The organism is Rhizobium leguminosarum, from assembly GCF_004123835.1.
Classification (GTDB): domain Bacteria; phylum Pseudomonadota; class Alphaproteobacteria; order Rhizobiales; family Rhizobiaceae; genus Rhizobium; species Rhizobium leguminosarum_M.
In genome coordinates this window covers 227674-285344 of sequence record NZ_MZMU01000019.1, presented here as the reverse complement: position 1 = coordinate 285344, position 57671 = coordinate 227674, and the positions used below count along the sequence as shown (strand labels likewise).

Here is a 57671-nt window from a genome sequence, read left to right as displayed (position 1 = left end):
TTGGGTATAGACCAAATTTCGAGGATTTGTGCCGCGTCTATCTCTCGCAGGACTCTATCAACTGGTACGCACACATTGCCCGCTCCTCCGGCGAGTTGATGGAACAGATTTACAGGATGCGGCAGCTGAAGAAGAGCCCGAAAGACTTCGGTCTCTATGTCATGAAACATCCGGACAGCCTGCTTATCACTGCCAGGAACAAGATGCGGTCTGGAACGGAAGTCACTTTCGAGCAGAGCCTCGCAGGTTGCTTGCGGGAAGCTTATACCGTCTCGATCGATGATACTGTGAACAAGAAGAACTTTGCGTTGATCGAGGAATTCTGGAAACGCGGCTTTGATGGCACTCTTGAGAACACGAGGAAGGGTTTGATTGCTCGTGATGTGCCAGTCAAAGCACTTGAGGATTTCCTTCTTCATTTTGAGACGCATGACCAGTGGCAGCAGGAGAAAGAAATCGCAATCGAGTATCTGCACGCCATCTCCAGACAGTATCCGCATGGCGATGTCCTGTTGATCTCGCCTACAGGCGGGGAAGGTGGAGATCAGCCGTACCGCCTGAAGCATCAGCTCCGCAAGGTCGGCAACGGCCAGCCGAAGGATAGAGGTTGGCACCTCAACAAGGATCGTGTGGCATCCCGCGGAGACGAAAGCCTGGGACTGACCGAAGGACAGGTGGAAAACGCTCGAGCGGCAGCTGCGGACCAAGCAGCTAGGGCGGGTGGCTCAGGCGAACCCTCCGACGCTCACTTCCGTGCGGAGCGGAATAAACCTCTGCTGATGGTTCACAGTCTGAAGGCGCGCGACCGCCAGGAGATTTCCGATCCTGTTGCTACTTTCGGCATTAGCTTTCCCTATGGCGGTGACGGCACCACCATCACAGTGGTCGCAAACAAGGTCTGGATCACGCAGAACACAGGCTCGCCAGAAGAAGAGGGCGGCGAGGGAGATGAATGGGATGACTGAGACATCTCCGTGGGATCAGATCACCGTTCCGGCTTGCGGCTACAACGTTCTCCGTTTGGCAGCCCGGATGATGGTTCCCTGCTTCTGGGCGAAAGACCCTATCGGGCGCTGCCTGTTCATCATGGAGCTCGACGGAGATCATTCTGCCGAGTTCGGAAAACATCAGGTCATCATCAAGGGGCTTGAGGTGGACCTGCGCACTGAAAGCGGGATCCAACGGCTTATTCTGTCGCTTGAGAAACAGGCTGACAGGGACCTGTTCGAAGCTCTGTGCCGTACTCTCGCCAAGGCGCTCGAGAATGGAAGCAATTCGCCGAGTTCTCTGTCCATTGCCCTTTCACATCTGCGTCGTTGGAAAGCCTTCATGTCCGGTCGGGCGCAGCATCTTTCCGCCGAGGAAGTTCGCGGTCTTTTTGCCGAACTATCCTACCTCATCGAGTTTATTGCGCATGTGGGAGCGACACAGGCTGTTGAAGCTTGGAAGGGGCCGGAGAAATCACACCAGGATTTCATCTATGGCAACACGGCTGTGGAGATCAAATCGCTCTCGGGAGCTGAGCGGAGCACGGTTCGAATCTCCTCCGAAGATCAGCTGGAATCTCTAAACGACGACCTGTTTCTGCGTATCTACCGGTTGAGTAACATACCCGATTCACCTGCCGGTCGTTCCCTGAACGTAATAGTCGAGGAAGTGCAGAATCTGCTCGACAGCGCGGAAGCCGTGGAGGGATTCGAAGTCAAACTCGTAGCTCACTCCTATGCACCGTTGCCCGAATACGACGAACCATTGTTTATCGTTTCGGACATCCAAACCTATAGGGTTGAGGGGGAATTTCCGCGCTTGGTACGCTCCGAAATACCGGAGGGAGTTGGGCGGGTCGGCTACGATCTCAAACTTGAGAGCATTGCCAAGTATGGGTGCAATACCGATAGCGTTTTTGGTGGGAGCAATGGAACAGTCAGCTGAGGAGTTCTTTCACGATTTTCGGCAGGAGACTCTTGCTGATGCGGAGGCTGGAAGCACTTATCAGTTGGAATCCTTTATGGACGCGGTTGCAAAAGAGCTGATTGAAACTGGGTTTGTTGAAGGGTTCGAACTTTGCAACTACCGCCTGCCGAAGGGGGGGATGCGTGTTGACGGATACTGGTTCAATGATGAGGGAGCCCTCGACATCTTCGTTGCGGATTTCGACTGCCGGAGAACGTTGGAGACACTGACACAAACCGAGGTAACTGCTGCCTTCAAGAGGGTGATCAACTTCTTTGAATTCAGTTTGGGTGGGTCATTAGGCCCTGACGTCACGACGCCGGAATATGCGCTTATGAGGCAGATTGCCGACAGACGAGCGTCGCTTCGCAAGGTAAATTTCTATCTCGTCTCCGAGCGAATTCTAAGCGGTCGTTTTCAGTCTCTTGCAGACAATGAAGTCGATGGACTCGAGGCTTCTTATCACATCTGGGATATTGCCCGGCTTCAGCGTCAGCGAAGCTCCCGTGGCCACAAAGAAGCCTTGGATATTGATTTCGTCGGCCTTTTTGGTGACGGAATAAATTGCCTGCCCGCGAACCTTGGTTCGGGAGCATACCAGTCGTTTCTCATTGTTATGCCGGCTCTGATCCTGGCAAGGCTATATGAACGTTATAGTGCCAGACTTCTTGAACAGAACGTCCGCACATTCCTTCAAGCCCGTGCGCAGGTCAACAAAGGGATAAGGGGCACAATCCTCAATGAGCCCCATATGTTCTTCGCCTACAATAACGGGGTTACAGCCACCGCGCAGGCGGTGGAGACAAGACTGAAAGAGGGGCACCTTCAGATCGCCCGCATAACAGACCTCCAGATCGTGAACGGAGGGCAGACTACTGCCTCGCTTTTCCATACCCAGCGTAAAGACAAGGCCGATCTTTCGGCTATATTTGTTCAGATGAAGCTTTCCGTCATTGACAACGAGCAGAGCGAGATGATCGTCCCGCGTATTTCTGAATACGCGAACACACAGAACCGGGTCAATGCAGCTGACTTCTTCTCCAATCATCCATTTCATGTACGCATGGCGGACTTTTCGCGACGGATATGGGCACCTGCACCACAGGGCACTCAGAGGGACACTAAATGGTTCTATGAGCGAGCGCGTGGCCAGTACATCGACGCTCAGTCGAAACTGACACCGGGGGAGCAGAATCGCTTCAAGGCGGAATATCCGAAGCCGCAGATGTTCACCAAAACAGATCTAGCGAAGTTCGAAAATGTCTTCGACGATCATCCGAAATGGGTCAACCTTGGCGGACAGAAGAACTTTGCAAAATACGCTCAGCGTATCGGCAAGGAATGGGAGAAGTCTTCCGACGGATTCAACGAATTTTATTATAAACGTGCCATCGCAAGGGCCATCCTCTTCAGGGCTACCGAGAAGCTTGTGTCGGCTCAGCCGTGGTATAATGGCGGATACCGGGCGAACATTGTTGCTTATACTCTTGCCCTGCTCGGTCAAATAACCGGACATCGAAACGGCTCTTTGGACTTTCAGAAGATCTGGAATGCCCAGAATATCGACCAGACACTGACTGCGGTACTTGAAGTCATATCCAGTGCAGTAAATGAGGACATCGTTCACCCACCTCAGGGGATTTCAAATATTTCCGAATGGGCCAAGAAGGACGGCTGCTGGACGCGTCTACAGGGAAAAATAACGGAAGTCGAAGAGCTGCTATCGGACGAATTCTGGAGTTCTCTCGTCTCGGAGGATGATTCAAAATTGGAAGCCAATTTGGCGAAGAAGGTTCAGAAAATTGACAACGGTATCGAAGCTCAGACGCGCATTCTTTCAATTTCCGCCTCCGAATGGAACAAGATAAGCAAAGCTTTGTCGGCCAGAAATTTATTAACTCCAAAGGAGATCGGCGTGCTGAACATCGCTATGCAGATACCGCAGAAAATACCCACAGAGAAGCAATGCGCTGTGCTTCTAGAAACCATAGAGAAAGCTAAAAAAGAAGGCCTCATGGTTACTTGAAGCTCGGAACGTCAAATCTGTCGTATGCGGAATTTCAACGATCGAATATGAAAAACATCGTCTGAATCTACTGTCACGATATTGGCGGCCTTGTGAGACATCGTGTCCCGCAAAACGCTAAAAAGCTCGAGCAGCGTTGGGGTTTTATGTTTGTCATTGTGTATCCGCGTGATCGCGTCAACGAACTGTACCCAGGTTGCGTATGCACAATCATCAAGCATATCGAGTTCCGAAAGCGAGTATGCAAAGTGCTTAGTCAACACAAGCATCCGAATTTCATGTATTGGTACCGTTTTCGCTAGTCTTAGTGCGGATGACATCTCAGGTCTGGCCGTTGTTTGCGCCCAATCGCGAATGGTATTTAGCCAACTTGCGACTTCCTTTTTCAGTTTGCCAGAGCGGTTTGACCGTCGCCTTATATCGGCGCCGTAATGATCCTGATGCTTAAGCTGGATGAGAAGAACGGCTCCGGATGATGGTTCGATCACAACGCAATCGATATCCGTCAAGATGCGTCCGTCTTTTCGGATTTTGACTGCATCAATAAATGTCAGATCTGGTATTATTTCGGAGATTATCCTTTTCAGCGCAAGTCTCATGGATTGCTCCCGAGTTTGCTGATTCCTATCGTAGTCTTTTTGAAAATTATAGCGCAACGAGTTGAGCAAAAAGTCCATTGGACCGATCTGTGCGCACGCACAGCACTTTATCAATGCGGAGTCGGAGAATTCGACCAGAAATGGAACTGGGGCCATGGTCGGCTCAAGGATTTTAAGATTATCACGACGTACTGTCATTACCTTTAATATCGTGTCCGCGTCTTCTGACGTCACAGGAGTAAAATTTTCAAAACTTGGCCCGTAATGATTAAGAACCTCGACAAGTGACTCCCGGAATTCCTGCTTGTCACATGTGATTGTAAGAATGTCTCTAAGTCGTATTTGTGGTTCCTTTTGAATTAAAGCCTCGCAGAATCGCTCGTGCCTTATTGCGAGAGAAAGCATGTAAGTCGCAGAAAGAACGTATTTGTGGAACGAAACCCCGCCAAATGTCAGGCGATGGTGAAATTCGTCAAAACCGCTATGATTCATTATTTGCGCGTATGCAAATCCAAAAAAATAGTCATCAAGATCTGGATGAGCACCATATCCTATAAAGTATTTTCCGAAAATGTAGACATTTTTTGATAGAAGTTTCGCGATACGTTTTTGTGTTCGCTTCGAGAATGTCTTAGCTATGCTCGCGTTCATATTAATGCGGTACTGATCTCGATAGTGCTGCTCGATAAGTTGCTCATGATACTCTAAAGCAAACATTTTTTTTGGCAGAAGAATCTCGAATGAATCATCTCTTATTATTCGGATGTGGCACTCACCAGCTAAGGCGGCATGGGCCAAACGGCGACCCGTCTCTATAAAGCCAAATCCCGCCGTGGCATCCAGCGCAGCTAAGATAAGTTCCTTGTTGCTCTGAAAGGTGACCACGGGATATTTGAAAAAAGGAACGCGAGAAAGGATTTCCTTGATCGTCCGAGGTAAGCCTAACCTGAGTACATTGAAATGAAGGTCAGCGTCGTCAGCTCTTTCGTTCCTGACCAAATTATAGTGATAGTAATCGAATTCTTTAAGCGCAGTAATTAGGCCCAAACCTACTTGATCATGGCCTACTTCCTCAGAAATTGAAGCCTCGTGAAATTCAAGCCTTTTCAGGAAGGACCGGGCTTCCTCACTCATTTAAAATCGCTCCAATTTTATATCACAAGTGCACATAAACGTTTTTTGCAACTATCGATATTATCACGGTCGGTTGGTAGTGGTATAGCTGACTCGATCCCCTTGGCGCCTTTGACTAAAGGTCAGGAGCGGTTGGGACCGTTTCAGAGCGGCGGTGGTTGCACAGCACTCCACAATGCGCTCGACGCTCTCCCCGTCCCGCGGGCGCAGGCTGCGATTGCGCCTCAAATGACCCACATCGCACTTCGCCGAGCTTCCACATCCGCTTGTTAGGAATTTATTGACCATAAGCTGGCTTTACTGAGCGTGATGGATGCGGAGATTCCCGCACGCGGTCGAGTGTTTGGTGTAGGACGGAATTGTTCGTGTTGAAGTATCCAGTGCAAGGATTATCGGGCGGAGCCTTGGGCGGAATTGCCATGCTCCTGTCGCGTGCGGAACGGTTTGTCGCGAAGACCATTCTGCCGGCTCTGTTTGCGCTCCCGGCGCTTATCGGTTCTGCGTCATTTGCCTCGGCGGAAGATCGCGCCCTGAAGCTGTTCTTTACCCATACGGGCGAGAGGGCCACGATTACCTACAAGCGGGACGGAAAGTTCGATCCGAAAGGCCTCGCCCAGATCAATCGGTTTCTGCGCGACTGGCGAAGGAACGAGCCGACCCGGATGGATCCCCGGCTGCTCGACCTCGTCTGGGAGGTGTACAAGCGCAGCGGCGGCAAGGACTACATCCATATCGTCTCCGCCTATCGTTCGCCCACTACCAACAACATGCTCCGCAACCGTTCGCGCAGCACGGGCGTCGCCAAGAAGAGCCAGCACATGCTGGGCAAGGCGATGGACTTCTACGTTCCCGGCGTGAAGCTTTCGACGCTGCGTGCCCTTGCAATGCAGATGCAGGTCGGCGGTGTCGGATATTATCCGACCTCGGGATCGCCCTTCGTGCATCTCGACGTCGGCAACGTCAGGGCTTGGCCTCGCATGTCCCGGCAAGAACTGGCTCGAATATTCCCGAATGGGCAGACGATGCATCTCCCTGCCGATGGCCGGCCGCTGCCGGGATACAATCAGGCAATTGCGAACTACAAGAAGCGCGGCGGCCCCACCTCGATCCAGATCGCCAGCATCGCGGGCGAAGACGAAGACGCAGGAGCATCGACCAGATCGAGCGGGGACACCACAGACAATAAACTCGTGACGGCGCTGCTGCCCACTCCCCGAAGCCGAGCATTGAATGCGCTCGCGCTGCAGACCGCCACCGTCGAGCGGGATGACAAACAGTCCGCTCCGGATCTTGCATCTTTCCCGATTCCGATACCGGCGATGCGACCGCCCGCCCTCGAGCACGACGCGGGCGTGGATGACAAACTAGAGACGGCATCGATCGGCCCAATTGCCGCACTTCCGGATAGACCGGCGCCTACATTGCCGGCCCACGCCAGCTTCGAACCCCTTCGTGTTGCGCACCAGGCCTCCAAGCAGGGCGCTGATATGATCGCCTCCCTGCCGATGACTGCTTCCTGGGAAGAAGCAAGTTTCTTTGGATCGACGTCCGACGCGGCGTTGATGAAATGGGCGCTGCATTCTCCCGGCGAGGTGATGGGATTGAACGCGCCTCGCGTTTCCCCCCGCACGGTTCATCGGGAAGCGAATACCGCGACATCCGGTCAAGACATCATTCCTATCGCCGCCACAGACCTGTTCGATGCGAGCCGCTTTGCGTCGCCCCCGGAGGGCTGACCTCAATCATCAAGGCTTGATGCGCAGCACGAAGCCGGTCAGACGCGCCAGAACGACCATGGTGAGAACCGGGTTGGCGGCGCCGAGCAACCAGGCACCGCCGCCCAGCGCCAGAACCCTGTCGTGGTCGGAACCAAACTGGAAGACGACGTTATCGTTCGGGGCGACCAGCGTGAGGCTGCGCGCCACCAACAGCCGCGCGTCACCACGAAGGCGGGAAAGATGACCGCCCTGCGGCCGACTAGTATTTTTTAGAGACTCCTAAAAAATCAGCGCACCTTACAGGCAGTGCTCGCGCATCGGTTCGAAAATCGGAATCGATTTTCCGGAACAATGAGGTTGATTCAATATGTTAATGCGCTATCTTCGCGCCTGAAAAAGACGCGCAGACGCCGTAGTCTGGATAGTCGAACGACGATGACGATCGTTTCCGCGCTCGGGAAATTCAGACCAAAGTCCGACCCACCCCGGACTTCGTGCCCATACAAAACCCTCGACCACTGTAATAACAATAATATATTCTCAAGTAACGAGGCGAGACGATGTGAGAAACTGGATCGACTTCAATGGATCGCATTTATGTGACGCCTTCTACTTGGAAAATGATATCCAGAAACTGGTTGTTGTTGACAATCTTTGCACCGGACCTTGCGAAAATATTGCACACATTCGGGATGCCCGTTTCCACCGAGCGACATGCTTTTCGATGAGGCAACCTCAGCTCTCTGGATCCGGAACTCGTTGGAGAGGTTCCCGGTACCATCCGGATTCCCTCGATCGAACCCGCAGATGGTGGGGGCCTTTTCATGGAATGGGTGGTCGAGATCGGGCAGGTCGTGATGATCGTGCAACGATCATCTATAGCATCCGGTCCGGGGCGGCCGCTCGTTATCGAGCGCGGCATCAGCAGAAACACCTTAAAGTAGGGAAATTTAACAATTAACATTAATAAGCGAGTAATTCTTAGAACTCTTCTAAATAATTGTCACGCATTACAGGCGATGCTAATAAACAAGTAGCTTAATCTCAAGTCACGAGGCACGAAGCAATGAAAAGCGTATTGATTTCTGGCGGGGCTGGCTTCATCGGATCCCACTTGTGTGATCGACTTTTGCTTAGGACGGACATTCAGAAGTTGGTCGTTGTTGACAACCTCTGGACCGGGCTTTTCGAAAATATCGCGCACATCAGGGACCCCCGTTTCCACTTCGTGAAATCCGACGTCGAGACGCTGCAGACCTCGGAGAAATTCGACGAAATCTATCACCTTGCATCCCCCGCCTCACCGCCGTGGTACATGAAGGAGCCGAAGAGGACGATCTCCGCCAATCTTCTCGGGGCGTTCCGGTTGCTCGACTTGCTGAAGAAGGGCGGACGTTTCGGTTTCACCTCTTCTTCCGAAGTCTATGGCGATCCTCTGGTGTCGCCGCAGCCAGAATCCTACAAAGGCCAGGTCGACTGCACCGGACCGCGCTCGTCCTACGACGAGAGCAAAAGGTGCACGGAGTCGCTGCTGTTCGAGATGCAGCGCACCCAGGGGCTCGACGTCAAGATCGTTCGTCCCTTCAACATCTATGGTCCCCGGACACGCTCCGACGATGGGCGCGCGGTCTCCAACTTCATCACCCAGGCGCTTTCGGGTCGCCCGATTACCGTGTTCGGCGACGGCCTTCAGTCACGCAGCTGGGGCTATGTCGATGACGTTGTCGATGGTTTCGCGCGATATTTCTGGATGAATGAAACCGACTATAAGGGGCCTCTGAACGTCGGCAATGATCGCGAGATTTCGGTTCTCGAGGTCGCGCAATATGTCTCCAGACTCGTTGGCGGCGTGCCGATCGTCTTCGAGCCGTCACCGCCGCAGGACCCCACGAACAGACGGCCGGACTTGACCAACGCGCACTATGTCATGCCCGAATGGTCGTGCAAAATCACCTACGAACAGGGCGTGGCGATGACTCTCGACTGGTTCAGGGACCAAATGAGGCACGCCGCGGAATAAACCATGTCGGCTTTCGAGACTCGCGTCTTGGATGCGCGCGGCGTATGTTCACGGTGCGATTGAGAGAGTGATGATGCGAGAACCAATTCCGTCCGATCTGAAGGATATGAGTTTTCCCGTACCGATTCACTATCTCGATCTCGCCTCCTCTCGTCTCGATGCCGTTTCGCCCCCGATCTCCGATGGGCTCGTGGTCTTTCTGTCGGATGGTCTTCCCGTCGGACAGACCTATATCGAAAGGCCCGAGACGGCGGCGGCACTCGCCGAGCGTGTCGTGCGGCCCGAGACGCTCGAGCATGCGCGTCAAATCTCGCAAACCCCTATGCGCAACCGCGACGTCAGCATTCTGATTTGCACAAAGGACCGGCCGGAGGAACTACGCCGTTGCCTGGCCTCGATCCCCAAACAGTCGCTCAGCCCCGTTGAGATCATCGTGGTGGATAATGCCTCTGCAGGCGAGGCGACGCGTCGCGTGGTGGAGCAATCCGGCGCAACCTATGTCCGTGAAGATCGGGTCGGGCTGGATTATGCGCGCAATGCGGCGGTTCGTGCGGCAAGAACCGAATTCGTCGCGTTTACGGACGATGACGTGGTTCTCCACGAGCGATGGCTGGAGAACCTGATGAAGGGGTTCGATCTGCCGGAGATCGCCTGCGTAACCGGGTTGGTCCTTCCCGGAGAACTGGCAACGCCTGCACAGTTTATATTCGAAAAGCATTGGAGTTTCGGCAGGGGCTATCTGCGGCAGGATTTCAATCAGGACTTCTATACCAGGGATACACGTTACGGCGCTCCGGTCTGGACGATAGGAGCCGGCGCAAGTCAGGCCATCCGCCGCAAGGTCTTCGACGAGATCGGCCTGTTCGATGTCCGCCTGGACATGGGCGCTGCCGGATGCTCAGGCGATTCCGAATATTGGAACCGGCTCCTCCATCATGGCCATGTCTGCCGCTACGAGCCGACGGCGGTAGCCTGGCACTTTCATCGCAAGGATATGAAGGGGCTCGCCAAACAGATCTACCAATATATGAGTGGCCATGTCGCAGCCCTGCTGGTCCAGTATCAGAACACGGGAAATAACGCCAATCTGCGGCGCATCTTGCTCTCGTTTCCGAAATATTACGCCGGAAGGGTCCGAAGACGGCTTCGCAAAGGCACGACGTCGCACGACTTCTTTCTGAAGCAGGAGATGCTCGGAAGCGTAAACGGCGCTCTATACGTTCTGCGGCGATGGAAGAGGCCCGCATGGTGATCGCCGCGACGCCTGATATTTCATTCCTCATCCCCGCCTACAATGCAGACGACACGCTTGCCGAATGTCTTGCCAGCCTGCAGCAGCAGTCGCGATCGAACTGGCAGGCGGTCGTGGTCGATGACGGTTCGACCGACCGCACGTGGGAGGTGCTTGAGGGCATCGCAAAAACGGACAGCCGCATTCTCCCTGCCCGTCAGCCGAATGCCGGCGCAGCGGCGGCGCGAAACCACGCCGCAAGACTGGCAGCCGCACCCCTGCTCTGCATGCTGGATGCCGACGACTGGCTGGATCCGACCTTCATCGAAAGCATGCTGCTGGCGGCAGGAGATGCATCTCCAGCCGTGATCGCCTATTGCGCCTACCGCCGCGTCGCCCCAGACGGCAGGCTGATGCAGGTAGAACAGGCGCCCATGCTGACGGGAGACGCCGCCAAGCGCGAATTCTCCTCCTTTTGCGCACTCGCCATCCATACGGTTGTGTTTCCCAGGAGCCTTTTCGAGCTTTTGGGGGGCATGGATGAGACCTTGCAGACCGGCGAGGACTGGGATCTCTGGCAGCGCATGGCCTTTGCAGGCGCCGAATTTCGTCGTGTCGACAAGTGCCTGGCTTTCTATCGGATGAAAGCCGGCTCGCTCTCCGGCGATCCTGTCAAAATGGTGCGTGACGCCGTTCGCGTGACGACGAAGGCGCAGACCCTCAGGATGCGGCAATGCCTGTCGGCCGAAGGGCCGGAGACCGGCTGGTTTACGCCCGCCCTCAGCCAGCTGCGCATGCTCGCCTGGGTCGTCTCGGTCAAGCTCGATCCGGCAACGGATGTTGCGGCCCTTGCGGCGCTCCTGCCGGAAATGCCTGACGCCACAGGCTACGAGGGCTTTCTTGTCGACGTGATCATGCATGGATTGCAGACGGGACTGTTCACCGATCGACCCGACGATCTCATCGATGCGCTCGATAAGTGGCAGCCGACTTTCCTTTCGCTCATCCAGCTGATCGACCGGCATTCCTTCCCCGGCACCGGGCGGAAGATCACGGAGAACGTCAGTTGGCGGCTCACTGCCGCGAACCCTTTGCGCTCCTTCACGCTCGGTAATATCCAGGTGGTCAGCGTCGAGCTCGGTGCGTTTTCCAGGATCCCCAAGGCCGGGAAAGCCGATACGCTCGTCATGCACGCTTTATCAGGCGGCCAGCATGTCGGCACCTTTGTCGGGCCGCTCTGGGGCGATCTGTCGATCCGGGCGCAGATCAGGCTGATCATGCATGAGATGCAGGCAGACGAGCATCTGCAGACGCCGCCGACGTTCGCCTATATCAGTTCCTGGACAACGGAGGCATTACGCGGGTACAGAGCCTTCGGCGGCCTCATCATACGAAATGGCCGGCGGCGAGGACGCCTCGAACGGCTTTTGGTGCGCATCGGACGCAACGCCCTTCTTGCCTGCGCGCCAAGCGACAAACAAGACAACGACGCCCGGCTGTCCGACATCCTGCGGAATCTCCGACGCGATCCGCTTCCACCGCTTCCAAACCCTTCTGGCCCGCGGCCGGAGGAAAAAAACGCGACTCCCCCCATTCGGTCGGAGGAAGAGTATTGGGAGCATATCTTCGAACGGCCCGATCCATGGAATTACGTCTCGGTCTACGAGCAGGTTAAATATGCGCAAACGCTGAGCCTGATCCCCGAAGGGATCGAGAAGGCGCTGGAGCTCGCCTGCGCCGAGGGGATCTTCACCGAAAAGCTGGCGCAAAAGGTCGGCCGGGTGACGGCGACGGATATTTCCCAGCGGGCCATCGACAGGGCGGTCGAGCGCTGCCGTGACCATCGCAACGTCGAGCTTCGCGTTCTCGATTTCGTCAGACAAGATCTCCCGCCCGAACAGGACCTCATCATCTGCTCCGAAGTCCTTTATTACATGAAGGATGAGGAGATGCTTGCGGCCGCCTGCCGGAAGATGGCGGCAGCGTTGAAGCCGAACGGCTACCTGATCACTGCCCATGCGCATATCCGTGAGGACGAACCCGCCCGGACGGGCTTCGACTGGGGCAATCCTTTCGGTGTCGGGACGATCAAACAGGTTCTGGCCGCACAAACTGGTCTGACCCTGGAAGAGACGATCGAGACCGAACTCTACGCCATCCACCGGTTCCGAAAAGGCCCCGTGGCCGATCCCGTCCTGCGGATCGAGGGTCATGGAACCCCACTGGACACGGATGTGGCGAAACATATCATCTGGGGGCAGGCTGGCGTCAACCGCGAGGTAGCATGGACGACAGAGGTCACGACCTCGATTCCCATCCTCATGTATCACAGGATCGCAGACGAAGGGCCCGCGGCCCTCCGGCGCTTCCGCACGCCGACCGAGATTTTCCGCAAGCAGATGCAGTTCCTTCGGCGCCAGGGTTATTACACGGTGACGGCGCAGACCCTGGCGGAGCTTCTGCGCAGCGGCAAGCCGATCCAGGGCCGGCCTGTCATGCTGACCTTCGACGATGCCTATCTGGATTTCCTGGCGGACGCCTTCCCGATCCTTGCCGAGAATGATTTCAGCGCCGACGTGTTCGTGGTGACCGATAAAGTCGGCGGCCGATCAGATTGGGATTCTGCCTATGGAGAGCCTGCACCGCTGATGGCGTGGTCGCATATTCAGGAGTTGCACCAAAAGGGCATCAGCTTCGGCTCCCACCTCGTATCCCACACACCAGCCAGTGCGATTGATAACGAAGCCCTGCTGGCCGAAGCCATGCTGTCGCGCAATGCGCTGCAGAACCGGCTGGGCACTTCCGTGGAATCCATAGCACTCCCCTATGGCGCGACGGATTTCAGGGTCCCGGGCATTCTGGCGCTTGCCGGCTATGGGGTCGGCTTCACCACGCAGCCGGCAAAGGCCACCTTCTCCGATAATCTCTTCGGTCTGCCGCGCCTCGAAGTCCGCGGCGATCGCCCGCTTGAAGCCTTCCCTGAACTTATGGGCCTGCCGGGAGCCTTTATCGGATGACAATATCAGGCGCAGCTATCCCTCTCATCACCGTCGTCATCCCGGCTTACAATGCCGAGAAAACGCTTGCCGAAACATTGAGCAGCGTCTCCAGCCAGTCCTACGACAAGCTCGAAATCCTGGTGGTCGACGACGGATCGCGGGATGGGACCTTCGAACTTGCGAGCGATTATAGCCTGACTGACCGCCGTATCCGGGTTCTCCGCCAGGACAATGGCGGGGTTGCGCGTGCGCGCAACCACGGCATAAGGGAGGCACGCGGCCCCTATATAGCCCCTGTCGATGCCGATGATGTGTGGCATCCCGAGAAGATCGAGCGCCAGCTTCTGGCGCTGAGGAAATTGCCCGGCGGACAGGGGGTCGCCTATAATTGGTATGCGGCGATCGACGAGATCGGCATCATTTTCGGCCATTCACGGCCGGTCATGCATGAGGGGAATATATTCGAGCCGCTGCTGCGGGAAAACTTCATCGGCAATGGCAGCACACCTTTGATGCCGCGGGCGGAGATTCTTCGCTGCGGCGGCTATGACGCCGGCCTGCGCGACAATGGCGCCGAAGGCTGTGAGGATCTCAAGCTCTATCTGGCGCTCGCCGAGATCTTGCCCTTCGCCCTGGTTCCCGATTTCCTCACAGGCTATCGCTTCACCAGGGGAAACATGTCCAGCAATGCCTATCGCATGCTGAAGTCCCATAGCTTGGTGATGGCCCCGATCATCACGCGCTATCCGCAGCTTGCGCGGGATATCCGAACAGCCCAATTCAACACGGCGCACTGGTATTTCAACAAGGCCTTTCTCGACGCCGATTATGCACAGGTCGGCAAGCTGGCGCCGATCATGGCAAGAAAATACATCCCGCAGATGATCCTCTATGGCATGCGGCAGGGCTGGCGCCAGACGAAACGCCAGGGCATCCAGATGGCAAGACGTGTCCTCGGAAAGCCCGCCCGGCCAACAAAACGCTTCACCGCGGAGATTCCGCAAACCGGAACGGCATTCAGCGATCGTTTTACGGCCGTGCCTGTTGAGCAGGCGATCAGCCCGACCTCTTCACGGACGGCCGGCAATGAATAGGTTTCGAAAACCAACTTCCCCTAAACCGACAGGCGCCTACCTGGTCGTCGCGGCTCGCTTCCGTGAGCTTCGCCAACTCGTCCCCTCGTTGCGGCTCAAGATGACGGTGATGATCGTCCTGGGCATTCTCACGGGGTTCTCGGAAATGGTCGGGATCACCTTTCTGGTCAGCCTCGTCTTTCTTCTCGGTCAGCAAGATCCCGTCTCCGGCTCCGCCGTCGCATGGCTTCCGGCGTTTTTCGGCGGTATCGACCTCAGTCTTTCCAAGCCTGTGCTGATCGGCATTCTGATCGGCTCGATCCTGTTCCGGATTTTTCTGGGATGCGCCAATTCGCTGATTGCAAGCGCGGTCAACCACCGGATCAGCGACCGCATGCGGGACCGCCTCTACGCCAAGGTCCTGACCATGCCTTTCCAGCGCTTTCAGGATTATGAGCGCAGCGACCTGATCAATGTCATCGCCACCGAATCCTACGCGGTGTCGTCGGCCCATGCGAGCCTGGTCCGTCTGGGGGTCAATTTCGGCACGATCGTGATCTTCGGCGTCGGCATGCTGGTCATGGCCTGGCCGATCGCCTTGCTCGGGCTCGCCTTCGGCTTCATCCATAATTTCGCATTGGGTTTCTTCGCCGGTGCCTACCGCCGTCTCGGCGCCTCCGCTCTGGCTGCCGTCGAAGCCTTGACGCAACTGAGCTGGACAACGCTGCAGACTTTGAAGGCCGTCAAAAGCTTCGGCCTCGAGAAGCGCCATCAGCAGCTCTTCGAAACACTTTCCGGCGACGTCGGCCAGACTTGGCGCCGGTCGGACTGGATGGGGGCGACGACCTCGCTTCTGAGCGAAATACTGACCTTCGGGGTCATCCTGACGATCATTCTGTCCTCGGAGTTCCTGCCGGTGGATTTCAAGGCGGCGCTCTCGGCCACCATCCTTCTTTACAGGCTTCAGCCGCATATCAAGGGATTCGATTCCCAGATCCTGAGCCTTTACGAGATGGAAGCGTCGCTGCAGAACGTCCTTGCGCTGCTTGCAGAGAGGGATGATATCAAACTGACCTCGCAAGGGGAGAAAGTCACCCGCCTGGCGGAGGCGATCGTCTTCCACGAGGTCTCGTTCGTCTATGAGCGGGCGAACGCACCGGCGGTTCACGATCTCAGCTTCTCGATCAGGGCAGGCGAAACGACGGCTCTGACGGGGCCGAGCGGCTCCGGCAAAACCACAATCCTCAACATGATTCTCGATCTCAACCCGCCGACCCAAGGCATCATCACCATTGACGGCAGGGACCTCGCAACCGTCGACCGTTCCAGTTGGCTGGAGCTGCTCTCCGTATCGGGTCAGGACGTTGAACTGATGGAGGGCACAGTCCTCGACAACATCCGGTTTCGTCGCGATATCTCGGAGCAGGATATCCGCTGGGCGGCCGATGTGGCCTGCGCAACGGAGTTCATCAACGATCTGCCGTATGGCTTCGATGAATGGCTGGGCGACGAGGCGATCCGGCTTTCGGGCGGACAAAGGCAACGCATAGGCCTGGCGCGCGCGCTCGCCGGCCGGCCTCAGATCCTGCTGTTGGACGAAGCGACGAGCGCGCTCGACGAAGATACCGAGATGCGGGTGTTTTCGGCGATGAAAGAAGATGCCGGCAGAACGCTCATCGTCGTTAGCCATCGACCCGCTGTCGCCAGGCTGATGAAGAATCGGATCGATCTCCGCCCTCCCGCTCCCACGTCGAAGCTCGGGTGACGGAGATGGATATTTCAACGATGTCCGGGATTCGGGTGGCCGTCGTGATCCCCGCCTATAACGCCAGAAACTACCTTGCCCAGACGCTCCAGTCCGTCATCGACCAGACCCACAGGGCGCTGGAGATCGTCATCGTCGACGACGGCTCGACGGACGAGACAGCCTCGATCTGCCGCCATTTTGCCGCGAGTGATCCAAGAATCCGGATTGTCTCGACTGAAAACCGCGGCGTCGCCGCGGCCCGCAACACCGGGATTGAAGCATCGAAATCCGACTATATCGCCTTCCTCGATGCCGACGACCTATGGCATCCGACCTATATCGAAAGAATGCTTTCGGCTCTCCATCCCCTGCCGAGTACCTGGGGCGCGGTCTATGCCCTTCACCGTCTCATCGATCCCGAGGGATATTGCACGAGATCCGGTTCGTCACTGAATGCCAGGGACACCATTTTCACCCGTCATCTCGTATTTCGCTTCGTCGGCAATGGCAGCGGCTTCATGGTTCGCCGCGCTGTCATTGAGAAGATCGGTGGCTACGATTCAACTTATGCCAGGCAGGGTATCGGAGGATGCGAGGATTTCGACTTCGAACTTCGTACAGCCGAGAATTTCAAGATCGAGGCGGTGCCGTTGGGTCTAGTGGGATATCGTATTCATTCAGCAGCCATGTCTTCCGACAGGTCGCAAATGGCGCTATCGCTTCTGGCTGTGACCGAGCAATGTATCGCCCGCAATCCACAGCTTCCGACTTTTGTCGCCAACTGCGCCCGCGCGTCGGCGCATCTTTATGCATTTTCAAAATTTGCCGCCTTGAAAGATTGGCGCCGCGCCGCGACCTCGCTCAAGCACATTTATCATCATAGCCCAATGCTTGCTTCCGACATCCTATTCAAATTGATCCTTTCAAAAGCCGACCGAGCCGCACGCAGGACATTGTCCAAAGCCTGGCCGGTCAGGGAACAAAAGGGAAAAAAATTCAGAAAATTCGAAGAGATAGACCCACTCGTCCCATTGGTTGGCGGTTGGTCACGATTCAGGACGAAGGCATTGTTCAGGCGCTTGTCGGAGATCGATCGATCTGGCGAATGCTCTGCGGCGATCTCGTCGCAGGAGGCTTGATGCCTGCCGGCTACATATCTGTTGGTGGCGCCAACGCTGACGGCAGTTTTTCGCTCGGCTGCTCAAAAATCTAAAGGTTTAACAACCCATCACTTCAATCGGCGTAGCGATTACTCCGCTACCTCTATTACAAACTTTGATATTTAAGCAGAATAGCAATTAGTAAAAAAGCGAACGAGTTATGAAAAAAGCAATCGCCCCAATAATGATCTGTGACAATACCGATTTTTACTGTAATCATGCTTACGCACGTGCAAGCATTCCTACCGGAGGACCCGTCACCCACCCCGGCGGGTCCTCGACTTTGCTTTTTGGCTGGTTGCCACAACCGTTATCGCTGCATCGGCATAAATAGATTTTACCTCGGATGGCGATGTTATGCTGTTGAGATCGGTGTGATCAGCAAATCCCCACCATCGGCAAGTCAAGATCAAAGTTTGGTTCTCTTTTGCCAATATTTCGACCGACTCTTCAATTCATCCCGAGGATGCTTTCGGATCCGCAATGAAATTATGGGGGCAGAAAATTCGTCATCAAGTCGAGATTATTATCCGATAGAACTTCATAAGTATCCCTGCCACAATAAAGAAGAAGACATCCTACGATTACTATCATACAAAAATTTAATCGTCTTATAATTGATTTTTAAATACAACCATTGTCTGAAATTCATAATTTTACCTTTTGATAAATTTTTACTTGCTGCACTCAATTGTCGATCTTGACCTATTGTGCATAAATTTTCAAAAGCATCGGCATTACCTTCCACGCAAGAACAGAAGATCTACCAAAAGCTACTTCCCACCCGAGGTCATCAACGACCCGGCAACTGCCTGCATCATTGGTGAGATTGTTACAACCGATGGCCTAACAATCCTGGAATGGTCGCGCGGCGAAAAGTTGCCGATGCAATTCAACGCTCCTGGGGAAAAACGTAATATATTGATAAATAGAGACATTCCTTAACTCCCTGCGACCTTGCACCGACCAATTCAGCCAACAGCATTCGGTCCGTCACTTCAAAGGTCGGCATATGAGCCTGTACTCGCCAAGTGAAATACCGAGGCAAAACTCGCGGCGCCAGACATGCCTGCCCTCTTTGACGATCCTCCCGATACGACAACCGATATGCGCGGGCGAAGTTGGCCAGTCCTGATTCAACACGCCGGAGGCCCCGTGACATGGCTGACCTGTGTCGAAATGGTCGCACCTCGGCAGCGAATTAACCGTTCATAAAGCATTTGCTTGCTCAACTTATAATTTGTGTCATGGTCACTGTAAGTAGTGAGGGAGCCGACCTGATGAGTGATATAGCATCGCAGATTCCGGAATTTGGTTACGATGAGCGCGTGATGATCTGCCGGAAGCAGATCGAGAAGGCGGTTTATCAGTTCATTGCAAATACAAAGGTCGAGGGATGCGATCCAGCGGAAGTCGCAATGGCCATCGCCGACATCGCCGACGACTACATTCTGCTGCTGGCCCAGAAGCGTAACCTGACCCATTAAGATGAAGGGTCGGCCGCCAATCGGCTGGTCGTGCAGAAGACATTGAGTCGAAATCGCGCCGCCTCCCTGCCCGGAGGCAACGTCAACGAGATCGTTTACCCCTCGCTTCGAAGCCGTCCATGGGATGGAATGTCGAATAGCTCCAGAAAAACTTCAACCACCCAGCCAGGCAACGAGCCGGGCTTCGCTAAAGCGCGTCGCAATCTTTCAGATTCGCTCTTGGCGCTTTAGGTCTTTGTTTTTGCGCATGTCGTTGTCGCAAAACCGCTGCACACTTTTGCGCGACATGCTTTAGCCTACAAATTGACGCCAGCCCGAGAGTGAAACGCCAAGCATCGGTACACACCGGGCTTTCGTTTCAGCCCGCTATCTCCCGACGATTGAAACAAACGGCCCCGGTCCGATTGGCGACTGCTCGGTTGCGCACGAGCGCACGCAATAACCCCGAAAATCGAAGTTGATTTTCGGGGTTATGCGCGGGTTTGAAGCGGTGGAGTGTTCCCGGCGCGTGCGATCGGACGCGCCGTACTAATGACTTCTCACACTCACCTGCGGCACCGGAGAACTCAATTCGCCCAGTTCCCTGGTCAAACCCTCCCCCACTTCCTGCTTCACGGCCTCGAGCGCAAGGTCGAGACAATTCGTCGCGAACTGCAGTTTGACATCCTGGGCGACCTGTCGCGCATAGGCGATCATCCGCGCCAACGCGACGAGCTCTTCCAGGCTGTCTTCCGCCCCTTGGTCTGCTTCTATCTTGACAACCGATGTCACGCCCATGCCCCATTTCTCCAATGAATTGAAGGAATGATACGCGTGTGGAGGTGATCCAGCCCGTGAAAAAAGCGTGACACAACCCTCGGTGACAATTGCCGGCTTCGTTTCACAATGCAGGGCGGGTCCGGAACGGGGTGTCGTGCAGTTTCCAGGGTAGATCGGCATTCGAGCGAATGTCGCGGACTTCCTGCACGGCTTTCAATAATTCCAAGGCATCGATGCGTTTTTGATCGACGGCATTCGACAGAAGTGCCGCCAGCAGGTCCGCACGATCCGGCTCGGCCAGCCCCGCACACTGCTCGACGACCGTCCGCCACGTTCGTTTCTTGAAGAATATCGCGCCTGCGGCATCTTCGAGCTGTTGGCGCAACCGACTGGCCAGCAGTCCGCGATCTTCCATCGCATCGAGCGTTGCGCTGACATTGACGAGCGGTACCGTCAGCGGCTTGCTGCCCAGCGCGCTCGGCGCGTGCGTGAGCGCGACGGCGGCATCGTCGACCAGCCGGCCGGTGCGATAATCTTCGAAAATGCGGCCGATCCCGATCATGCCGAAAGGATGGCATTCGGCAGCGCGCAACGCGCCCATGCTTGCCGCCCCGAGAACCGCGACGCCCATCGACAGAGCATGGAGAATTTCCTTGTGCCAGACCGGTGCGGCATATTCGAAGCCGCCGTCGATCAGGCCGATGACATTGGCACCCTGCTCCACCGCAGCCAGGACATCGCCTTGCGTGGCAGGCGGCAGGACGCATATCCCCTCGCCGGCAAGCAACGCCGCATCGGGAAGACTGGGACCTGCGAAAATGAGCTTCAAAACCCTATTGCCCTGGCAAGCGCCCGCGTTCCAAACCGCCGGGCGCGCTCCCCCTCCGGATTTTCGAGCTCGGGAATGACAATCTTGACAACACTGAAGGGAAGCGTGTCGTCGCTGAGGCGCACGGCGATCACCGAAGCGATCCGCCTGTTTCGGAGCGCGTCGAGCACATGCTGCAGCAAGTGCGCCAGATCCTGTTGCCGATGTCCTGCCACCCCGTCACTGCCGATAGTGGCAGCGGGCGGTGCGGCAACCGCATCGAAGGCCTGCCGCATCAGCGGCGGCAGGCATCGTGAGAAAGTTGCGGGAGAAATATCGTCTCTGGCTCCACTGATATAGGTCAGCCGAGATTGCACGGCTTCCGTCACCGCCCGAATGGCCGCGCGCACAGGAGACGGATGAGCGCCGGCGCCGCCGGTCACCTCGACAAGGCGAATGTCCCTGCCTCCGCGAATATCCCGGAAGCCAAGCACGGGATCCCCAGGACCCAGCATGGCAGTGAAACAGGGGATCCCGATGTCGCTGGTGATATCGAAGAGCCTGAGCGCCAATCCCGAGGTTTCGATCTTGTCGATCAACCCGTCCAAGGCGTCGTCCTTAAAGCCGCGGGGATCGACGCAGCCGGCATAGCGATCCGCTTCGCCGCCGACCTGCCACAGCACATGGGCGTCACGCTCGATACGCTCCAGGACGCCGTGAAAGATCGCCTCTTCGACATTGTTTCCCGATGCCAGGCCATCCGACGACATCCAGTATCGCGCGTCCCTTGTGCGGTCGAGCACCACCGCTTCAAAGGGGATATAGACCTCCTCGCCGGTGAGGATATTGACGCCGGCAACCCATTCCGTCTCCTCGTCCGGTCCGAGATCGGGTTTATGAAGAGCGGTCAGGCAGTTCAGCGCGTCGGTCCTGTGCCCCATGGCCTGCAGACGGGAAGAGGTGCCGTGAACGAGATCGACGGAGGGTTCGCCGGCGACCGCCCGTTCGAGGGCTTCCATGACAGTGGATACTTTGGCATCGAGATCGGTCAGGCCCTTTCCCTGGGCAATCACGATCGAGCGAGAATTCGGGGCGTATGCGCACCAGACGGGGATTCCGATATCGTCCAGTCCGGTATGTCGCGCGACCCTGGTAATGCCGAACCCGGCCAAAAGAGGTTCGACGCGGGAAAGGGTTTCCCGCGGCGACATAACCCTGTCGGAATATATGGAGCGGTGCGTCAGAATGCCGGCTCAGCCGTCGACGTGACCGGAAAGGGCAACCTGCGCCGAGGAAACCGCGACGGCGAGGTCGACGCCCTTCACGAATGTGCCGCCGGCCTTGCGAAGGCCGTTTGCAGTCGCCAATTCCCCCGTCGGATTGAGAGGCTTGACCGTACCCGCGTCGAGATCGGCAAGCCAGAGACCCGCCTCACCAGGTATACCTATAATGACAGCTTTCGCCATGTAATGCCCCTCAGCTATTGTTAAAAACCGGCCTTCAGCAGGCCCTCCCGATAAAGCTCTTTTTGCCAATCTTCCTTGAAGGGAACGATGGCGAGCCACTTCTCGACCTCGAAGACCGGGTTGATGCTTTCGGCCCGTTGCCGATGGAAGAGCGCCCGTTTTCGATCGCCGATCATTGCGCAACTGGCCGCAGCGATGCGATGGGCCGGCGCTTTGTCTTTCATCGCCTCGACATAGGCGATGGCCTCCTCATACTGTTCCAGGAAGAAGCTCGCTCCCGCAGCGCACCAGAGGTAGGCGTCAGGCGCGATCGGATTGAGCGAAATCGCTCTTTTGATCTTGGCGAGCGCGTCGCCAGGGCGGGATGCATGTACGAGCGTGTCGGCATGGCTGTAGATGACATCGGCAAAATGCGGGCTGAGTTGTTCCGCCAGATCAAGTGCGGCGACACTGGCATCGACATCGCCGAGATAGAGTTTGGTGACGCCAAGCTCGCGATGGCCCGCCGCCGACGCCGGATCCCGCTCGATGGCCCGAAGCGCGTTCTGCTCCGCCAGATGCAGCAGCTCATTGTTTCCCTGCGCCCTCACGAGCCACTCGCTGGTGAAGGTTCTCGCCAGCCCGGTAAATGACGGAGAGAAATCCGCCTTATGCGACAGCGACTGCTTGAAAGCTTTTCGTGCCCGGCGGATATGCGGCAATGTCAACTTGCTCATCAGGCTCGAGCCGACCAGATAGGCGTGATAGGCCTGAGGATTGGCTTCGAAGCCTAAGCGCTCTTCCTCGTTTTCAGCCAGCTCGCGGGCCACCGACATGGTCAACTGCTGCGCGATCAGCCGTCTCTGACGCGGCAATATATCGGGCGTCATCGTAAATCGATTGGCCCAGATGATCTCGTCCGTAGGAAAATAAACCAGCTGGGCGAATAATCCCTCTTCGGAAAGCCGTGTATCCAGAAGATAGGCGATCGAGTGACGGGCGACCACGGCAGCCTTCTCGGAGTCGCGGCGGATCTGGCCGGCCGTATGGGGTGCTACGATGGAAATGTTTCTGAGCGCGCAGAGTTCGATCGTGACGTCTTCGATCAGGGCGTTGGCAAGCGCAAGCCCGGCATCGGCATGTTTCGATGTCGGGGGAAGCAGCACCAGCCGAGGTAGGATCAACGACGCCGGCGACACGCGTTCGATGTCGGCAGTTGTCTCATCACCGGCCTCGGGACGGTTCACCTGTAGCCTGGCATGGCCGTCGCCGTTCGGCAATCTCTCGCTGAGGGACGAACCGCCGGATAGCCGGTGCAGCAGGGCTCTGACCTGCTCGTCATTCGGATCTCGTTCGAGGATCTGCAAGGCGGCGCCGGAAATGGAGCGCGCGGCGCCGGACTTTTGCGCATCCGGCAACGCATCCAGCAATGCCTGCCGCAATTGCAGCGTCTGAGCATCCCGTTGCGCCCTGATCCACGCGTCTATCAGCTTTGTCGCTGGTTTGATATTTCCGATGAACCCACGCTGGGTCAGTTCGGCGATCGCGTTCAGCCGCTCCAGCGGCGAACCGCCGGCGCGAAAAATGTCCAGATCGCAGGAAACTGCCTGCATGTTGAGACGAACGGTGGTGGCGGTGAAATCGAAGGGCATTTCGGCGCGCCCGCCGTCTGTCTCGCGGATGCGGGAAAGCAGTTTGCGCAGATTGAGCCGCGCCAGCTCGGGTTCGACGTCATTCCATAGAAACTGAGCCAATTCATAACGGCTGAGTTCATGGCTCGCGCCGGCATAGAGATGGGCCATCATCAACAGCCCCTTGATCGGATAGCGAACCGGGTCGCCATTCGTCTCGATTAACCGCAGATCGCCGAATGTCTGCAGATGAAGCACGATCCGTCCTCAGCTGTTCACAACCGAATCCTGCAACTCACTGTCACTGTCAGGCAATCCCGCGACTGCCAGGCTTTTGGCCAACGCCACAAGCTTTTGCCTGATATTCGGGTCCTCGATGGCGATGAATGCCTTGTTGAGCGCCAGCCCCTCCTTCGAGGACAAAAAGCTGTTCAATTCATTCGTCGCGGCGTCGATCGGCCCGGAGCCGCCGTTCTCGAAGAAAAAGCCGACGGGCACGCGAAGAATTTCGGATATGCGCTGAAGACGGCTGGCGCCTATCCTATTCGTTCCCTTTTCGTATTTCTGGATCTGCTGAAAGGTAATGCCCAGAAGTTCGGCCAAGCCGTTCTGGGTCATCCCGAGCGTCTTTCGTCGAACGCGCACGCGGTTGCCAACATAGATATCAATCGAATTCGGCGATTTAGCCTTCATGTGAATAAGTCTCCCGCTTTATCAGCCCGCCTGGCTGTATAATGGAGAGTTTAAGCAAGAATGCAACTAAAAGTAAATATTTCGTAAGGATTTTTTTCAGCAGCGCACACAGTAAAAAACAACCTGCGGATTATCGCAGCAGCGCCATTTGGCGCGGGTGCACCCGCGCTCTCTATCCCGCACTTCGCAGCCGACGAATGCTATCCGAAATCACTGCCGCTCCGACACCCTCTCTGAGAGGTTTTTGCGCAACGGCGATCATCGACTTGGCGAAAACGGGAATCCTTCCGACATACTCAAAACGAACATTGTCGAAGCCGGCATCGAGCAGCAGCGTACTCAGCGTGTTTTTCGACCAGAACTTGATATGCCCATGCTCCTTCAACGGCATGAAATGGTCGTCCATTTTCCCCATCGCAGCCAGGGCAAGGTTCTTCAGATAACCGTGATAGGGTGTCGACATGACAGCGATGCCGCCCGGCTTGACGAGATCGTACATCGTCGACGTGAAAGCCTTCGGATCGTAGACATGTTCGACGACCTCCAGGCTGATGACGGCATTGAAGGTGCCATACTCCCTGAAAAGGTCGTCATAGGCCGAGCCGACATTCAACGGTAGTTCGGGATAATTGACATTGGCCTTGGCGATGCCATCACTGGAAGGATCGACGCCGACGACATAATATCCCCTTCCTGCAAGAGCCGCTGCCGCCCCGCCCGTACCGCATCCCAAATCAAAGATGTCGTTCTCGAGAGAACCGTCGAAATGGCTATCCAGCACGTCGAGCACGGCGGGCAGGATATAGGCGTGCGCGGTTGTCGGTTTGGCGTGAACATAGGTGGTTGCGTCTAGCTTGACGGACATGTCCCTCCCCCTCGGCGATTGGGCGGCAACCCTATCGAAGAATACGTCGAAAATTTGATGAAACCCGCCAAGTTTCAGGGATAATTAAAATATAATCTATGGTTTTATAATAAAAAACAAAACTTTTGCGTGAAAATGCGCCAAAAATGAGGTGTATATAAAATATAATTGGGAATTATATTTAATAATTACTGGAGATATCCTAGAAAATTGATCGATCTTATAATGAGAACGAAAAACAACCTTCAGAAACCAGAAGGAAGCGAATGTGAAAAGGTCAATTCATAGGCCAAATGGCGAGATCATCGGCTGTTTTCCACTGCGATTGTCCGCGTTACATTAGAGATCCCCGATTGAAATGGCGTTACGGCGCCTCCGCCGAAATCTGTAGCGCCCTTTCCTGATGACGAGGCACAAAGGTGCCCAATTGCCGACAAGAAGCCAAAGATATTTAACGGATAAATGTATACTGCTGGATTTAGACAGCCCGATCGAAACCCCTTCTCGCGCGCCGGAGAAGACAAGCTTGCCCGATAATTCGTCGTCCGCATATGCGAAACAGCCGGTGGGGAAACCGCGGGTTCCCGTGGTCTTCTGGTTGCTGCTGACGATTTCCCTCTCGCTGGTCATGGGAACGGTGCTGCTTTCCAACAACATGAAACACCTAAAGACGGTTGGCCATTATTTTGGCTTCGATCTCTTTCCCCAGGAGGTCAGACCGCCTCCCCCCAAAGCCCTTCCCCGCCCCACACCACCGGCCACCTTCACGCTTCCATTGCATATCATCGAACCGCCGATGGTACAGAGCGCGTCGACTTTCCTGCGGACATGGCGAATATCCGGCGCCGCAATGTGTGCGGCGCTGCGCAATGCCGGCATCGAAACCAGCGACTGGGCGGCGGCGAGTTTCAACGCCGATACATTTGAATGCTTTTTCGAGCAGAGCGGCAAGCGGGAGAAGGATCAGCTCCCGAGCTCCATCTTCGTCATCGTTCGCGGCGACGCCGCCGGCACGATCAACAATATGCGCGTGAAAATCATCAATCCCGAGACCGATGAAAATGGCCAGCTCGATCCCGGCATTCTGCGAATTTTCGAAATCATGCTGCGGCAACCGCAATGGCTCGATTTTCACGAGACCCTCAACGCAATCAAGAATCTGAAGGACATCAAGGAAGACGGCTTCGGAGCCAGTATCGGCTTCACCCGCGAGGTGCTCAATCCCGGGAATTACAACTTCACGCTCTCGCTGGATGCAACTTCAGGACCTCAGAAAAGTACAAGAAATTATTTTTCCGGCAGAAGATGGCTGCCGTTGCCGGACCCCGCAGTCGAGATCGACAGCGCGCAACCGGAATCAATCTCCAAGCCTCCCCATACCGAAGCGCCGGCTGAAAGTCAGGAATATCGGCGTTAGGTCTTCGGCTTCATGCCACGCACGGACTGATCACGCCATGTGACTAGCATCGTCGTGATGTCTGGCCATTATCTTGTAGAGCTCTTTCAAACTGTCCGCACTCGGCCGTTCGGTGCTGTCCCCACCCGCCAGACGCCAGACACGCTCGACATTGAGGTCCTGCGTGACTTGAGCAAGGTCTTCGTTCAGCGAGCGAATGACGACCTCCGATCGGCGCAACCGCCACGACATTCTGACCAGCGCTGCGAACGGGAGGAAAATGATGCCGATGATGCCGAGAGCAAGGACCGCGAACTGCCAGTCATCGAGAAGAGACACCGCTTCGAACGGTCGCCATAAAAAAAACGGCATTTTGAAATGCCATGTGAAGATAGCTCATTAGATAGCTGGACCAATCTTCCATCACGAGCGCCCTCCCCGAGCGGTTTATATCTTGGAGTATGCTGAAAAGTCTAGCAGGCACTAACAATATCCCCTGCCGGTGAAGTATATTTGAGGTTGTATTACCCTGCTGAATTGAACGCGAATCTCGTGATGGATCGGTGCCGACGAGTCCGGCCTTTCAAATTCCACCGCGGACATGAAAAAAGCTAACAGTGAGAGATAGAATGAATAGAAGACGTTTCCTCGCCTCGGTTCCGCTCGCTCTGTTGTACGTCCGTACGGGCCAGGCCCTAGCCCAGGTGCCTGCCGCTGCAGGGCTGCGCGTCCTTGCTGACAGGAAGTCGTTCCGATTCGGATCGGCAATCGACCTGCAAAACATCAACGATCCAATCGCTGCCGAGATCTACATCGACAACGTCAATTCAATAACGCCGCGAAACGAACTGAAGTGGAGTGCGACGGAAAAGAGACCGGGTGTTTTCAGCTTCGGCAGCGCCGACCGTATGGTTGCATTTGCACGCAAAAACAACATGAGGGTTTATGGCCATACGCTGATCTGGTATCGCGTCCCAGGCTGGGTGTCTGATATCACCGACGCAAAGACCATTCAGGCGACGATGAACCGTCATATAAAACAGGTTGTCACTCGCTATAAGAACTCGATCGATGCATGGGATGTGGTGAACGAACCGTTGGAGTATGATGCACCGGATCTGCGGGATTGTGTTTTCCGACGCCTGCTTGGCGACGATTATATCCGTATGAGTTTCGACATGGCGCACCAGGCCAATCCCGGCGCGACGCTGGTGCTCAACGAAACGCATCTGGAGAAAAAATCCGACGTGTTCGAACAGAAGCGCGCGCGCATCCTGAAAATCGTCGAGGATCTCGTCGCCCAAAAAACGCCGATCAATGCGGTGGGTCTGCAGGCGCATTTCCGCCCCGGCCTCGACCGGATCGATCCGGAAGGAATGGGACGCTTCTGCGCGGCGCTGAAGGACATGGGTGTCGGCGTTTTCATCACCGAGCTGGATGCGTCTTGCCACTTCCTAAACCGCGACAAAGCCTTCACGCCGGCATCCTACGCCGATATTTTCAGTGACGTGATTACCGTTGCCGCCGAACATGGTGACTTGAAAGGCGTGACGGTATGGGGCATGTCGGAAAAATACGGCGAGCCCGATGAGAAAGCGACCAACCCCGCTGCGGCTTGCACGAAGCGCGTTAATCTTTACGACGAAAACAATGCGCCAAGAAGTGCGGTTGACGGTATCCGGCGGGCAATAGAGGCGATGTGATGCGCAAGACAACGGAGACGCAAACAGATTCATGAAAAAAGCCGTTATTTATGTGGAAAAATTTTTGCCTGCCAGCCAGGCATTTGTTCTCAACCAGGCGGTAGCGTTTCGTTCTTTCGAAGCTGAAATCCTTGCTGGCTCGCGAATTTCTTCGGCCCACACAAAAAAATCCACTGTTCCGGTTCATGACATCCGTCGGTCTCCCGTTGCACGGGCCGGTGAACTGCTTCTGAAAATCCCGCAGATCGGCCTTCCCTTCCTGTTTCCCGCGATCGGCAAAGCCGATCTCGTTCACGCCCATTTTGGCAAGAACGGGTACGTCATCGGCCCCTTGGCGCGCGCCGCCGGCAAGCCGCTGGTCACGACGTTCCACGGCTTCGATGCCACCTATCGCGGCGACCCGAAAAAGCCGGGCGGCTTCAATCAGGTGCGTTTCTTCGCCAAGGGCCGGAGCGAGATGGCCGGCTGGAACAGCTGGAACATCGCCGTTTCCGATTTCATCCGCGACCGGCTGCTGGCGCTCGGCTTTCGTGCCGAACGCGTCTATCGCCATCATATCGGCATCGATCTCGATCTCTTCAAAATGGAGCCTCGTCCGCGAAAAAAAGGGCTGGTGGTTTCAATTGCCCGCTTCGTCGACTATAAGGGCCATCGTTTCATGATCGATGCGCTTTCACGCGTGGCCGCCGCCGGCACCCCAGTCGAATTCGTCATGGTCGGCCAGGGTCCCTTGAAGGAGGAAATCGAAGCACTGGCGCGTCGTTCCTTGCCAAGCGTCACGATCCATGAAAATCTGTCGCAGACTGAGATAAGAGATCTGCTCGCCAGTGCGGAGCTTTATCTTCATGGAAGCGTGACCCTCGACAATGGTCACGCCGAAGCTTTCGGCCTCGCCAATCTCGAGGCGGAAGCCGTCGGTACTCCGGTCGTCGCATTTCGCTCGGGAGGCGTGGGCGAAGCGATCGAAGAGGGGAAAACTGGTTATCTCGTGGAGGAGCGGGATGTCGCGGGAATGGCCGAGGCAGTCGGAAGGCTGCTCAACGACCAGGCTCTGTGGACAGCCTTTAGCGCGCGGGCACCGCTTCTGGTGGCCGAGCGTTTCGACTTACGTCGCCAAACGGGGATGCTCGAGGACTATTACAGTTCCGTGCTAGACGAATTTTCCAGCCGGGGTCGGACTTGATGGTGCAGACAGGAAAAAAGCCGAAGTGGGGACTGAATGTATTTCGGCCGCTGCGGAACAGCATTGTGACGGCCAAATGGCTCTACTATACGAAGTTCTGGGGAATGGACATCGATCCGACGGCAAGCTTTTCCTTGAGCGTTCGTTTCGACAAGACCAACCCGAAGGGATTGCATATCGGCGCGGAAACTTACGTCGCCTTTGAGGCTGCGATTCTCACCCACGATCTCACACGCGGGCTCTACCTGCACACGAGGATCGGCAAGCGCTGCTTCATCGGCGCCCGCAGCATCATTCTGCCCGGCGTCGAGATCGGCGATGAATGTGTCATCGGCTCGGGCTCGGTGGTGACCAAGAATGTGCCGCCGCGCTCGCTCGTGGCGGGCAATCCGGCAAAGATTATCCGCAGCGACATCAAGATCATTTCGCGTTACGGACGCATGGCACGCGAAGACGAGACGGTCTCGCAGATCGTGACGCACTTGCCGACTGGAGAAGCACGATGAAGATGTTTGCCTACCGGGGGAAACACGAGAATTTTGGCGACGAACTGAACCATTGGCTCTGGGAGCGTCTGCTGCCCGGCTTCTTCGATGAGGACGAAAGCCAGCTCTTTCTCGGCATCGGCTCGATTCTCTACGACAATTTCGACCCGAACATGCAGAAGATCGTCTTCGGCTCGGGTTATGGCGGCTACACCAACCCGCCGAAAGTCGACGGCAACTGGACCTTCTATTTCGTGCGCGGAAAGAAGACAGCCGAGGTCCTCGGCATCGATCCGAGCTACGCCATCGGCGATTCGGGCATCCTCACGCGCAGCTGCTGGGATGCGAAAAGCATCGAAAAGCGTTACCCGATCTCCTTCATGCCGCACTACGAAAGCGCCATGTACGGCAGTTGGGATAAGGTCTGCGAGCTCGCAGGCATTCACTATATCGATCCGCGCTGGCCGGTGGAAAAGGTTCTGACCGAAATCAGCGCATCGCATAAAGTGGTCTCCGAGGCGATGCACGGCTGCATTATCTCAGACGCGCTGCGCGTTCCCTGGCGGGCGATCCGGCCGATCGCGCCTGGGAACCGAGCCAAGTGGTACGATTGGGCAAGTGCGCTTGATCTGGAGATCGACTTCGACCCGATCGGCCCGTCAAACGTCGTCGAAGCAGGCGCGTCACTGGTACGGAATAACACCTATCTTTTGAAGAACATAACGTTCCGCCACCGCCGTATCCGGCAGCTCACCGGCAATTATGTCTTCGGGTCGACGGTCAAGACGCTGCAGCGGGTAGCAGAGAAGCCGGGACAACTGAGTTCCGACGAGTCCATGGTAAATGCGCATAACAGAATGCTGTTGGAACTGGATCGGCTGAAGCAGGATTTTTCCAAGAAAACGGCAAGCGTCCTGTGATCCTGCAAACCCGATTCGTGACGAGGCGATAAGGCATGATCCTTTCTAACTTCATCAACACCCTCTCTTCCCGCAAGGGGGAGAAGTACTTTGGATGGGCGCTCGGCCCGCTTGAACGGTCAGTGTCCTTGAGGTGTGGAGCCGTTCGACCATGAGCAGTGTTACCGACCGGCTGATCCAGGGCAGCATGTGGCTGAGCCTGTCCCGCGCCATCGTCAACGGGCTTTCGGCGCTCAGCACCTTCGTTCTCGCCTGGTACCTCGCACCGTCCGATTTCGGTCTCGTTGCCATTGCAACGACTATCCAGGTCATCCTGAGTTCCGTCACCGAACTCTCGCTCAATCAGGCGCTCATCCGCCACGAGGACCCGAGCGAGGTTCATTTCAGCGCGGTTTGGACGCTGAGCGTGACAAGAAGCGCGATCCTGGCTTTGTTGTTTGCCGCCAGTGCCTTTCCAATTGCCGAATTTTATAACGAGCCCCGGCTGACAAGCGTCATGCTTGCTTTGAGTTTCAGCTTGCTCCTGAGCGGCCTGGCCAATCCACGTCGCGTCATGCTCCAGCGTGATCTGATCTTCTGGCAGGAATTCGTTCTCAACGTATCGCAAAAGCTGGTCGGCTTCGTCGTGACGGTGGCAATCGCTGCGATCTACCAGAGCTATTGGGCTCTTGTTCTCGGCACCCTCGCCTATCAGATTACCAATATCATCGTTTCCTATACCGTCTTGCCGTTCTGGCCGCGCATAACCTTCCGGCATGCGCGGGAATTGTTCTCGTTCTCGCTTTGGCTGACGGCAGGACAGATCGTCAACACGCTGAACTGGCGGATCGAGTATCTGCTGATCGGCAAGATGTTGGGTGCCACGCAGCTAGGCCACTATACCGTCGGCAACACCCTTTCGACGCTGCCGACCCGTGAGGCCACGGCACCGTTGAACCAGACGATTTATCCGGGCTTTTCCAGAGTACGCAACGACCCGGTCCGGCTGATCGCAGCCTATCAGCGCGCGCAGGCGCTTTTGGCTGCGGTGGCGCTTCCGGCTGGAATCGGCATGGCGGTCGTGGCTGATCCGATGATGCGGCTCGCCTTGGGAGAGAAATGGATTCCAGCCATCTTTATCGTCCAGGCGCTCGCATCGGTCTTTGCTCTGCAGACGCTCGGTTCACTCGTCCAGCCGTTGGGCATGGCAAAGGGTCATACCAAGTTGCTGTTCATCCGCGACGCCCAGATGCTGGTGGTCCGCGTTCCCATCATCATCGTCGGCCTGATGATTGCCGGACTTCCAGGCGTCGTCTATGCGCGTGTGTTGACGGGTTTGATTTCCACCACGGTCAATATGCTTCTCGTCAAGCGACTGATCGGCCTGCCGTTCTTCCAGCAACTCGGAGCCAACTTCCGCGCGCTTGCCAGCGTCGCATTGATGGCCGCCGGCATCTGGGGACTGTCACATGTCCTGAACATGCCGACCGATAAGCTGGGCCTGGCTCTCCATCTGGCCATACTGGTCATCACCGGCGGTATTCTCTATGTCGGTTCCAGCTTTGTCCTTTGGCTCGCGATGAAGAAGCCAAATGGCCCGGAAACCGAAGTTCAGCGTATCTTTGTCAAGTTCCTGTCAAAAGCCAAACGTATGGCCTTACCCAAGTCGGCCTAAAAGCTAAAACGAACATCAACAAGAGAGGCAGAATGACCAGCCAATCCAGAACGGAGCTGATCGCAAAACTTAATGGTATGATCCATGATTGCCTGAAAGACTATGTCTCACGCGATGAACCGCTTGCAATCCTCGATTTCCCCGACATCCGCAATTGCGGCGACTCCGCAATCTGGCTGGGCGAAATGGCCTATCTGAAGGATCGCTTCGGCAAACGCCCGGACTATGTTTCGAGAACGGCGGACTTTTCCGCAGATGAGCTGAAAAAGCGCGTGCCGACCGGTCCGATTTTCATTCATGGCGGCGGCAATTTCGGCGACATCTGGGTTTCCCATCAAGATTTCCGCGAAGCCATCATGGAGCGTTTCCCGGATCGGCAGATCGTCCAGTTCCCGCAGTCTATCCACTACAGTTCACCTGAGCGCATCGAGCAATCCGCACGCGCAATCGCGCGTCACAAGAATTTCGTCCTGCTGGTGCGCGATGAAGAATCGAAGGAATTTTCCGAGAAGCACTTCGACTGCACCGTCCGGCTATGCCCCGACATGGCCTTCGCCATCGGGCCGCTGCCGGACAGGGCAACGCAAATTTCCGTCCTCGCTATGCTGCGAGAGGATGCGGAACGGGTTGGCGGCACCGATCGCAAGATCCCTTCCGATATTCCCGTGGAAGATTGGATCACCGAGTCGAAACGCAAGGTTGATATCGCCAAGAAGTTAGGGGCAGCTTCGGCTTTCCTGGCACTGAAGCCGAGCGAAGTGGCATTGCGCAAGCTGGACGCCGCAGCGCACAACCGCTTCGAGCGCGGCATCAGCCAGATTTCACGTGCCCGCGCCATCGTTACCGATCGCCTGCACGTCCATATCTGCTCGCTGCTGCTTGGCCGGCCGCATGCCGTGCTGGACAACAGCTACGGAAAGATCCGCCGCTTCATGAATGCGTTCTCCGGCGGGACCGACCTTTCATACAAGGCAACATCGCTCGAAGATGGAATCGAGTGGGCGCGTCACCAGGCCGGTCAAGGAGCTCGCGGATGACGGAGACGATGCGCGCTTGCTGGATCAGGAGGGTAATCCGATGACACTTGTCACCTTCATTATCCCGGTCCGACATCAGGACAATGCCCGCGACTGGAGCAGGTTGAAGGCAAATCTGACCCAGACCGTGGCTTCCATTTCCAACCAGACCAATGGGGACTGGCGCGGCATCATCGTGGCAAACGAAGGCGCCGATCTGCCTGACCTGCCGGAAAAATTCTCCGCCGTGCGCGTCACCTTTCCGCCGAACGACCTGCATGAGCTTGGAAAGGGCAGCAAGGAAGACTTCCTTGATGCCTTCCGGGCAGACAAAGGCCGTCGCGTTCTGAGCGGCATGTTGAACGCCACCGACAGTCGCTTCTTCATGATTGTCGATGACGACGATTTCGTCAGTTCGCGAATCGTTCAACACGTGTCCGAAAATCGGGACGCCAACGGATGGACGATCGACCATGGTTATATCTGGGACGATGGCGGCAACTTCCTGTTTGGCCACGACGACTTCAGCCATCTCTGCGGCACCTCATTGATTATTCGTGCCGATCTCTACGAACTGCCGCAACGCTTTGAGGATGCTTCGCTAGACTGGATCAAGTCGATGCTGGGCAGCCATGTCCGCATAGCGGATATTCTTGCGCAACGGGGAGCGCCGCTCACGAAGCTTCCCTTTCGCGGGGCAGTCTATCGGGTCGCCCACGGCGGATCGCATAGTCAGGCACCGAGCCTGCTGCGACAGTATTTCCTGAACCGCGGCGTACTCACCAAACCGCGGCGGTGGTGGCGCAATCTTCGTAAGCTGAGGATACTCGGCGAGGGTCACAGGCGCGAGTTTTTCGGTAAGACGCGGTCGAACCCCGCGTAAGCGCCGATCCCTTTCGAACATCGCACAGGCAGTCAAAATATGAAGCTTTTCTCTTTCGACTTCACCAAGAGGGTTGATAACTGATGTCGGATCTATTGGTCAGCGTGCTTTTTTCATCCTACAATGGCGCCAGCCGCCGGCTGCGCCATACTTTGGATTCCTTGGTGCGCCAAGAGCTTCCCCATGATCGGTGGGAACTGATAGCCGTCGACAACAATAGCAATGACGGCACGTTTGATCTTTTGGAAACCTATAGCGACAAGCTTCCCATCACCATCCTGCAGCAGCGCAAGCCGGGAAAGTCCGGCGCGCTGAATATGGCCTTGGATCGGGTGAAGGGGGATCTCGTCGTCTTTACGGACGACGATGTTCGTGCCGAACCGAACTGGCTGAAAGCGATCGTCGACTGCGCCGCAGCCCATCCGAGTTATGGCGTCTTCGGCGGCAGAATCGTCCCTGAATGGGAGAAAGAACCAAAAGACAGGTTTATCGAATGGATTCCGATGGGATCCACCTTTGCGATAGTCGATGACACCCAAAGCGGACCGTGTGACCCGACGAAAGTCTGGGGCCCAAATACGATCGTCCGGCGAGAGCTGCTCGGAACAAGCGTGCGCTACCGCGAAGATATCGGTCCTCTTCCCGGAAAGATTTTTGCCATGGGTGAAGATGCGGAAATCATCATTCGCCTGGCGGCCAATGGCGCCAAGTCCTATCGATGCGCCGAGGCCGTGGTCCATCATTGGATTCCGGCATCGAGCGTGACGGAGGATTGGGTACAGAAAAGGGGCGAGCGGCTTGGCTACGGCATGCCGGCGCTCTTTCCCGACGAGGTGCCTGGAGGGGTGAGGTTAAGCGGAGTTCCGCTTCCGACCTGGATCGAAAGCGCACAATGGGCCTTCCGGGCAGCAATGCTTTATCTCCTGCCGCGATCGAAGAAACGTTTCTGGGCGATCTGGAAATATTATTACATGCGTGGCTATCGCGCCGGAATTCGCCGATACGTTTCTCAGACGATGACGCAGTAATCGATTGCATAGGAGGCAGTAATTTGAAACTCTCGGTGCTCATCAAAAATTTATGGCAGTATTTGCGCCCACGCATCGACAGCGTTCTATCGCAGGCCCAAGATATCGGTAAAGGCGTGACCCGAATCGCACAGGGAAGCGATCCGACCGAAATGAGGTCCGGAGCATCACATGAGCAAAGTCAAGGTTACAATACTGTTCTCAACTTATAACGGCGAGAAGACTCTGCCAACGATGCTTGACGCACTGTGCGCTTCAACCCTACCGAAGGAAGAATGGAAAATCGTTGCGATCGACAACAACAGCAGCGACGACACTGCAGCAGTCTTGAATTCCTATAAGGAGCGGCTTCCGCTGGAAGTTTATTTTGAGCCAAAACAAGGTAAGCAGTACGCATTGACTTTGGGCTTCCGCCATCTGGAGGGCGAACTCGTCATTTTAACCGATGACGACGTCATTCCCGCGCCGGATTGGATCGAGCAGTTTCTCACCTTGGCAGATGAGCAGCCACAGTTTGCCATATTCGGCGGCTTAATCACGCCCGAATGGGAGGAAAGGCCTGCACCGTGGTTAGTCAAGTATGGGCATCTGGGGATCCTTTACGCGCTGAATAACCATCTTCCCGAGGGTCCGATTTCGGCGGTATTGATATCTGGGCCTAATTCGGCCTTCCGTCGTTCCATTTTACCGCCTGGCTATATCGTTCACGACGGCCTCGGCCCCGATGCCACTGTCGCTCAGTTCCCCATGGGTGAGGATACTGCTTTCGCTCTCAGGTTGGAGAAGAATGGAGCCAAGGCTTTTCACTCGCGGCATCCCGGGGTTCGGCACATTGTCAGGAAGGGCTATGTGAACGAAGGCTGGGTTTTGCGGCGCGGCGAGCGTTATGGCATGGGCTTGGTTATCGTTCGGCCGGACCTCTTCGACAGAAAAACGAAAATTGGCGGTCTGCCCATCGCTAGCGCCTTGAGATGGCTTCTGATGGTGCCGGCCAGCGTCGTCGTCAAGAGATTTCCGCCAAGCGGCGTTCGCTTCAAATTGCTCTGGGCGCAGTCGGTGAGACAGGGGATCCTGCGCCAATTTCTCAAGCAGCGATCTACGATGAATAAAACGATCTACTCTCAGGTCGGTGCCAAATGACAAAAGTACTAAACCGCGGCATCGACAGGAAGTGCTCCAGCTGCGGAGGCAGCGGGCAGGATTTTCGCACGTCAGGAGGCGAGTGGGTTTGATGACGGATCCGAGAATTAGTGTCATCTTTTCGTCCTTCAACGGCGCCAGCAGACGGCTTCAACAGATGCTGGATTCGATGTTGGGGCAAAACCTTCCAGTCGAACAATGGGAACTGATTGCCGTCAACAACAACAGTAAAGACGAAACACGGGAGCTTCTCGATCAATATGCAAAGAAGCTTCCAATTGTTGTTGTTAATCATACCCGCCCAGGCAAATCAGGAGCTATGAACGCAGCTCTTGCGATAGCTCGAGGAGCGCTCATCGTTTTTACGGACGACGACGTCGAGGCAGATGCGCACTGGTTGAGTTCGATCGCTGCATGCGCGGAGGCGAACCCGGATTTCGGCGTTATCGGCGGCCGAATTCTTCCAAATTGGGAGCATTATCCCCATGGGGATCCGCTGTTGGACTGGATTCCCATGGGATCAACCTTCGCCATATCCGACCAGGAATCCAGTGGCCCATGCGACCCGACAAAAATTTGGGGTCCGAACACGACCGTGCGTCGCGAATTGCTTGGCAGCAATGTTCGATTCCGCGAAGATATCGGGCCGCTTCCAGGAGGTCTTTTCGCGATGGGAGAGGATACGGAAATTGTCAGCCGCCTATCCCGAAGCGGCGTGAAAACCTATCGGTGCGCCGAGGCCATTGTTCATCATTGGATTCCAGCCTCTAGCGTGACAGAGGCTTGGGTACAGAAGCGTGGGGAACGTCTTGGCTATGGAATGCCAGCGCTCTTCGCCGAGGACATTCCAAAAGGTATAAGGATCGGGGGAATCCCCTTAAGAACCTGGATCGAGAGCGGCAACTGGGCGGTTCGGGCAGCCCTCCTTTATCCGTTGCCGCGATCAAAGAAGCGGTTCTGGGCTATCTGGAAGTACTATTACATGCGTGGCTACCGCGCCGGACTTCGCCGATACGCACCGGCAGTAAATCATTCTGGTCGACTAGCGCAGGAGGTCGTGCATTGAAATTATCGGTGCTTATCAACAATTTCAATTACGGCCAGTATTTGCGCCCATGCATCGACAGTGTTCTGTCGCAGGTCTATCCCGACTTCGAAGTGATCGTGGTCGACGATGGCTCCACCGATGATTCCCAAGAGATTCTTGCTTCCTATGGCGAGCGGATCCTGACGGTATTGAAGGAAAACGGTGGCCAGGCATCGAGCTTCAATGCGGGTTTTGCGGCCGCAAACGGCGATATCCTCTTTCTCCTCGATGCCGATGATGCGTTTCTGCCCGGCAAACTTGCTCGTATCGCCGAGATCTACGATCGCAACGAGATCGACTGGTGCTTCGACCGGGTGACGACCGAGGAAAGCGACCAGCCTCCTGCAGAGCTGCAAGTGACACTGTTCGACAAGCGGGACACGCTTCGCAGGGGCGGCTTTCCCTCGCTTCCGGTTCCGACATCGGGCTTGAGCTTCCGCCGCAATCTGCTGTCCCAGATACTGCCGATGTCCGTCGCGACAGACGTCGTCCTCAGCGACAATTATATCAAGTTTGCTGCTGCCTTTCTCGGCCGCGGCGCCATCGTCGAAACACCGCTGACGTTTCAGCGCATTCATGAGTCGAACCGCTACACGGGCACAAGCAGGGCAAAGACACTGCGCCCGCGGATCATGATCGCGACTGGGCTGGAACTGGCACGCCGCTATGACGGGTTGCAGGCACTCGGCAAGAGCCTGGTTGCCGGCGGAATTGCCGAAACGACATCGCTTCTGAAGCTCCGGGGCGAAGCTCGCAACACGGTGGCCGGCGGTCCGTTCGGCGATGCTGCCGCGACCGAAGTGGCCTTGATGGCGGCGCGCAAGCGTTTGGGAAATATGCTGCGGAGAGGACATTCATGAATCAGCAAGAGACTTTTCCGCATTCATCCGTCGGCACAGAAGCAGGCGTCGCACCACTGAAGATCGCCGTTGGTGTGCTGACCTATCGGCGCCTCGATGGGATTGCCAAGCTGCTTGACGTCATGACGCGCCAGGTCAGGCACCCGGCTCGCCCCTATCATCTCACCATGGTGATCGTGGATAACGATGCGGCCGGCAGCGCAAGGGCCACGGTAGAGAGCTTTGGCCAAACAGGTGCCTACGACCTGATCTACGTCATCGAACAAAACCAGGGCATACCCTTCGCACGCAATCGCGCACTGGATTCGGCACCTCCAGGCACCGACCTCTTCTGCTTTCTCGACGATGACGAATGGCCGGTCGACGGCTGGCTGGATGCGATGCTGGAGACACGGGAGAAAAACCGCGCCGATTGCGTCTATGGCCCCGTCCAACCGGTCTATCCCGAAAACCCGCCGGAATATTTCATCAAGGCAAGGGTGTTCGAGCGCAAGAAGAACAAGGACGGTCAACGCATTTCTTATGCGGCATCGAACAACGTCATGTTCGACTATCCCCTGATCCGTTCATGGAATCTGCGTTTTGAAGAGAAGATGCGCTTCACCGGGGGCACGGATTACCTTTTCTTCAACCAAGCCATCCGCCGTGGGATGCAGGTCTTCTGGGCTGACAAGGCGCTTGTCCACGATATCGTTCCGGCCAGCCGGATGACCTGGAAATGGGTATTGCAAAGACAATATCGGCTCGGCAATACCTTCGCAGTCAGCGAGGTCCTGCATGGCAATCTCAAGCGCCGGATCTATCGCGCCGCCTATGGCGCCACGAGAGTTGTGCTTGGGCTGGTCATGCTGCCGGCGATCTTGATTTCACCCTATTGGGGCATGCGAGCCCTCACCCACGTTCTGCGCGGCGCGGGCATGGTTAATGGGATTCTCGGACATGCATACCAGGAATACAAGCCCAATGCCGCTCTCTGATACGCAGGCGCCCTTGGAAGAGTTCTGAGCGTTATTATGTTCGAGCTGAAACATCACAAAGATTGGCTGTCCATGAACTTCAAGGCTTCAATCAACCGGGCCAAAAATGGTACACTTCTACTGAACTATCGTGACACAATCGCTGTTCGAACAGAACGGTTTTCGCCCTTATCCATCGGTCAAATATAGGAGATGCCTGTTTATGACTGAGAAAAAATTGAAGGTTCTCGCTGCCTCGTCGGGAGGCGGCCACTGGGAACAACTGATGGCCATGCGCGGCGCATTCGATGGCTGCGATATCGTCTTTGCAACGACCATCCCGGGACTGCTTGCAAAATACGACATTCGGGGCGGACTAGTCCTTCCCGATTGCAGCCGCGACTCGATTACCATGTCGATCCGGTGCTTTTTCACCGCCTTCTCCATCGTCATCAAACACAGGCCCGACGTCATCATCTCGACCGGTGCCGCACCCGGCCTTTTTTGCCTGCTGGCCGGCAAATTGACGGGCAAGCGGACGATCTGGATCGATAGCGTCGCCAATGTCGAGAAGCTGTCCCTATCGGGTAAATTGGCCGGCCACATTGCGACGCTCTGGCTCACGCAATGGCAACATCTGTCGAGGCCGGATGGCCCCCACTACGCAGGAGCTGTCCTTTGATCCTTGTCACCGTCGGAACGCAGCTGCCATTTGATCGCCTCGTCAAGGCTGTCGACACCTTCGCAAACGAACTGTCGAAACCGGTTCTGGCGCAGATCGGCAAGGGCACCTACACGCCACAGAATATGAAATGGATCAAGAATATCGAGCCCAAGGACTTTGACAACGTCTTTCGCGATGCAAGTGTTATCGTCTCTCATGCGGGAATTGGCACCGTGCTTACGGCCAAGCGTTTTGGAAAGCCGATCATTCTCGTTCCCCGACAGGCGGCTCTCGGCGAGCACCGAAACGATCATCAGCTCGCCACGGTGAGCCAGCTCGTGGGCCGGCCGGGCATCTATGTCGCACACACCGATGACGATCTCCGGAACTATCTGCTCGAAGAGCTGGATAGCCCATCTCACGAAGATTCGTCGGAAGCCGGTCGGGCTTCACTGGTCACCTATCTGAAAAACTATATTACGGCAGTCTGACCCCGAGAGCCGTCATAGCCTCTGACGCTTACGATCGAATTTTCATTCTCCGCAATTGTTGCCGGCGATACGTTTGGCGAGCTCAGGCGCAATGATTTTGGAGGCTATGTCGGGCAGAGGATGCACGCCATCAGGAATTGCCGTGGCCAGATCATCCGGCGTCAGACGCTCCCAATTGGGCCGGTGGTCGACAAACTCCAGACCACGTTTTTGCGCCTCCGCCTGATGTGCGGAGACGTAACTGTCGACAAAGGGACGGATCAGCCCACGCAATCCTGAAAACGGATTCATGGCCATGACGATGATCCGCGCTTGCGGCAGGCGCTGCTGCAGCTGGTCGAGGATGTCGCCGATATTCTTTCGGCTTTGCGCAAGCGACACGAACCGATGCAATGTCGCATCATTGGCGTAGAGCTCAATCAGGATGATATCCGGCTGCTCGGCAACGACGCGATCAATCTGGGTCAGAGCCCACAGTGACGTTTCACCGCTTTTTGCAACGCTCTCGACCTTCACCGGCTTCTGCAGGCAGGCTGCAAGCTCTGTCTCAAGGGCAGGCTGCCATCCCCCCCGCGCCGTCAAGGATGTTCCGAAGGCCACTATTTTCAGCGGCACAGGACTATCGGCATAGCCGTTCCTGACCGCCGAAAGCATCAACAGACACGCCAGAAACAGAACCAGTCCATAGGCCGATCGCCTCTCAGTCGGCACCGCTCGCCAAAACTGCAAACATATCATGAGGAGACCTTGCAGCAGGCTTGAGACAATTTCGTGAAATGGCCGCGCATGCCTGTTCGAGCAATGCGAAACCATCCAATCCCCATCCTGACGGATGACAACGGCTGCTTTGGGACGTCGAGGATCTTAACGACGCGAAACAGCCACCAATCACTCCTGGCGAAATACGTGCTGCATCTGATCGGTCAGCGGCTTCGTCAGATAGGATATCACGGTCCGATCGCCGATCTTGATGAAGACCTCCGCCGGCATGCCGGGGTAGAGCTTTATCGTCTTCATCCTGGCAATGCTTTCAGCTTTCGGCTTGACGCGCAGCGGATAATAACTGATGCCTGTGCGCTCATCCTTGACGATATCGGGCGCGATCGAGGTAATCTCACCGCTCACATCAGGCGTCGTGCGTTGATCGAAAGCGCTGAAACGCACATCGACGGACTGACCGACGTGAACCTGGTCAATATCGCGGGTGGCGACTTTCGCCTCGACCGTAAGCTCGTTATTTTCGGGAACGACGAGCATCAGCGTCTGACCGGGATCGATGACACCATTGACGGTGTGAACCGAAAGTTCGTGAACTCGCCCAGTCAAGGGTGCGGTAATGTCGAGACGGTGCAGCTGATCGACTGCGGTTCCGCGGCGCTCTTCATATTCGGCGATCTGCGCCTCGACGTCGGTCAGGTCCTTTGCAATCTCCGAACGACGATCCTCATCCAGCTGGATCGACTGGCGATCGATCTCGATTGCCTTACCCTCGGCCTCCGCCTTAGCTGCGATTTCCTGGCCGCTGTTGCCCTGGAGATCGGCGCGGGCGCGCTTGAGCGTATTCAAACGCTGAAGCGTGACGAGGCCCTTCTTGTAGAGCGTATCAATGCCCTCAAGCTCCTGTTCGATCAAGCCCAAGGCATCGTTGGTGGCATTGATCTGAACGACCAACCCCTTTACCTGCTCGCCCAGTTGGTCCTTGCGCGATGCCAACTGGCTCTTCATTCCGATAAGCGCCGTCCTGCGACTGTCGAACAGCTTCTGCTCGCCATCGAGAAGCTTCTCTGCGGAGGTGCTGGATGTCAGATCCCTGATGTTTTCCTCGACCTCGAACGAATCTGCCCCGATTCGTTCCGCCTTCAGACGGGCGCGGCGCGCATAAAGCTGAGCAAGCGTGCTTTCCACAATCGAGAGATTCGCTCTTGTCGTCGTCCCATCGAGCCGTATCAGCACCTGCCCGGCCGTCACATGGTCGTTTTCGGAAACCAGCAATTCCGACACGATACCACCTGTCAGGTGCTGCACCTTCTTGACATCACCGTCGACGACGATCACGCCCTCGCCGATGACGGCGCTCGAAAGCTCTGTCGTCGCCGCCCAACCGCCAATGCCGCAAACGAGGGCTATCGACAATACACCGACAACGGCAACATGCCGATTGAGGGAGCGTTTTGATTCACTGATAACCTTGCTCACAATCTTCCCTCTGACCTATTCGGCCGCATTCATGCCGTCGACCACGACTTTAAGCTGAGCCACGCGCTCGGCAATCGGCGTGCGCGCCGCTTCTGGCCGGCTGACTCTCGCCAGAACTTCCTCTTTGGGACCAAACGCGATCATGCGGCCGTCCTGCATCATCAGCACGAAGTCGCAGACCGCCAGAACTCCGGACCGATGCGCGATGACAACGACAATGCCGCCCCGCGCCCGCACGCTCATGATCGCAGCACTCAGCGCCCGCTCGCCTTCTTCATCGAGATTGGAGTTTGGTTCATCGAGCACGACGAGGAATGGTTCGCCGTAAAGCGCTCTTGCAAGCGCGATACGCTGTCTCTGGCCAGCCGAAAGCGCAGCACCGCCTTCGCCGATTTCGGTTTCGTAACCGTTCGGCAGACGAAGAATGAGATCGTGGACGCGCGCCGCCCTCGCCGCGGCAACCACCGCCTCAGGCGACATCTCCTTCGCGAAACGGCAGATATTCTGGGCAACAGTCCCCGAGAAAAGCTCCACATCCTGCGGCAGATAACCGATATGCCGGCCGAGTGCGTCACCGTCCCACTGGTCGAGTGCTGCGCCATCGAGGCGAATGGATCCTCTGACGGTCGGCCAGATGCCCATCATCGCCCGTGCCAAGGACGACTTACCCGAGGCACTGTAACCAATGACCCCAAGCGCGCTCCCTGCCCTTAGGCCGAAGCTGACATCGGAAATGACCAGGCGCTGACCCGCCGGCGGCCCGCTCGCCAGTCCTTCGACAGTGACTTGCTTGGTAGGCGCCGCGAGCGCAAGGGGGGCTGGAATCTCAGGAATGGTTTTCAGCAGGCTCGAAAGCCGCGCCCAGCTCTGCTGAGCAGAAACGAAACCACGCCAATTTCCGATCGCCGCTTCGACAGGCGCCAGGGCGCGAGAGGTCAATATCGAGCCGGCGATGATAATTCCCGAAGAGGCCTGCCCTTGAATGACCAGGATTGCGCCGGTCGCGAGCGTTCCCGATTGCAAAGCAATACGGAAAATCTTCGACAAGGTCGCATATCCATTGCCGACATCCGATGCCTGCCGGGTGATTGTCCGGTATTCACTGTTCTTGTGGTCCCAGATTTCGGCCATCGTCCCCGCCATGCCCATGGCGTGAATAACTTCGGAGTTGCGGATCGAGGTCTGCGCGAAGGCATTTCGCATATTAGCGGAGTCAGACTGCTTTTTTGAGAGCGTACGCGTTCCCTGATTGGTCATGAACGTCAGGATGGCGAGAACCAGCGCTCCACCGATCGCGATATATCCGATCGCCGGATGAAAGAGGAAGCAGATCACGATATAGAACGGCAACCAGGGCAGATCGAACATCGCTGTCGGGCCCTGGCCGGACAGGAAGGTTCTGATCTGATCGAAGTCGCGCAACGGCTGAAGCCCGTCGCCGCCAATTTTGACCTTCAACGGAGCCTTGATCAGCGCCCGGAACACGCGCCCGTTCACCATCTCGTCAAGCGCTCCGGCAACACGCACCAGCATCCTGCTTCGCAGAACCTCGAACGCTCCTTGAAACGTGTAAAGCATTAACGCAAGTATTGCCAGGACAGCCAGCGAAGGTATGCTTTTGCTGGGAATGACCCGGTCATACACCTCAAGCATAAAAAATGAACTTGTAAGGTATAGGATATTGATAAGCGCGCTTGCTATTCCAATGAAAACAAGCCCCCCCTTGCATTTCCTTAATGCTTTGGATGGCTCGCTGACATCAGCTGCTGAACTCTGAAACACGAAGTAATCCCTCTCTTACCGCATCGCACGAAAGCAAATATGCCGGCGCACACTCCAGCTCCGGGTCCATCACGCCCGATCAATGACACGACTGCCTTGGACCCCCGACACCGGCGCCGGACCCGCTTGGAAGCCCACGACCTATTACATGAATCCAACCAAAAAGTGACCAAAAATTCCAATTTATAACGAGCGGCTTCAGGGATTCTGACTTGACGCTACGCTAAATATACCAACCTAAGCAAGTGAAAATCGCAAATTGTCCAACAACGGCGCAGCGGAATGAACGCGTCGCGCGCATATGCGCGACATTTACTGACGCATTAACTATAAATTCAATCTATAGTTCATTTTTCCTATGAACGGCGGAAATATTTTTTTATCCGCATCTCCCGGCCTTCGACCGCCGACACCCTTCATCATCAAGCTTTCAAGTGTTGAATAGCCGGCCGGCGCTCTCTAAATTTGGCGTGATTCAAACCAGCAGGTGCGACGCTTGGCTGCTATGGAACGCGTCCACATTGATATACACGCCGAGCGAGTCGGTATCGATGTGAGAAGCGCCGTCAGAAATCTTGTATTGGAAGGATTCACTGACCTTTCCGCTGAGACCGGCGATTTTCACCGCATCGACGGTATAGGTGTAATCACCATCGCTCTCCACGTGGATGACGCCGTATTTCCCGGTCAGCGTCAGGCCATGCTTATCCACGGCACTGTCACCGAAGCGACGAAGCAGCACGGTTCCATTGATTGCGCTATCGTTTTCGAGGAGGTTGCCATGATAGGCGCTGCCCGTATCCGTAGAGATTTTCAGGCTGTCATGGGCTGCGACAATCCTGGGAACGGCGACGGTGGGTGCGGTCGGAACCTGCGCTTCGGCCGCGGGCGCCGGAGTGCTTGTCTGCGTCGGTGTTGACGGTTCGACATACGGCTCCACCGGCGTGGTAGGCGTCTGCTCATTGTTGGACTGGGTGTTGCCAGTCGCAGCGTCGACTTCGGCCTGCGCTTGTTCCAGCGTCTTATTGTCGTTGATCAAGAAGGTGCTCTGAAGGACAATTGCGACGGGCATCGTCAACGTCGACACCGCGCTGTCGATGATATTTTCATGGAAAGAGCCTGATGCAGGCCTGTCGACCTTCAGCGCCGAGGACGACAGGTCGTCAAAGACATTACCATAAATATCGATATCGGTGCGTGTATAGCTTGGGTAACCTGCAGCGCTGATCGACACGCCCCAGACGCCGTCATGAATATAGTTTCCACTGATATCGTAATTTGTCGCATTGCCCTGATCGCCAAGGCCGATACCGTAGGACCAACTATAGCCGCCGTATCCCGAGATGTCGTTGTCGTGGATGGCGATATTCGTGCCCGCGTTGGCACCTATCCCGAAACCGCCGCCGATCACGGTGTTGTCCTCGACTGCTGCATTTACAGCCCGAACAAGCACCAGGACGCCCTTTGCGCTATTGGTCTCAGTCTGCTCTAGGTGGTTACCCTTGATCAGGATATTGCTGCTGTCGTTCAACTGAACGGCGTCTGCCGCAGCGCCCTGGCTGTTGATGACCAGATTATTAACGATGGTAACGCCAATCACTTTATCCATCCAGATGCCGTCTCCATTTACCCCGGAAATCTTGCTGTTCTCGATGGTAATGTTCTGGCTGCTCTGGAAATTGACGGAACCGGGCTTGCCGGCAAGTCCGGTATTTTCGACCTCGACGTTGCGGACGGTCCAGTTGGAGACATTTCCCGCATATATCGCCGCACCGCCGGTATCAGCAATCTTGATGTTCTCCACGATGATGTTTGAAGCCTTCGAGCCGTGGATGCCGTCATTGCTACTGTGAATAACCGGCGCATCGCCAAAGCCGTAACTGCCAATTGTAATCGGAGAGCTGACAGTGCCGGAGTATTTCAGGTCGAATTGCTCGTTAAACACGCTTCCGGCGGCAAGCAGCACGCTGTCTCCCGGCTTTAGCCTCAAGGATTCGACAGCGGAAAGTGTCGCGAAAGCCGACTGCTCGCTCACTCCACTGTTCTGATTGGATCCTGTTGCCGAATTTACATAGTAGACGGTCACGCCCGTGATCTCCCAAAGATACTGGAAAATCTTTTACCCGCGGACCTCTCTCTGCCTGCTAAAATGGAACACTAAAATGCGTTCTATCTCGCGATAATTCTTACGCTCCCCACAAAACATCTTCATTTCTCGAATATTTTGCATTGCAACAAAAATTGCGTCGCACAATTATGACGATGTTACCCAATATCTCTAGTGTAATTAAGATCATTCTCCACGCATCGCATATTAGTTTACGCCAATTGCGCCTCGAGAGAAACATTACTTGATAAACAAATGTTACAAAATCATGGCATCAGTTACTTCCTCGAAAAGCAGACGCCGGTGCGGGAGCCGAAGCAAGACTGAGTTTTCAGGCTGTAACCCGTAGGGATTATATAAAGATCTCATCTGCGCATAAGCACCTCCGCGTATTCTTATAAATTGCTCCTGAATAAACATTCTTCTCCTCTGAAGAAACAGAGGTTCGCATCTATCATTTGGTATTTTCACTTATTATTAACGCAATAATTACCATGCGTTTCATCGCCTTATGCGTGTTACAGGTGTGTCATTATTGTACTATACACCCGAAAATGTTCACTTGCTGTTAACTGCACCCTTGACTCTCTGTATTAAGATATCCTTAATCGACCAGCTCGCTAAAGGTCAGAATTGACCTAGCAAAGAACAATTCGAGGAGAGACAGTAATGGCTATTCATGCAACAGATGATAGTGCAACATTCCTGGAAACCGACGCTATTTCCGGAAATCTGCTGGCGAACGATACATCCGATGGGAACTTGTTCCTTCGTTTCTTCGATCAGCAGGGCGTTGGCTCCAAGCAAGGCAACAGCCAGGTCACCGAAATCCAGGGCGATTACGGCACCTTCTTCGTCAAGCCGGACGGCAGCTATACCTATGTTCTGAGCGACGCTGCCAAGGTCGGCTTCACCAACGGTGAATTGCTCCAGGAGAAGGTCTCGTACAAGATCTCTGATGGTGCAGGTCACACCGATGTTGGCCTGTTCACCCTGAATATTCAGGGCGTAAGCCAGGTAAAGCCGATCGCTGTCGACGACAACTACAGCTTCACCGAAGGCGACGCCATCAGCGGCAACGCCCTGGACAACGACATTGCCGGCGACAATGGCCACCTCTTCCTCCGCCTATTCGGCACCACGACCATAAACGGCGACCCGAGCGCAACGACCGACGTCGCCGGCACCTATGGCACGTTCCATGTAAAAGCGGATGGATCATTCACCTATGATCTGACAGCAGATATCGCTCCGGGGGACCAGGTCACGGAGACCATCCAGTTCTACAAGATCTCCGACGGCGAAGGCCACACCGACGCCGGCGTTCTGACACTCAACATCACTGGCGCGGACGCAGAAGTCTGATCATCAATAGCCAATCAAAAAGCAACGCCCGCCGCGCAGACTGCGGGCGTTGTTTTATGCAAGTTGAATTCGGCCAAGAGAAAGAGCCGTAGCTGCTCAGCCTGCCGGCCACGATCTCGGAACTGTCTTTAAAAACCAGCCTTGATGATTACTTGCTGCAGCGCTGTCGGAACCGCGCCGTCGCGGCCTCTCCGACGCTCGTCCAGCTTCGATCGAAGATCGGGCGGAGCTGTGGGCTGATCTCTCTTATCGTGGCATTGACCCTGCAACGATCGCCCCGTTTCAGCATGGTCATGAGATCGCTATCGAGCGCGCGCTCTGCCGCGGCGAGTGTTGCATCGGTGAAATCGTTCCAGAAATAAAATCGCGTCAGGATCGTCACCTGGTCGTACGGCGCAAGCGCAACCGAACGCTTCATCATTCCCGCGACCGAGGCCGGCTCTTCCGCAATTGTCGACTGCACGGCCGCAAGACGAAGCCAAAAATTGCTGTTCGTCGGCATACACGAAAGCGCATGCCGCAGATACTGGCGTGCACTCGAGGCCGCAGCGGCCCAGCCGTCGTAATTGACATTGACATTCTGCCGATCGAGTTGCGCCAGAACGAGGGTTACGCCAGCAGCCACGATGTCGGATCGACAATAGTGTCCGTCAACGACGTCGACACTGCGCGACGCATATTTGGTCACGACATCATCCGCAACGGTCTCGCCACGCTCGATCCTTTCGGCGACGATCGAGATGCTGGCCGTTCTTATCGACGCGTACAGCTCTCGACCGGCCAGCACCACCAAGACGACGGTGACGATAACGAAGGCGATCCTGGTAATCGAAACGGACTGACTGCGGAACATCAGCTTTCGGTATAGTATCGCGAATAACGCTTATAATAATATTCGCTCGAACCGAATGTCCGGTAGAGTTTCATCTGCGACGGGTCGACCTTGGTCAATATGGTACCGACGCATTTCGCATAGAGTTCCGGCTCGGACAGCAGGGTCGACTGCACGACCTTACGCGATGTTTTTCCCCACTCGATAACGAAAACGACCGCATCGAGCTTCGAATTGATAGCGCGCGCATCCACAACCGGCGCCAAGGGTGGCAGGTCGACGATAATATAGTCGAAGCTTTGACGCGCCGTTTCAAGAAGCTGATCCATGCCGCGTGACGCGAGTAGCTCCGACGAATGCGGAACACGATATCGTGCCACCGTCGGCAAAAATGCGAGCTTTGTTTTGGGATCGAGAAGGATCAGATCCTTGAGCGGACGGCTGTCGACGATCGCCTCGAGCAAGCCGGCCTCGGCATGGCGGCCGATCGCCCGGGTGGCACCGGGATTGCGCATGTCGCCGTCGATAAGCAGGCAACGCGCACCCTGCATTGCCAGGAGCTTGGCAAAATTGATGGATGTCGTCGACTTCCCCTCGCCGGGCAAGCTCGACACGACGCCGATGACCTTGCAGCGCTGATCGGCAGCACTGAGGTCGATGGCAATCTTGGCGCTTCGAAGCGTCTCGGCAAATGCCGAGAGCGGATGCTCCTCGACATAGGTCGTGGTCTTCCCGCCCCTGGCGATGCTTCGCGGATTGCTGGGATCAACGAGCGTCGGATCGTCGACGTTATTTTCAATCAGCGGCATGACACCGAGAGATTCGACATCGAGCACATCCCGGACATCATCGCCGGTACGGAAGAACCGATCCCGGAATTCGCGGAAGGCCGCTATACCACTTCCAAATGCACATCCCACGAACATCGCGAAAGCAACGACGAGAGCTCTCTTCGGAGCGCTCGGCTTCGTCGGCGTCTCCGCCGTCGTGATGATGCGCGCAGCGGTAATCGGAAAGCTCTGCTGTTGAATTGCTTCCTGATAACGCGTCAAGAAGCTCTGATAGAGATTCTTATAGGTATCGCGCGTGCGCTCGAGTTCGCGAAGCTGCACCTGCGTTTCGCCAGCCGTTGCGGCAACGCCCGTCGCCTGTGTGACACTGTCGCGCAAAGAGTTTTCCCGTGATTTCGCGACCTGCAGCTCGCTTTGGTAGCTCTCGGCGATGCGGTTCAACTCATCGAACATGAGCCTCTTATATTCTTCCATTTCCGCACGAAGCCGAACCGCCTGGACGTGATCGGGACCGAGCCGCGCCTCAATTTCGGTCTCGAGCTTGGAAGCCTCCAGGTATTTCTTGCGTAGGTCGTTCGAAATGGAGCTATCGAGCACATCCGTGACGATCGCATCGGTCTGCTTGGCGTCGATGATCGACTTGACGCGCGCATATCTTGCCTCGGCCTTCGCTGTCTCGGCCTGCGCATTGATCAATTGGGTGTTGATCTCGGAAAGCTGCTGCTCGCTAATCAGCGTACCCGATCCGGCCTCGACAAGCCCATGCTCGCCGCGGAATTTCTGAACCGCAAGGTCGGTGTCCAGCGCCTGCTGTCTGAGCTCTTCGATACGCTCCTGCAGCCACTGGCCGGCCCGGCGTGTCGCCTCGTATTTCGAATTGAGCTTGTCGACGAGATAGACGTCGGCGATGGCAGCCGCGATATCACGCGCCAGATCGGGCGACTGCGCGGTATAGCTGACATCGAGGACATAGGAGCGACCGACGCGTTCGACGTCGATGTTGCCCGCGACGGTCTCCGCAGCGCTTCGCCGCTTCCTTTCCGGATCGGGTGCGACGGCTGCGTCATCGGCAAACCACGACCGAAAATTCACGAAGGATTTCAGCGTTGAGACAGAAAAAAGCGAGCTTTTCGGCGCCGTGAACACCGGATTGTCGACGAGTTTCAGTTTATCGACAACAGCATAGGCGATGGTGTCGGACTTCAACAGTTCGACCTGACTGAGGACAGTACCTTCGTCATCGTCCATCTGGCCGAAAGCCGCCAGCTGGTTGATCACCTGACTGTCGCTGCGGTCGATCAGCACGCTGGTGTCGGCGGTGTAGACAGGCACCGAAGTCAGGACATACACAATGCCGAGAATGGCAAAGGCGAAACCGCACGCCGCAACCATCCGCCACTGTCGGCGGGCGATTGCGATGAGCTTGTCGAAATCGATGAAATCAGCATCATTTCCGGTATCGCGGGAGGGGTCGATACGCGGCGTAAGTTTATCTGGCGATAGCAATTTCGATCTCCAACAAAGGCGTCAAGCGCTAAGATCTAAGGGCAATTCCAGCTATTGTATGACCGGGACACTCTGACTCGTCGACTCCGTCGTGTCGGTAGACGACTGGCCTCCCGCTCCGGTGCTGAGGATCGTCGTCGTTGTCGACGATGAATCATCTGCACCGGCATTCGAAACCTTCAGCGTACCCGCAGTCGTCGCAGCGCCGTCGAACGGCGTACCATCGTCCGCTCCAGGCCCGGTTTGTCCAACTTGCCCGTCATTGCCGATGCCGGATGCGGCAGCGGCAGTACTTGCACCCGGGCCGAGCGCCGCGGTCCCGCCTTCGGCAAGGACCTTCGCAAAGGCTGCAAGCAGCGGCGCTAGGTTCGGATCGGCGCTCGCCGCCTCGGCAACAGCCTTTTCGATCGCCAGCTTGAATTGCGGATCCGTCATCTGGCAGCTGTTTGCGGCCCGTGCGAGACCGGAGCCGATAGCCGCCATCTGTGCGGCACTGGCCTTCTTGGCCTGCTCGATCACTGGCGACAGCGCATCATTGCTGCTTCCAACCAGCGCGCGAACGCGCGATGACAAAACCAACGGATCGGACATGTCAAGCAGAACCGCCGGGCTAGCCGCAAATCCGCTGACATCGACGGAAGTCAGATTTGCCGGACCCAAGCAAGCAGCAGCAAAAGCGCTTGAATTCATGCCGGCAAACATCGCGACGACAATTCCGCTATATGCAAGCTTACGATAAACACCCGACCTTGCCATAACCATAGTCCTTCATCAAATCCGCTATATAGGCCACCAGCATTAATCATCCGCGATCGATGCCGGCCCGCCTATTGCAATCAATTTCCAAGATCCTGTACCGCGTTACGGGTATCATTCGCATCGTCGGCCACTCCGGAAACAGTGGACGATACCGAGTTTACGATGTCAAGGAACTTGACCAGTTCAACAGAGTCCGAATTGGAAATATAGATAATATCCTTGTCTTCCATCTTGAATTGCTGAACAGCAAACAAGGTTGCCGGGTCGCGCATATTCGCACGAATGATCACCGGAACCATTTCACCCGTAAATCTCGTCGTGTCCACGTGCATCGCTTGAACCGTTTTCTTCGGGACAAGACGATAGAGCAGGACCTGAGCCGGGTCGGCGCGGTCGTCGCGTAGGCCGCCAGCCTTGGCGATTGCCTCTCCAAGGGTCAGGTTGGACTCTTCGAAATCGAAGCGACCGCTGGTGCCTGCGGCACCGAGCGCAAGATAGGTGCGGCGCTCATGATCGATCGAGATCGTATCATCCGGCGCAACATAGATATTTTCCGCCGGGTTCTTCAACAGCGTAGTGTAGGCGACGGTTGCCGTCTTGCCGCGGCGCTGCAGCGTTACATTCGTTTCGATATTGTTGGTCGTCAAACCGCCCGCGGCGGAAATGATATCGAGAACACGCTCACCGGCCGGGCTGATCTCGACGCGCTGGGGATTGTTGACATCACCGAGCACAGCAACCTGACTGGAGCGGCTTGTCGTTGTCGTGATAACCACCTGCGGTTCGATCGCGCGGCTCGCCAGGCGATCCTCGACGTCCTGCTCCACGGTCTCCTTCAGGCGACCGGCAGCCGGAACCCGACCCGCATAGGGAATTGTGATCGTTCCGTTTCTATCGATGGTCTGCTCCGGCAGCGAGATGTAATTGCCGGGTCGGCTACCTGCATCGGACGGAATGAAGAGGCCGCCCGACTGAGCTTCGAAGATGGCAACCTGGACAACGTCGCCGTAACCGAGCGGAATTTCAGGCGCCCCGCCTCGACCACCACCGAACCCTTTGAACGAGGTCGGCTGGGGAGCGGCAAAATACGACAGGACGTTCTTGCTGAGATCAACCAGGGCGTAGTCGATACCGACGCGACGTTCCTTCGTTGTCACTTTCACCGCCGCATCTCGATCAACGTCTTTGTGATCGGGACCGGATCTTGGCAACGAGGTGCAGCTTGCCAATATAGTCGTTAGCGCTACAACAATGGCGACGCGTGTACTACCGATACGAGAACAACCCATAGAATACCCTGCGTTTACGCCCCTGAAGCTACTGCCCCGCGATCTGACAAAATACAAGACAATCCCCGATCAATAACACTTAAAGCCGATTAACATTCCCCTAACTGTGGCAGGCTGGCAACGCCGAGCCCCTTAGGAAGCGAAAAACGACTTCGGTCCGACTTTTCTTGCGTCGCAACAATCCGAAGGCTGCACCCGCTATAAAATTTCTTGGGTTTCAGAGTCAACCGTTCGCACCTGCACAATCGATCTTTTCCGAAAATCTTATTAAAATCCATCCATTTAAACTTTACGTGGTTAACGGCCGCTCATATGCCATGTCCGCCTCTCCGTTGCTACGCCCGAGGCATATCGCGACAACCGCACTCAGGAAGGCGGAGTAAAACACCGCAAAACCCGGTATCTGCAGCGAAAAATCGACCGCCGCATGAAGAGCGACCAAAATGGTCGCCGCCAGGCCAAGAAGAACATAGTGCCTGAGACGCCGTCTTTGGGCGAACCCGCGCCGGAACACCCTGGCAAGCACCGAGAAGGCAAGGACCGTCGCAATCGGGAACAATATTCCGAGGCCCAGAAATCCTTCGAGATAGAAATTATGCGCACGGTCGAAGACCCCGAAAATTCCGCAAGCCGGATCGCGGTAGGCGGAAAACACGGTCCGGAAGGTTCCGAGCCCCGTTCCCGTCAACCAATGATCCGAGATGGCACGCCATATGCCCGGCAGAATGCAAAACCGATCATCATCCTCGAGTCGCCGCTCTTGCGCGCGCAAAATCGCCTGGCCCGCAAACACCGTCAGCAGCAGTACGACGAAACCAATCGCCGAGAGGAGTTTCAGCAACGAACGCCATCTTGGCGCCGGTCTCAGATGACGCCTTGAGCCGTTCCAATTGATGACAAGCCATGGAAAATAGATGAGAGCGGCAACAAAGGTCGCAAATATCCCGGCGCGCGAGCGGCTCAGCATCAGCGCGGTGAAGCATGCGCATAAGAGCAGGATATAAATCCACGATCTCAAGAGAAGCGCGTTTCGGCCCGGCTCGCCGGGCGGATAGTTCGAATAGGCTCGGGTAATGTCCCTGACCAGGGTCAGCATCAGCAGCGTTCCAAGCCCGAGGAACGTCGCGGCGGTATTGCGGTTGACGAAGACCGCAGTCAGGCTGTCGAGGTAGGCGTGTTTCTCCACGACGATCAGGATGCTGGGAAACAGCGAAAACTGCAGCAGGCCGAAAACAGCGATGATGCCCGCAGAAAGCCCGAGACCGGTGAGCACCGTCCTCGCGCGCTGATCGGTATCGCATAAGAGAAGCCCGGTCAGGAACGTGACGAAGGGCAGCGCCACCCAGAGGATCGAGGCGAGCGTGTCCGCCGGTTCGACGGAGATCGCCGCGTAATTGACGCCCGCTAGGTCACGAGCGGCATCCCAAGCGGGATTTGCCAGCCACCGCGAAGGCAGTTCGATCGTCTGAATAAACGTCCAACCTGTCAGAACGATCAGCAGAAACAGGGCGATGCCGAATACCCCTCTGCTCTGTCTCGGCTCTCCGAACAGCAGTCCCGAAATAATGGCGAGAGCAAACATTCCGATCGCCGCGAAGGCGAAGGCCAAGGGTGTAACGCTCCCGAACGGTATGAGCGTCAATATAACGAGGCCGATGAAGGCAAAAAGCAAAACCTCTCGCAAGACCCGCTTATTGATGAGGTTGGAGAACATGTGAATTCGTTTACCAGAGTAGGCGGCGACCAAAGCCATTGCAACCGAAGAGATTAATTTACTCGTACTAACATAAGTTGAACATCAAGCGCTTGCGTGCTAAAGTGTAACAGAATTCCACATCATTTAAAATTGTCGCGAAAGGTTTAAGCCAATCGAGACAAGGCCCGCCTATGCTCTCCTTCCAAGCAGCAGAAACGGGACAGATATTCTGCGCCCAATACTTGGCAGATCATCAGATCGCCATGCCATTGACCGAGAAAAAAGGCAAGCCTGATCTCAATCGGTTGCCCGTAACGGGGATTTAAGAGATGAAGAAAACAGTCGTTACACTTCTGGCACTGGCCTTTACAGCAGGCAATGCATGCTCGGCATTTGCCGCCGGTCCCGCAGGTTTTGCCCGCGGCCTGACTGGTAATTCGGCGGTCAGTTATATCTCTGAAAAAGGCAAGATCATTCCGCCTTTCGCCCAGGTGCTGTTCTGCGCCCAGAACCCGTCCGAATGCCGCGACAACAATGGTTTGGCGGTCGTTGCGCTGACGGACAAGCAAATGCTGCAACTGAAGGACGTCAACACCGCCGTCAATCGTACGATGATCGGCCGGAACGACTCCCGTAACGAACTGAATGGCGACGTCTGGAAGGTGAATGTGCGCAGCGGCGACTGCGAAGATTTCGCATTGACCAAACGCAGCCGGCTGATAGCAATGGGCTGGTCGTCGCGCGCTTTGCGTATCGCGACGGCATATACGCCCTCCGGTGAAGGACATGCGGTCCTCGTCGTCAGAACCGACAAGGGCGATCTCGTCCTCGACAACAGGAAAAGCAGCATCAAGAACTGGCGCGATACCGATCTGCGCTGGGACAAGATTCAATCGGGAACAGACCCCTACGTCTGGTACCGGCTATAACAGCCGAGGCAGCGACATAGACTGATTGATCCTGTTTCCGGATTGAAGTCGAGCCTGCTCTGCCGAGCCGCTCGACTTGTCATATCGCCCACACAAACCTATGTTTTGGCTATCGGCAGGGCAGTGCGCGGCAAGCTGCGGTGCCCGGAGTTCGATTTCCGATGTGGGGTACCAGGCGATCTACGGTATTGTCTTTTCGTCCAGATTAACTATGACGAACGTCATGCTGCGACGCAGCATGACGTTCTACTCTAATGATTTGAGGGAAATATGCGCATCACGATGATTGGATCAGGCTATGTCGGCCTCGTTTCAGGCGTTTGCTTTGCGGATTTCGGCCACGACGTCATCTGCGTCGACAAGGATCTGAGTAAGATCGAAGCCCTTCGCGAAGGCCGCATTCCGATCTACGAGCCGGGCCTGGAGCAATTGGTCGCGGAAAATACCAGCACCGGCCGGCTGTCGTTTTCGACGGATGTCGGCGAAAGCGTCCGCAGCGCCGACGTCGTGTTCATCGCAGTCGGCACGCCGTCCAGGCGCGGCGACGGCCACGCAGACCTTTCCTATGTCTACGCCGCTGCACGCGAGATTGCCACCTATGTGGAAGGCTTCACCGTTATCGTCACCAAGTCGACGGTGCCGGTCGGCACGGGAGACGAGGTCGAGCGCATCATGCGTGAAACCAATCCTGCCGCGGATGTCGCCGTCGTTTCCAATCCGGAATTCCTGCGTGAAGGTGCGGCGATCGAAGACTTCAAGCGTCCCGACCGTATCGTCGTCGGCCTGAACGACGACCGGGCGCGCGAAACCATGACCGAGGTCTACCGCCCGCTCTATCTCAACCAGGCCCCCTTGGTCTTCACCACCCGCCGCACCTCGGAACTGATCAAATATGCGGCCAATGCCTTCCTCGCGATGAAGATCACCTTCATCAACGAGATCGCCGATCTCTGCGAACGGGTCGACGCAAACGTCCAGGACGTTTCGCGCGGAATCGGTCTCGACGGTCGTATCGGCTCCAAGTTCCTGCATGCCGGCCCGGGTTACGGCGGTTCGTGCTTCCCCAAGGATACGCTTGCCCTTGCCAAGACGGCGCAGGATTACGACGCGCCGATGCGTCTCATCGAGACGACGATCTCGATCAACGACAACCGCAAGCGGGCGATGGGACGCAAAGTCATTTCAGCCGTCGGCGGAGACATTCGCGGAAAGAAGATCGCGATCCTCGGCCTGACTTTCAAGCCGAACACCGACGATATGCGTGACAGCCCGGCGATCGCAGTCATCCAGACCCTGCAGGACAACGGCGCGCAAGTGGTCGGCTACGATCCCGAGGGCATGGAAAATGCCCGCAAGGTGATCGACAACATCGAGTATGCGAGCGGACCCTACGAAGCGGCCGCCGGTGCGGATGCGCTTGTCATCGTCACCGAATGGAACCAGTTCCGCGCGCTCGATTTCAATCGCCTGAAGCAGTCGATGCGCGCTCCGATCCTGGTCGATCTGCGCAATATCTACCGCAGCGACGAAGTCCGCAAACACGGCTTTACCTATACCGGCATCGGCACCAACCTTTATCAGGAAGCGACCGGCGCCTGAGATAGC

Annotated in this window: 46 protein-coding genes and 2 pseudogenes (1 of these 48 running past the window's edge); 29 read left to right on the top strand and 19 right to left on the bottom strand. The window is 56.1% G+C overall.

Translation table 11 applies throughout. The features are described from left to right. The 3 genes in view from B5P46_RS28215 to B5P46_RS28205 are tightly spaced (each overlapping or abutting the next) and all read left to right on the top strand, a layout consistent with a single transcriptional unit that may run on beyond the window. Positions 1-965: the final stretch of a Z1 domain-containing protein gene (locus B5P46_RS28215; RefSeq protein ID WP_129421598.1), read on the top strand. Its footprint begins 1708 nt before the window's first position; 965 of the gene's 2673 nt are visible here — the last part of the coding sequence; its start codon lies off the left edge, out of view; it ends in the stop codon at positions 963-965. Beyond that, positions 958-1932 carry a PD-(D/E)XK motif protein gene (locus tag B5P46_RS28210; protein ID WP_129421597.1) on the top strand — a complete coding sequence of 325 codons (975 nt, stop codon included), beginning with the start codon at positions 958-960 and terminating at the stop codon, positions 1930-1932. The genes B5P46_RS28215 and B5P46_RS28210 overlap by 8 nt, the downstream gene beginning before the upstream one ends. Continuing rightward, positions 1916-3979, top strand: a complete 2064-nt coding sequence (locus tag B5P46_RS28205; RefSeq protein WP_129421596.1) for an AIPR family protein — start codon at positions 1916-1918, stop codon at positions 3977-3979. The genes B5P46_RS28210 and B5P46_RS28205 overlap by 17 nt, the downstream gene beginning before the upstream one ends. Before the next feature lie 11 nt (positions 3980-3990). On the opposite strand, the gene B5P46_RS28200 is transcribed toward B5P46_RS28205, so the two are convergent. Beyond that, on the bottom strand, positions 3991-5712 hold the full coding sequence (locus B5P46_RS28200) for a hypothetical protein (protein WP_129421595.1): 1722 nt from the start codon (positions 5710-5712) through the stop codon (positions 3991-3993). A gap of 359 nt (positions 5713-6071) precedes the next feature. Between B5P46_RS28200 and B5P46_RS28195 the strand changes: the two genes are divergently transcribed. Beyond that, a complete protein-coding gene (locus B5P46_RS28195) occupies positions 6072-7448 on the top strand; it encodes a DUF882 domain-containing protein (protein ID WP_129421594.1) in 1377 nt (458 codons plus the stop codon). Between the two features lie 21 nt (positions 7449-7469). Here B5P46_RS28195 and B5P46_RS28190 read toward each other — a convergent pair. Further along, a pseudogene (locus B5P46_RS28190) lies at positions 7470-7669 on the bottom strand (ABC transporter permease); the annotation flags it as partial. A gap of 827 nt (positions 7670-8496) precedes the next feature. On the opposite strand from B5P46_RS28190, the gene B5P46_RS28185 reads away from it, so the two are divergent. The 7 genes from B5P46_RS28185 (at position 8497) to B5P46_RS28155 (ending at position 19147) form a co-directional block, all read left to right on the top strand. Continuing rightward, a complete protein-coding gene (locus tag B5P46_RS28185; RefSeq protein WP_077979017.1) occupies positions 8497-9450 on the top strand; it encodes an NAD-dependent epimerase/dehydratase family protein in 954 nt (317 codons plus the stop codon). Positions 9451-9481: 31 nt separating this feature from the next. Further along, positions 9482-10702: a glycosyltransferase family 2 protein gene (locus B5P46_RS28180; RefSeq protein WP_129421593.1), complete on the top strand. Its 1221-nt coding sequence runs from the start codon at positions 9482-9484 to the stop codon at positions 10700-10702. Beyond that, positions 10696-13698, top strand: coding sequence for a trifunctional glycosyltransferase/class I SAM-dependent methyltransferase/polysaccharide deacetylase (locus B5P46_RS28175; RefSeq protein ID WP_129421592.1), 3003 nt, complete (start codon positions 10696-10698; stop codon positions 13696-13698). Before B5P46_RS28180 ends, B5P46_RS28175 begins: the two co-directional genes overlap by 7 nt. Positions 13699-13700: 2 nt before the next feature. Next, complete coding sequence (locus B5P46_RS28170; RefSeq protein WP_129421686.1) at positions 13701-14774, top strand: glycosyltransferase family 2 protein; 1074 nt, start codon at positions 13701-13703, stop codon at positions 14772-14774. Beyond that, complete coding sequence (locus B5P46_RS28165; protein WP_129421591.1) at positions 14767-16518, top strand: ABC transporter ATP-binding protein; 1752 nt, start codon at positions 14767-14769, stop codon at positions 16516-16518. Before B5P46_RS28170 ends, B5P46_RS28165 begins: the two co-directional genes overlap by 8 nt. Further along, positions 16515-17639: a glycosyltransferase family 2 protein gene (locus B5P46_RS28160; protein ID WP_129421590.1), complete on the top strand. Its 1125-nt coding sequence runs from the start codon at positions 16515-16517 to the stop codon at positions 17637-17639. Before B5P46_RS28165 ends, B5P46_RS28160 begins: the two co-directional genes overlap by 4 nt. Before the next feature lie 1301 nt (positions 17640-18940). Continuing rightward, positions 18941-19147, top strand: coding sequence for a hypothetical protein (locus B5P46_RS28155; RefSeq protein ID WP_003542083.1), 207 nt, complete (start codon positions 18941-18943; stop codon positions 19145-19147). Between the two features lie 528 nt (positions 19148-19675). Here the strand turns inward: B5P46_RS28155 and B5P46_RS28150 are convergent. The 7 genes from B5P46_RS28150 to B5P46_RS28120 form a co-directional block, all read right to left on the bottom strand. Next, positions 19676-19924: a hypothetical protein gene (locus B5P46_RS28150; protein ID WP_129421589.1), complete on the bottom strand. Its 249-nt coding sequence runs from the start codon at positions 19922-19924 to the stop codon at positions 19676-19678. A 103-nt stretch (positions 19925-20027) separates the two neighbouring features. Beyond that, positions 20028-20735, bottom strand: coding sequence for a TfuA-like protein (locus B5P46_RS28145; RefSeq protein ID WP_129421588.1), 708 nt, complete (start codon positions 20733-20735; stop codon positions 20028-20030). After that, positions 20732-21925 (bottom strand): YcaO-like family protein, encoded by a 1194-nt coding sequence (locus B5P46_RS28140; RefSeq protein WP_129421587.1) that lies wholly within the window; start codon positions 21923-21925, stop codon positions 20732-20734. Before B5P46_RS28140 ends, B5P46_RS28145 begins: the two co-directional genes overlap by 4 nt. A gap of 42 nt (positions 21926-21967) precedes the next feature. After that, a complete protein-coding gene (locus B5P46_RS28135) occupies positions 21968-22180 on the bottom strand; it encodes a hypothetical protein (RefSeq protein WP_003561841.1) in 213 nt (70 codons plus the stop codon). Positions 22181-22200: 20 nt separating this feature from the next. After that, positions 22201-24048, bottom strand: a complete 1848-nt coding sequence (locus tag B5P46_RS28130) for a peptide antibiotic resistance protein (protein WP_129421586.1) — start codon at positions 24046-24048, stop codon at positions 22201-22203. A gap of 9 nt (positions 24049-24057) precedes the next feature. Next, positions 24058-24483, bottom strand: a complete 426-nt coding sequence (locus B5P46_RS28125) for a helix-turn-helix domain-containing protein (protein WP_129421585.1) — start codon at positions 24481-24483, stop codon at positions 24058-24060. Positions 24484-24655: 172 nt separating this feature from the next. Continuing rightward, positions 24656-25348 (bottom strand): class I SAM-dependent methyltransferase, encoded by a 693-nt coding sequence (locus B5P46_RS28120; protein ID WP_129421584.1) that lies wholly within the window; start codon positions 25346-25348, stop codon positions 24656-24658. Between the two features lie 526 nt (positions 25349-25874). Between B5P46_RS28120 and B5P46_RS28115 the strand changes: the two genes are divergently transcribed. Continuing rightward, positions 25875-26765 carry a DUF6030 family protein gene (locus tag B5P46_RS28115; protein WP_129421583.1) on the top strand — a complete coding sequence of 297 codons (891 nt, stop codon included), beginning with the start codon at positions 25875-25877 and terminating at the stop codon, positions 26763-26765. A gap of 30 nt (positions 26766-26795) precedes the next feature. Here the strand turns inward: B5P46_RS28115 and B5P46_RS28110 are convergent. Next, positions 26796-27234, bottom strand: a pseudogene (locus B5P46_RS28110) (hypothetical protein). A gap of 139 nt (positions 27235-27373) precedes the next feature. Here B5P46_RS28110 and B5P46_RS28105 point away from each other — a divergent pair. The 14 genes from B5P46_RS28105 to B5P46_RS28040 all read left to right on the top strand — a co-directional run bounded on the left by B5P46_RS28105 (position 27374) and on the right by B5P46_RS28040 (position 40814). Then, on the top strand, positions 27374-28447 hold the full coding sequence (locus B5P46_RS28105; RefSeq protein WP_129421582.1) for an endo-1,4-beta-xylanase: 1074 nt from the start codon (positions 27374-27376) through the stop codon (positions 28445-28447). Between the two features lie 31 nt (positions 28448-28478). After that, positions 28479-29630 carry a glycosyltransferase gene (locus B5P46_RS28100; RefSeq protein ID WP_003542111.1) on the top strand — a complete coding sequence of 384 codons (1152 nt, stop codon included), beginning with the start codon at positions 28479-28481 and terminating at the stop codon, positions 29628-29630. Next, on the top strand, positions 29630-30136 hold the full coding sequence (locus B5P46_RS28095) for an acyltransferase (RefSeq protein ID WP_003542119.1): 507 nt from the start codon (positions 29630-29632) through the stop codon (positions 30134-30136). Before B5P46_RS28100 ends, B5P46_RS28095 begins: the two co-directional genes overlap by 1 nt. Beyond that, a complete protein-coding gene (gene pssM, locus B5P46_RS28090) occupies positions 30133-31035 on the top strand; it encodes an exopolysaccharide glucosyl ketal-pyruvate-transferase (RefSeq protein WP_129421581.1) in 903 nt (300 codons plus the stop codon). The genes B5P46_RS28095 and pssM overlap by 4 nt, the downstream gene beginning before the upstream one ends. A gap of 151 nt (positions 31036-31186) precedes the next feature. Next, positions 31187-32689: a lipopolysaccharide biosynthesis protein gene (locus tag B5P46_RS28085; protein ID WP_129421580.1), complete on the top strand. Its 1503-nt coding sequence runs from the start codon at positions 31187-31189 to the stop codon at positions 32687-32689. Between the two features lie 32 nt (positions 32690-32721). Further along, entirely contained in the window at positions 32722-33726 is a 1005-nt protein-coding gene (locus tag B5P46_RS28080; protein ID WP_003561855.1) for a polysaccharide pyruvyl transferase family protein, read from the top strand. Positions 33727-33766: 40 nt separating this feature from the next. Next, positions 33767-34588 (top strand): galactosyl transferase, encoded by an 822-nt coding sequence (locus B5P46_RS28075; RefSeq protein WP_129421579.1) that lies wholly within the window; start codon positions 33767-33769, stop codon positions 34586-34588. 83 nt (positions 34589-34671) lie between these two features. Beyond that, positions 34672-35616 carry a glycosyltransferase gene (locus B5P46_RS28070; protein WP_017961657.1) on the top strand — a complete coding sequence of 315 codons (945 nt, stop codon included), beginning with the start codon at positions 34672-34674 and terminating at the stop codon, positions 35614-35616. 171 nt (positions 35617-35787) lie between these two features. Next, positions 35788-36756, top strand: a complete 969-nt coding sequence (locus tag B5P46_RS28065) for a glycosyltransferase (RefSeq protein WP_129421578.1) — start codon at positions 35788-35790, stop codon at positions 36754-36756. A 91-nt stretch (positions 36757-36847) separates the two neighbouring features. After that, positions 36848-37822: a glycosyltransferase gene (locus B5P46_RS28060; RefSeq protein ID WP_129421577.1), complete on the top strand. Its 975-nt coding sequence runs from the start codon at positions 36848-36850 to the stop codon at positions 37820-37822. Next, positions 37819-38703, top strand: coding sequence for a glycosyltransferase family 2 protein (locus B5P46_RS28055; RefSeq protein WP_129421576.1), 885 nt, complete (start codon positions 37819-37821; stop codon positions 38701-38703). The genes B5P46_RS28060 and B5P46_RS28055 overlap by 4 nt, the downstream gene beginning before the upstream one ends. After that, positions 38700-39680, top strand: a complete 981-nt coding sequence (locus B5P46_RS28050) for a glycosyltransferase family A protein (protein ID WP_129421575.1) — start codon at positions 38700-38702, stop codon at positions 39678-39680. Before B5P46_RS28055 ends, B5P46_RS28050 begins: the two co-directional genes overlap by 4 nt. A gap of 202 nt (positions 39681-39882) precedes the next feature. Continuing rightward, positions 39883-40341 carry a glucuronosyltransferase gene (locus tag B5P46_RS28045; protein WP_129421574.1) on the top strand — a complete coding sequence of 153 codons (459 nt, stop codon included), beginning with the start codon at positions 39883-39885 and terminating at the stop codon, positions 40339-40341. Beyond that, positions 40338-40814 (top strand): glycosyltransferase, encoded by a 477-nt coding sequence (locus B5P46_RS28040; RefSeq protein WP_017961662.1) that lies wholly within the window; start codon positions 40338-40340, stop codon positions 40812-40814. Before B5P46_RS28045 ends, B5P46_RS28040 begins: the two co-directional genes overlap by 4 nt. A 42-nt stretch (positions 40815-40856) precedes the next feature. Here B5P46_RS28040 and B5P46_RS28035 read toward each other — a convergent pair whose 3' ends face one another. The 4 genes from B5P46_RS28035 to B5P46_RS28020 all read right to left on the bottom strand — a co-directional run bounded on the left by B5P46_RS28035 (position 40857) and on the right by B5P46_RS28020 (position 46878). Further along, positions 40857-41552, bottom strand: a complete 696-nt coding sequence (locus B5P46_RS28035) for an SGNH/GDSL hydrolase family protein (RefSeq protein WP_129421685.1) — start codon at positions 41550-41552, stop codon at positions 40857-40859. 150 nt (positions 41553-41702) lie between these two features. After that, positions 41703-43010, bottom strand: coding sequence for an HlyD family type I secretion periplasmic adaptor subunit (locus B5P46_RS28030; RefSeq protein ID WP_029872369.1), 1308 nt, complete (start codon positions 43008-43010; stop codon positions 41703-41705). 15 nt (positions 43011-43025) lie between these two features. Further along, on the bottom strand, positions 43026-44792 hold the full coding sequence (locus B5P46_RS28025; protein ID WP_129421573.1) for a type I secretion system permease/ATPase: 1767 nt from the start codon (positions 44790-44792) through the stop codon (positions 43026-43028). 475 nt (positions 44793-45267) lie between these two features. Continuing rightward, positions 45268-46878 carry a right-handed parallel beta-helix repeat-containing protein gene (locus B5P46_RS28020; RefSeq protein WP_129421572.1) on the bottom strand — a complete coding sequence of 537 codons (1611 nt, stop codon included), beginning with the start codon at positions 46876-46878 and terminating at the stop codon, positions 45268-45270. Positions 46879-47568: 690 nt separating this feature from the next. On the opposite strand from B5P46_RS28020, the gene B5P46_RS28015 reads away from it, so the two are divergent. Continuing rightward, positions 47569-48264 (top strand): Ig-like domain-containing protein, encoded by a 696-nt coding sequence (locus B5P46_RS28015; protein ID WP_129421571.1) that lies wholly within the window; start codon positions 47569-47571, stop codon positions 48262-48264. A 148-nt stretch (positions 48265-48412) separates the two neighbouring features. On the opposite strand, the gene B5P46_RS28010 is transcribed toward B5P46_RS28015, so the two are convergent. The 5 genes from B5P46_RS28010 to B5P46_RS27990 form a co-directional block, all read right to left on the bottom strand. After that, complete coding sequence (locus tag B5P46_RS28010) at positions 48413-49117, bottom strand: hypothetical protein (RefSeq protein WP_129421570.1); 705 nt, start codon at positions 49115-49117, stop codon at positions 48413-48415. Beyond that, the gene (locus B5P46_RS28005; RefSeq protein WP_025395618.1) at positions 49117-51393 is read right to left on the bottom strand and encodes a polysaccharide biosynthesis tyrosine autokinase; all 2277 of its coding nucleotides are present in this window, start codon (positions 51391-51393) and stop codon (positions 49117-49119) included. Before B5P46_RS28005 ends, B5P46_RS28010 begins: the two co-directional genes overlap by 1 nt. A gap of 51 nt (positions 51394-51444) precedes the next feature. Next, positions 51445-52155 carry a sugar transporter gene (locus B5P46_RS28000; RefSeq protein WP_206735416.1) on the bottom strand — a complete coding sequence of 237 codons (711 nt, stop codon included), beginning with the start codon at positions 52153-52155 and terminating at the stop codon, positions 51445-51447. Between the two features lie 74 nt (positions 52156-52229). Beyond that, the gene (locus B5P46_RS27995; RefSeq protein WP_129421568.1) at positions 52230-53441 is read right to left on the bottom strand and encodes a polysaccharide biosynthesis/export family protein; all 1212 of its coding nucleotides are present in this window, start codon (positions 53439-53441) and stop codon (positions 52230-52232) included. Positions 53442-53730: 289 nt separating this feature from the next. Continuing rightward, on the bottom strand, positions 53731-55155 hold the full coding sequence (locus B5P46_RS27990; RefSeq protein WP_129421684.1) for an O-antigen ligase family protein: 1425 nt from the start codon (positions 55153-55155) through the stop codon (positions 53731-53733). 311 nt (positions 55156-55466) lie between these two features. On the opposite strand from B5P46_RS27990, the gene B5P46_RS27985 reads away from it, so the two are divergent. Further along, a complete protein-coding gene (locus B5P46_RS27985; RefSeq protein ID WP_129421567.1) occupies positions 55467-56066 on the top strand; it encodes a transglutaminase-like cysteine peptidase in 600 nt (199 codons plus the stop codon). 270 nt (positions 56067-56336) lie between these two features. Then, positions 56337-57665, top strand: a complete 1329-nt coding sequence (locus B5P46_RS27980; protein WP_129421566.1) for a UDP-glucose dehydrogenase family protein — start codon at positions 56337-56339, stop codon at positions 57663-57665. Positions 57666-57671: the final 6 nt, after the last annotated feature.

What these genes read in the sequence shown, in the direction of transcription:
- B5P46_RS28210 (WP_129421597.1), top strand. Translation starts at nt 958, where the DNA reads ATGACTGAGACATCTCCGTGGGATCAGATCACCGTTCCGGCTTGCGGC.
- B5P46_RS28205 (WP_129421596.1), top strand. Translation starts at nt 1,916, where the DNA reads ATGGAACAGTCAGCTGAGGAGTTCTTTCACGATTTTCGGCAGGAGACT.
- B5P46_RS28200 (WP_129421595.1), bottom strand. Translation starts at nt 5,712, where the DNA reads ATGAGTGAGGAAGCCCGGTCCTTCCTGAAAAGGCTTGAATTTCACGAG.
- B5P46_RS28185 (WP_077979017.1), top strand. Translation starts at nt 8,497, where the DNA reads ATGAAAAGCGTATTGATTTCTGGCGGGGCTGGCTTCATCGGATCCCAC.
- B5P46_RS28180 (WP_129421593.1), top strand. Translation starts at nt 9,482, where the DNA reads ATGCGCGCGGCGTATGTTCACGGTGCGATTGAGAGAGTGATGATGCGA.
- B5P46_RS28175 (WP_129421592.1), top strand. Translation starts at nt 10,696, where the DNA reads ATGGTGATCGCCGCGACGCCTGATATTTCATTCCTCATCCCCGCCTAC.
- B5P46_RS28165 (WP_129421591.1), top strand. Translation starts at nt 14,767, where the DNA reads ATGAATAGGTTTCGAAAACCAACTTCCCCTAAACCGACAGGCGCCTAC.
- B5P46_RS28155 (WP_003542083.1), top strand. Translation starts at nt 18,941, where the DNA reads ATGAGTGATATAGCATCGCAGATTCCGGAATTTGGTTACGATGAGCGC.
- B5P46_RS28150 (WP_129421589.1), bottom strand. Translation starts at nt 19,924, where the DNA reads ATGGGCGTGACATCGGTTGTCAAGATAGAAGCAGACCAAGGGGCGGAA.
- B5P46_RS28140 (WP_129421587.1), bottom strand. Translation starts at nt 21,925, where the DNA reads ATGTCGCCGCGGGAAACCCTTTCCCGCGTCGAACCTCTTTTGGCCGGG.
- B5P46_RS28135 (WP_003561841.1), bottom strand. Translation starts at nt 22,180, where the DNA reads ATGGCGAAAGCTGTCATTATAGGTATACCTGGTGAGGCGGGTCTCTGG.
- B5P46_RS28125 (WP_129421585.1), bottom strand. Translation starts at nt 24,483, where the DNA reads ATGAAGGCTAAATCGCCGAATTCGATTGATATCTATGTTGGCAACCGC.
- B5P46_RS28120 (WP_129421584.1), bottom strand. Translation starts at nt 25,348, where the DNA reads ATGTCCGTCAAGCTAGACGCAACCACCTATGTTCACGCCAAACCGACA.
- B5P46_RS28105 (WP_129421582.1), top strand. Translation starts at nt 27,374, where the DNA reads ATGAATAGAAGACGTTTCCTCGCCTCGGTTCCGCTCGCTCTGTTGTAC.
- B5P46_RS28100 (WP_003542111.1), top strand. Translation starts at nt 28,479, where the DNA reads ATGAAAAAAGCCGTTATTTATGTGGAAAAATTTTTGCCTGCCAGCCAG.
- B5P46_RS28095 (WP_003542119.1), top strand. Translation starts at nt 29,630, where the DNA reads ATGGTGCAGACAGGAAAAAAGCCGAAGTGGGGACTGAATGTATTTCGG.
- pssM (WP_129421581.1), top strand. Translation starts at nt 30,133, where the DNA reads ATGAAGATGTTTGCCTACCGGGGGAAACACGAGAATTTTGGCGACGAA.
- B5P46_RS28085 (WP_129421580.1), top strand. Translation starts at nt 31,187, where the DNA reads ATGAGCAGTGTTACCGACCGGCTGATCCAGGGCAGCATGTGGCTGAGC.
- B5P46_RS28080 (WP_003561855.1), top strand. Translation starts at nt 32,722, where the DNA reads ATGACCAGCCAATCCAGAACGGAGCTGATCGCAAAACTTAATGGTATG.
- B5P46_RS28075 (WP_129421579.1), top strand. Translation starts at nt 33,767, where the DNA reads ATGACACTTGTCACCTTCATTATCCCGGTCCGACATCAGGACAATGCC.
- B5P46_RS28070 (WP_017961657.1), top strand. Translation starts at nt 34,672, where the DNA reads ATGTCGGATCTATTGGTCAGCGTGCTTTTTTCATCCTACAATGGCGCC.
- B5P46_RS28065 (WP_129421578.1), top strand. Translation starts at nt 35,788, where the DNA reads ATGAGCAAAGTCAAGGTTACAATACTGTTCTCAACTTATAACGGCGAG.
- B5P46_RS28060 (WP_129421577.1), top strand. Translation starts at nt 36,848, where the DNA reads ATGACGGATCCGAGAATTAGTGTCATCTTTTCGTCCTTCAACGGCGCC.
- B5P46_RS28050 (WP_129421575.1), top strand. Translation starts at nt 38,700, where the DNA reads ATGAATCAGCAAGAGACTTTTCCGCATTCATCCGTCGGCACAGAAGCA.
- B5P46_RS28045 (WP_129421574.1), top strand. Translation starts at nt 39,883, where the DNA reads ATGACTGAGAAAAAATTGAAGGTTCTCGCTGCCTCGTCGGGAGGCGGC.
- B5P46_RS28035 (WP_129421685.1), bottom strand. Translation starts at nt 41,552, where the DNA reads ATGATATGTTTGCAGTTTTGGCGAGCGGTGCCGACTGAGAGGCGATCG.
- B5P46_RS28015 (WP_129421571.1), top strand. Translation starts at nt 47,569, where the DNA reads ATGGCTATTCATGCAACAGATGATAGTGCAACATTCCTGGAAACCGAC.
- B5P46_RS28010 (WP_129421570.1), bottom strand. Translation starts at nt 49,117, where the DNA reads ATGTTCCGCAGTCAGTCCGTTTCGATTACCAGGATCGCCTTCGTTATC.
- B5P46_RS28000 (WP_206735416.1), bottom strand. Translation starts at nt 52,155, where the DNA reads ATGGTTATGGCAAGGTCGGGTGTTTATCGTAAGCTTGCATATAGCGGA.
- B5P46_RS27995 (WP_129421568.1), bottom strand. Translation starts at nt 53,441, where the DNA reads ATGGGTTGTTCTCGTATCGGTAGTACACGCGTCGCCATTGTTGTAGCG.
- B5P46_RS27990 (WP_129421684.1), bottom strand. Translation starts at nt 55,155, where the DNA reads ATGTTCTCCAACCTCATCAATAAGCGGGTCTTGCGAGAGGTTTTGCTT.
- B5P46_RS27985 (WP_129421567.1), top strand. Translation starts at nt 55,467, where the DNA reads ATGAAGAAAACAGTCGTTACACTTCTGGCACTGGCCTTTACAGCAGGC.
- B5P46_RS27980 (WP_129421566.1), top strand. Translation starts at nt 56,337, where the DNA reads ATGCGCATCACGATGATTGGATCAGGCTATGTCGGCCTCGTTTCAGGC.